Origin of the sequence: Chromobacterium sp. Rain0013, assembly GCF_015291765.1 — a bacterium.
Lineage (GTDB): Bacteria > Pseudomonadota > Gammaproteobacteria > Burkholderiales > Chromobacteriaceae > Chromobacterium > Chromobacterium haemolyticum.
In genome coordinates, this window is the sequence record NZ_CP031514.1 from 112,310 (window position 1) to 169,165 (window position 56,856).

51 protein-coding genes, 5 tRNA genes and 1 riboswitch (2 of these 57 only partly in view) are annotated in these 56,856 nt (G+C 59.9%); of the genes, 22 read left to right on the forward strand and 34 right to left on the reverse strand.

What is annotated here, in order from left to right; translation table 11 throughout:
* The 16 genes from rpoC to rsmD form a co-directional block, all read right to left on the reverse strand.
* On the reverse strand, positions 1 to 1,976 hold the beginning of the coding sequence (gene rpoC, locus DXT74_RS00595; RefSeq protein WP_043594667.1) for a DNA-directed RNA polymerase subunit beta'. 2,221 nt of this gene lie to the left of the window's left edge; the window shows 1,976 of its 4,197 coding nt (coding positions 1-1,976); its start codon is at positions 1,974 to 1,976; its stop codon lies off the left edge, out of view.
* 54 nt (positions 1,977 to 2,030) lie between these two features.
* A complete protein-coding gene (rpoB, locus tag DXT74_RS00600) occupies positions 2,031 to 6,206 on the reverse strand; it encodes a DNA-directed RNA polymerase subunit beta (RefSeq protein WP_039755755.1) in 4,176 nt (1,391 codons plus the stop codon).
* A gap of 158 nt (positions 6,207 to 6,364) precedes the next feature.
* Positions 6,365 to 6,736, reverse strand: a complete 372-nt coding sequence (rplL, locus tag DXT74_RS00605) for a 50S ribosomal protein L7/L12 (protein WP_194427085.1) — start codon at positions 6,734 to 6,736, stop codon at positions 6,365 to 6,367.
* Between the two features lie 36 nt (positions 6,737 to 6,772).
* Entirely contained in the window at positions 6,773 to 7,270 is a 498-nt protein-coding gene (gene rplJ / locus DXT74_RS00610; RefSeq protein WP_039755753.1) for a 50S ribosomal protein L10, read from the reverse strand.
* Positions 7,271 to 7,356: 86 nt separating this feature from the next.
* Positions 7,357 to 7,431: transfer RNA gene (locus tag DXT74_RS00615), tRNA-Thr, on the reverse strand.
* A 179-nt stretch (positions 7,432 to 7,610) separates the two neighbouring features.
* Positions 7,611 to 8,306, reverse strand: coding sequence for a 50S ribosomal protein L1 (rplA, locus tag DXT74_RS00620; RefSeq protein ID WP_194427086.1), 696 nt, complete (start codon positions 8,304 to 8,306; stop codon positions 7,611 to 7,613).
* Positions 8,306 to 8,737, reverse strand: coding sequence for a 50S ribosomal protein L11 (gene rplK / locus DXT74_RS00625; protein WP_019100246.1), 432 nt, complete (start codon positions 8,735 to 8,737; stop codon positions 8,306 to 8,308). Before rplK ends, rplA begins: the two co-directional genes overlap by 1 nt.
* Positions 8,738 to 8,836: 99 nt before the next feature.
* Positions 8,837 to 9,370 carry a transcription termination/antitermination protein NusG gene (nusG, locus tag DXT74_RS00630; RefSeq protein WP_043594671.1) on the reverse strand — a complete coding sequence of 178 codons (534 nt, stop codon included), beginning with the start codon at positions 9,368 to 9,370 and terminating at the stop codon, positions 8,837 to 8,839.
* A complete protein-coding gene (gene secE, locus DXT74_RS00635; protein ID WP_081574308.1) occupies positions 9,370 to 9,726 on the reverse strand; it encodes a preprotein translocase subunit SecE in 357 nt (118 codons plus the stop codon). Before secE ends, nusG begins: the two co-directional genes overlap by 1 nt.
* A gap of 69 nt (positions 9,727 to 9,795) precedes the next feature.
* Positions 9,796 to 9,871 (reverse strand) — tRNA-Trp (locus DXT74_RS00640).
* Between the two features lie 11 nt (positions 9,872 to 9,882).
* Positions 9,883 to 11,073: an elongation factor Tu gene (gene tuf / locus DXT74_RS00645; protein ID WP_081555062.1), complete on the reverse strand. Its 1,191-nt coding sequence runs from the start codon at positions 11,071 to 11,073 to the stop codon at positions 9,883 to 9,885.
* Between the two features lie 40 nt (positions 11,074 to 11,113).
* Positions 11,114 to 11,188 (reverse strand) — tRNA-Thr (locus DXT74_RS00650).
* Positions 11,189 to 11,209: 21 nt separating this feature from the next.
* Positions 11,210 to 11,283: transfer RNA gene (locus DXT74_RS00655), tRNA-Gly, on the reverse strand.
* 53 nt (positions 11,284 to 11,336) lie between these two features.
* Positions 11,337 to 11,421: transfer RNA gene (locus DXT74_RS00660), tRNA-Tyr, on the reverse strand.
* A 138-nt stretch (positions 11,422 to 11,559) separates the two neighbouring features.
* Positions 11,560 to 11,811: a YfhL family 4Fe-4S dicluster ferredoxin gene (locus DXT74_RS00665; protein ID WP_019100314.1), complete on the reverse strand. Its 252-nt coding sequence runs from the start codon at positions 11,809 to 11,811 to the stop codon at positions 11,560 to 11,562.
* Positions 11,812 to 11,914: 103 nt separating this feature from the next.
* On the reverse strand, positions 11,915 to 12,472 hold the full coding sequence (gene rsmD / locus DXT74_RS00670; protein WP_043592276.1) for a 16S rRNA (guanine(966)-N(2))-methyltransferase RsmD: 558 nt from the start codon (positions 12,470 to 12,472) through the stop codon (positions 11,915 to 11,917).
* 237 nt (positions 12,473 to 12,709) lie between these two features.
* Between rsmD and ftsY the strand changes: the two genes are divergently transcribed.
* The 4 genes from ftsY to rpoH all read left to right on the forward strand — a co-directional run bounded on the left by ftsY (position 12,710) and on the right by rpoH (position 16,523).
* Positions 12,710 to 13,855, forward strand: a complete 1,146-nt coding sequence (gene ftsY, locus DXT74_RS00675) for a signal recognition particle-docking protein FtsY (protein WP_081555061.1) — start codon at positions 12,710 to 12,712, stop codon at positions 13,853 to 13,855.
* Between the two features lie 60 nt (positions 13,856 to 13,915).
* Positions 13,916 to 14,569: a cell division ATP-binding protein FtsE gene (gene ftsE, locus DXT74_RS00680; RefSeq protein WP_043592279.1), complete on the forward strand. Its 654-nt coding sequence runs from the start codon at positions 13,916 to 13,918 to the stop codon at positions 14,567 to 14,569.
* Positions 14,566 to 15,474 carry a permease-like cell division protein FtsX gene (gene ftsX, locus DXT74_RS00685; protein WP_019102028.1) on the forward strand — a complete coding sequence of 303 codons (909 nt, stop codon included), beginning with the start codon at positions 14,566 to 14,568 and terminating at the stop codon, positions 15,472 to 15,474. Before ftsE ends, ftsX begins: the two co-directional genes overlap by 4 nt.
* A gap of 185 nt (positions 15,475 to 15,659) precedes the next feature.
* The gene (gene rpoH / locus DXT74_RS00690) at positions 15,660 to 16,523 is read left to right on the forward strand and encodes an RNA polymerase sigma factor RpoH (protein ID WP_019102027.1); all 864 of its coding nucleotides are present in this window, start codon (positions 15,660 to 15,662) and stop codon (positions 16,521 to 16,523) included.
* 71 nt (positions 16,524 to 16,594) lie between these two features.
* Here the strand turns inward: rpoH and DXT74_RS00695 are convergent, their stop codons facing one another.
* From DXT74_RS00695 to DXT74_RS00710, 4 genes are all read right to left on the reverse strand, one after another.
* A complete protein-coding gene (locus DXT74_RS00695; RefSeq protein ID WP_194427087.1) occupies positions 16,595 to 18,379 on the reverse strand; it encodes a PglL family O-oligosaccharyltransferase in 1,785 nt (594 codons plus the stop codon).
* A gap of 75 nt (positions 18,380 to 18,454) precedes the next feature.
* Positions 18,455 to 20,215, reverse strand: coding sequence for a PglL family O-oligosaccharyltransferase (locus DXT74_RS00700; RefSeq protein WP_194427088.1), 1,761 nt, complete (start codon positions 20,213 to 20,215; stop codon positions 18,455 to 18,457).
* A 111-nt stretch (positions 20,216 to 20,326) separates the two neighbouring features.
* The gene (locus tag DXT74_RS00705; RefSeq protein WP_194427089.1) at positions 20,327 to 20,764 is read right to left on the reverse strand and encodes a pilin; all 438 of its coding nucleotides are present in this window, start codon (positions 20,762 to 20,764) and stop codon (positions 20,327 to 20,329) included.
* A gap of 12 nt (positions 20,765 to 20,776) precedes the next feature.
* A complete protein-coding gene (locus tag DXT74_RS00710) occupies positions 20,777 to 21,196 on the reverse strand; it encodes a pilin (RefSeq protein WP_194427090.1) in 420 nt (139 codons plus the stop codon).
* Positions 21,197 to 21,392: 196 nt separating this feature from the next.
* On the opposite strand from DXT74_RS00710, the gene DXT74_RS00715 reads away from it, so the two are divergent.
* From DXT74_RS00715 to DXT74_RS00730, 4 genes are all read left to right on the forward strand, one after another.
* Entirely contained in the window at positions 21,393 to 22,745 is a 1,353-nt protein-coding gene (locus tag DXT74_RS00715; protein ID WP_194427091.1) for an adenosylmethionine--8-amino-7-oxononanoate transaminase, read from the forward strand.
* Positions 22,746 to 22,846: 101 nt separating this feature from the next.
* Positions 22,847 to 24,349, forward strand: a complete 1,503-nt coding sequence (locus tag DXT74_RS00720) for a hypothetical protein (protein ID WP_194427092.1) — start codon at positions 22,847 to 22,849, stop codon at positions 24,347 to 24,349.
* Between the two features lie 199 nt (positions 24,350 to 24,548).
* Positions 24,549 to 25,667, forward strand: coding sequence for a glutamate 5-kinase (gene proB, locus DXT74_RS00725; RefSeq protein WP_019100517.1), 1,119 nt, complete (start codon positions 24,549 to 24,551; stop codon positions 25,665 to 25,667).
* Positions 25,668 to 25,745: 78 nt separating this feature from the next.
* Positions 25,746 to 26,819, forward strand: a complete 1,074-nt coding sequence (locus DXT74_RS00730; RefSeq protein WP_081555053.1) for a PotD/PotF family extracellular solute-binding protein — start codon at positions 25,746 to 25,748, stop codon at positions 26,817 to 26,819.
* A 47-nt stretch (positions 26,820 to 26,866) separates the two neighbouring features.
* On the opposite strand, the gene DXT74_RS00735 is transcribed toward DXT74_RS00730, so the two are convergent.
* Positions 26,867 to 27,274 carry a hypothetical protein gene (locus DXT74_RS00735; protein ID WP_043641204.1) on the reverse strand — a complete coding sequence of 136 codons (408 nt, stop codon included), beginning with the start codon at positions 27,272 to 27,274 and terminating at the stop codon, positions 26,867 to 26,869.
* A gap of 120 nt (positions 27,275 to 27,394) precedes the next feature.
* The gene (ruvB, locus tag DXT74_RS00740) at positions 27,395 to 28,429 is read right to left on the reverse strand and encodes a Holliday junction branch migration DNA helicase RuvB (RefSeq protein WP_043641201.1); all 1,035 of its coding nucleotides are present in this window, start codon (positions 28,427 to 28,429) and stop codon (positions 27,395 to 27,397) included.
* A gap of 88 nt (positions 28,430 to 28,517) precedes the next feature.
* Positions 28,518 to 28,664, forward strand: a riboswitch (FMN riboswitch).
* A 124-nt stretch (positions 28,665 to 28,788) separates the two neighbouring features.
* On the opposite strand from ruvB, the gene ribB reads away from it, so the two are divergent.
* The 5 genes from ribB (at position 28,789) to DXT74_RS00765 (ending at position 33,772) form a co-directional block, all read left to right on the forward strand.
* On the forward strand, positions 28,789 to 29,448 hold the full coding sequence (gene ribB / locus DXT74_RS00745) for a 3,4-dihydroxy-2-butanone-4-phosphate synthase (protein ID WP_194427093.1): 660 nt from the start codon (positions 28,789 to 28,791) through the stop codon (positions 29,446 to 29,448).
* A gap of 52 nt (positions 29,449 to 29,500) precedes the next feature.
* On the forward strand, positions 29,501 to 30,910 hold the full coding sequence (locus DXT74_RS00750; RefSeq protein ID WP_194427094.1) for a HAMP domain-containing sensor histidine kinase: 1,410 nt from the start codon (positions 29,501 to 29,503) through the stop codon (positions 30,908 to 30,910).
* Positions 30,907 to 31,437: a hypothetical protein gene (locus DXT74_RS00755; protein WP_191186268.1), complete on the forward strand. Its 531-nt coding sequence runs from the start codon at positions 30,907 to 30,909 to the stop codon at positions 31,435 to 31,437. The genes DXT74_RS00750 and DXT74_RS00755 overlap by 4 nt, the downstream gene beginning before the upstream one ends.
* Entirely contained in the window at positions 31,434 to 32,783 is a 1,350-nt protein-coding gene (locus DXT74_RS00760) for a sigma 54-interacting transcriptional regulator (RefSeq protein ID WP_194427095.1), read from the forward strand. Before DXT74_RS00755 ends, DXT74_RS00760 begins: the two co-directional genes overlap by 4 nt.
* A gap of 302 nt (positions 32,784 to 33,085) precedes the next feature.
* Positions 33,086 to 33,772, forward strand: coding sequence for a BON domain-containing protein (locus DXT74_RS00765; protein WP_194427096.1), 687 nt, complete (start codon positions 33,086 to 33,088; stop codon positions 33,770 to 33,772).
* A 432-nt stretch (positions 33,773 to 34,204) separates the two neighbouring features.
* Here the strand turns inward: DXT74_RS00765 and ruvA are convergent, their stop codons facing one another.
* From ruvA to amgK, 4 genes are read right to left on the reverse strand one after another with little or no spacing between them, the layout of a single operon-like run.
* A complete protein-coding gene (gene ruvA, locus DXT74_RS00770; protein ID WP_019100526.1) occupies positions 34,205 to 34,798 on the reverse strand; it encodes a Holliday junction branch migration protein RuvA in 594 nt (197 codons plus the stop codon).
* 38 nt (positions 34,799 to 34,836) lie between these two features.
* Entirely contained in the window at positions 34,837 to 35,388 is a 552-nt protein-coding gene (ruvC, locus tag DXT74_RS00775) for a crossover junction endodeoxyribonuclease RuvC (protein ID WP_194427097.1), read from the reverse strand.
* Between the two features lie 4 nt (positions 35,389 to 35,392).
* Entirely contained in the window at positions 35,393 to 36,100 is a 708-nt protein-coding gene (gene murU, locus DXT74_RS00780; RefSeq protein ID WP_196783806.1) for an N-acetylmuramate alpha-1-phosphate uridylyltransferase MurU, read from the reverse strand.
* 2 nt (positions 36,101 to 36,102) lie between these two features.
* A complete protein-coding gene (amgK, locus tag DXT74_RS00785) occupies positions 36,103 to 37,134 on the reverse strand; it encodes an N-acetylmuramate/N-acetylglucosamine kinase AmgK (protein WP_194427098.1) in 1,032 nt (343 codons plus the stop codon).
* Positions 37,135 to 37,208: 74 nt separating this feature from the next.
* Here amgK and DXT74_RS00790 point away from each other — a divergent pair, with 74 nt between their 5' ends.
* From DXT74_RS00790 to pdxA, 3 genes are read left to right on the forward strand one after another with little or no spacing between them, the layout of a single operon-like run.
* The gene (locus DXT74_RS00790; RefSeq protein ID WP_194427099.1) at positions 37,209 to 39,482 is read left to right on the forward strand and encodes an LPS-assembly protein LptD; all 2,274 of its coding nucleotides are present in this window, start codon (positions 37,209 to 37,211) and stop codon (positions 39,480 to 39,482) included.
* Between the two features lie 9 nt (positions 39,483 to 39,491).
* Complete coding sequence (locus DXT74_RS00795) at positions 39,492 to 40,781, forward strand: peptidylprolyl isomerase (protein ID WP_194427100.1); 1,290 nt, start codon at positions 39,492 to 39,494, stop codon at positions 40,779 to 40,781.
* Positions 40,782 to 40,783: 2 nt separating this feature from the next.
* Positions 40,784 to 41,764, forward strand: a complete 981-nt coding sequence (gene pdxA, locus DXT74_RS00800) for a 4-hydroxythreonine-4-phosphate dehydrogenase PdxA (RefSeq protein ID WP_194427101.1) — start codon at positions 40,784 to 40,786, stop codon at positions 41,762 to 41,764.
* Position 41,765: 1 nt separating this feature from the next.
* Here pdxA and DXT74_RS00805 read toward each other — a convergent pair whose 3' ends face one another.
* From DXT74_RS00805 to DXT74_RS00815, 3 genes are read right to left on the reverse strand one after another with little or no spacing between them, the layout of a single operon-like run.
* On the reverse strand, positions 41,766 to 42,272 hold the full coding sequence (locus DXT74_RS00805; protein ID WP_081555045.1) for a TPM domain-containing protein: 507 nt from the start codon (positions 42,270 to 42,272) through the stop codon (positions 41,766 to 41,768).
* Positions 42,272 to 43,117 carry a YgcG family protein gene (locus DXT74_RS00810; RefSeq protein ID WP_194427102.1) on the reverse strand — a complete coding sequence of 282 codons (846 nt, stop codon included), beginning with the start codon at positions 43,115 to 43,117 and terminating at the stop codon, positions 42,272 to 42,274. Before DXT74_RS00810 ends, DXT74_RS00805 begins: the two co-directional genes overlap by 1 nt.
* 1 nt (position 43,118) lies before the next feature.
* On the reverse strand, positions 43,119 to 43,721 hold the full coding sequence (locus DXT74_RS00815; protein WP_085951887.1) for a LemA family protein: 603 nt from the start codon (positions 43,719 to 43,721) through the stop codon (positions 43,119 to 43,121).
* 306 nt (positions 43,722 to 44,027) lie between these two features.
* On the opposite strand from DXT74_RS00815, the gene DXT74_RS00820 reads away from it, so the two are divergent.
* Together DXT74_RS00820 and DXT74_RS00825 are read left to right on the forward strand one after the other, a co-directional pair.
* Complete coding sequence (locus tag DXT74_RS00820; protein ID WP_194427103.1) at positions 44,028 to 47,879, forward strand: DUF3683 domain-containing protein; 3,852 nt, start codon at positions 44,028 to 44,030, stop codon at positions 47,877 to 47,879.
* 15 nt (positions 47,880 to 47,894) lie between these two features.
* Positions 47,895 to 48,443, forward strand: coding sequence for a cysteine hydrolase family protein (locus tag DXT74_RS00825; protein WP_194427104.1), 549 nt, complete (start codon positions 47,895 to 47,897; stop codon positions 48,441 to 48,443).
* A 51-nt stretch (positions 48,444 to 48,494) separates the two neighbouring features.
* On the opposite strand, the gene DXT74_RS00830 is transcribed toward DXT74_RS00825, so the two are convergent.
* The 3 genes from DXT74_RS00830 to DXT74_RS00840 all read right to left on the reverse strand — a co-directional run bounded on the left by DXT74_RS00830 (position 48,495) and on the right by DXT74_RS00840 (position 52,315).
* Positions 48,495 to 50,105, reverse strand: a complete 1,611-nt coding sequence (locus DXT74_RS00830) for a glycosyl hydrolase family 18 protein (protein ID WP_114153648.1) — start codon at positions 50,103 to 50,105, stop codon at positions 48,495 to 48,497.
* 520 nt (positions 50,106 to 50,625) lie between these two features.
* Positions 50,626 to 50,883, reverse strand: a complete 258-nt coding sequence (locus DXT74_RS00835) for a hypothetical protein (RefSeq protein WP_043592314.1) — start codon at positions 50,881 to 50,883, stop codon at positions 50,626 to 50,628.
* 133 nt (positions 50,884 to 51,016) lie between these two features.
* On the reverse strand, positions 51,017 to 52,315 hold the full coding sequence (locus tag DXT74_RS00840) for a hemolysin family protein (protein WP_019100585.1): 1,299 nt from the start codon (positions 52,313 to 52,315) through the stop codon (positions 51,017 to 51,019).
* 179 nt (positions 52,316 to 52,494) lie between these two features.
* Between DXT74_RS00840 and DXT74_RS23180 the strand changes: the two genes are divergently transcribed.
* The gene (locus tag DXT74_RS23180) at positions 52,495 to 53,160 is read left to right on the forward strand and encodes an HIT family protein (protein WP_194427105.1); all 666 of its coding nucleotides are present in this window, start codon (positions 52,495 to 52,497) and stop codon (positions 53,158 to 53,160) included.
* 261 nt (positions 53,161 to 53,421) lie between these two features.
* Positions 53,422 to 54,258 carry a sulfurtransferase gene (locus tag DXT74_RS00850; protein WP_194427106.1) on the forward strand — a complete coding sequence of 279 codons (837 nt, stop codon included), beginning with the start codon at positions 53,422 to 53,424 and terminating at the stop codon, positions 54,256 to 54,258.
* A gap of 2 nt (positions 54,259 to 54,260) precedes the next feature.
* Here the strand turns inward: DXT74_RS00850 and DXT74_RS00855 are convergent, their stop codons facing one another.
* On the reverse strand, positions 54,261 to 54,854 hold the full coding sequence (locus DXT74_RS00855; RefSeq protein ID WP_043592317.1) for an alpha/beta hydrolase: 594 nt from the start codon (positions 54,852 to 54,854) through the stop codon (positions 54,261 to 54,263).
* Entirely contained in the window at positions 54,854 to 55,630 is a 777-nt protein-coding gene (locus DXT74_RS00860) for an exodeoxyribonuclease III (RefSeq protein ID WP_039753942.1), read from the reverse strand. The genes DXT74_RS00855 and DXT74_RS00860 overlap by 1 nt, the downstream gene beginning before the upstream one ends.
* Before the next feature lie 74 nt (positions 55,631 to 55,704).
* On the opposite strand from DXT74_RS00860, the gene pyrE reads away from it, so the two are divergent.
* Positions 55,705 to 56,349 (forward strand): orotate phosphoribosyltransferase, encoded by a 645-nt coding sequence (pyrE, locus tag DXT74_RS00865; RefSeq protein ID WP_019100590.1) that lies wholly within the window; start codon positions 55,705 to 55,707, stop codon positions 56,347 to 56,349.
* A protein-coding gene (locus DXT74_RS00870) for a DUF4124 domain-containing protein (protein ID WP_043635654.1) crosses the window boundary here: on the forward strand, positions 56,349 to 56,856 show its 5' portion. The gene runs 86 nt beyond the window's last position; only the first 508 of its 594 coding nucleotides appear in the window; it begins with the start codon at positions 56,349 to 56,351; its stop codon lies off the right edge, out of view. Before pyrE ends, DXT74_RS00870 begins: the two co-directional genes overlap by 1 nt.

The window sequence follows — 56,856 nt, forward strand, 5'->3', positions numbered from 1 at the left end:
TTCTGCGCGTCGGCGAGCAGATCGACCTTCTTGGCCGGGATCTGCATATCGTCCACGCAAATGGAGATGCCGCCGCGGGTGGAGTAGGCAAAACCGGTGTACATCAACTGGTCGGCGAAGATCACCGTGTCGCGGATACCGCAACGACGGAACGAAACGTTGATCAGTTTCGAGATTTCTTTCTTCTTCAGCGCCTTGTTGATGTGCTCGAACGGCAAGCCTTTCGGCAGGATGTCGGACAGAATAGCGCGGCCCACGGTGGTGTCGTAACGCTTGATCACCGGCTGGAACTCGCCCTGCTCGTCTTTTTCCCACTCGCGCAGACGCACGGTGATGCGCGTCGCCAGCTCAACCTGACGGGTTTCGTAGGCGCGATGCACTTCCTTGGTGTCCGCAAACACCATGCCTTCGCCCTTGCCGTTCACCTTGTCGCGGGTCATGTAGTACAGACCCAACACGATATCCTGCGACGGCACGATGATCGGATCGCCGTTGGCCGGGGACAGCACGTTGTTGGTGGCCAGCATCAGAGTGCGGGCTTCCATCTGCGCTTCCAGCGACAGCGGCACGTGAACAGCCATCTGGTCACCGTCGAAGTCGGCGTTGAACGCCGCGCAGACCAGCGGATGCAGCTGGATCGCCTTGCCTTCGATCAGCACCGGCTCGAACGCCTGAATGCCCAAACGGTGCAGCGTAGGCGCACGGTTCAGCAGAACCGGATGTTCGCGGATCACGTCTTCCAGGATGTCCCAGACTTCCGGCACTTCCTGCTCTACCAGCTTCTTGGCCGCCTTGATGGTGGATGCCAGGCCCATCACTTCCAACTTGTGGAAGATGAAGGGCTTGAACAGTTCCAGCGCCATCTTCTTAGGCAGGCCGCACTGATGCAGACGCAGGGTCGGGCCCACGGTAATCACGGAACGACCGGAGTAGTCCACGCGCTTACCCAGCAAGTTCTGACGGAAACGACCGCCCTTGCCCTTGATCATGTCGGCCAGCGATTTCAGCGGACGCTTGTTGGCGCCGGTCATCGCCTTGCCGCGACGGCCGTTGTCCAGCAGCGAGTCAACCGATTCCTGCAGCATGCGCTTCTCGTTGCGCACGATGATGTCCGGCGCGCGCAGTTCCAGCAGGCGCTTCAGACGGTTGTTCCGGTTGATCACGCGGCGGTACAGATCGTTCAGATCGGAAGTCGCGAAGCGACCGCCGTCCAACGGCACCAGCGGACGCAGCTCCGGCGGCAGCACCGGCAGCACTTCCAGGATCATCCACTCCGGCTTCATGCCGGAACGCTGGAAGGCCTCCAGCACTTTCAGGCGCTTGGAGATCTTCTTGATCTTGGTGTCGGAGCTGGTGGCCTTGAGTTCGGCGCGCAGGGTCTCGATCTCGCTGTCCAGGTTCAGCTTCTTCAGCAATTCCTTGACGGCTTCGGCACCCATCATGGCGACGAACTCTTCACCGTACTGGTCTTCCTTGTCCAGGAAGTCCTCTTCGGTCAGCAGCTGACGATATTGCAGCGGGGTCATGCCCGGATCGGTCACCACGAACGCTTCAAAGTACAGCACGCGCTCGATGTCGCGCAGCGTCATGTCCAGCACCATGCCCAGACGCGACGGCAGCGACTTCAGGAACCAGATGTGCGCGGTCGGGCTGGCCAGCTCGATGTGGCCCATGCGCTCGCGACGCACCTTGGACAAGGTGACTTCCACGCCGCACTTCTCGCAGATCACGCCGCGATGCTTCAGGCGCTTGTACTTGCCGCACAAGCATTCATAGTCCTTCACCGGGCCGAAGATGCGCGCGCAGAACAGGCCGTCGCGTTCCGGTTTGAAGGTACGATAGTTGATGGTTTCAGGCTTTTTTACTTCACCATAAGACCAGGAACGGATCTTGTCAGGCGAGGCGATGCCGATCTTAATCGCATCAAACTCTTCTTCTTGCGTAACTTGCTTAAAGAGGTCGAGCAGAGCTTTCATTGCGTCTCCAGTCAGGGGACAGGCGCGGCGGTTTGCCGCGCCCATTCAACCCAATCAATAACGTTCCAGGTCCATGTCGAGGCCGAGCGAACGGATTTCCTTCACCAGCACGTTGAAGGATTCCGGCATGCCGGCATCGATCTTGTGCTCGCCCTTCACGATGTTCTCGTACACCTTGGTACGACCGGTCACATCGTCCGACTTCACGGTCAGCATTTCCTGCAGAGTGTAGGCGGCGCCGTAAGCTTCCAGCGCCCACACCTCCATCTCACCGAAACGCTGGCCGCCGAACTGGGCCTTACCGCCCAGCGGCTGCTGGGTCACCAGCGAGTACGGGCCGGTGGAACGCGCGTGCATCTTGTCGTCGACCAGGTGATGCAGCTTCAGGTAGTGCATCACGCCCACGGTGACCTTGCGGTCGAAAGCTTCGCCGGAGCGGCCATCGTACAAGGTCATCTGAGTCTTGGACTCATTAAAGCCCATTTTCTGGGTCAGCGGGTCGTCTTCCGGATAGGCCAGATCCAGCATGTGCTTGATCTCGGTCTCCTTGGCGCCGTCGAATACCGGCGTGGCGAACGGCATGCCCTTGCGCAGGTTGTCCGCCAGGGACAGGACCTCGTCCTCGCTCAGCGAAGCGATGTCTTCGGCCTTGCCGGCTTCGTTGTAGATGCGCTCCAGGTAGCCACGGATCTCGGCGGCGGACTGCTGCTCCTTGACCATGCGGTCAATGCGCTCGCCAATACCCTTGGCGGCCCAGCCCAGATGCACTTCCAGGATCTGACCGATGTTCATACGCGACGGTACGCCCAGCGGGTTCAGCACGATGTCGACCGGACGACCGTCGCCCATGTACGGCATGTCTTCGATCGGCAGAATACGCGACACCACACCCTTGTTACCGTGGCGGCCGGCCATCTTGTCGCCCGCCTGCAGGCGGCGCTTAACGGCCAGATATACCTTGACCATCTTTTGCACGCCCGGCGGCAGTTCATCGCCCTGGGTCAGCTTGCGCTTTTTGTCTTCGAACTTGAGATCGAATTCTTCGCGCTTCTGCGCCAGGCTTTCCTTGATCAGTTCCAGCTGCTTGGCGATGTCTTCATCCGACATGCGGATGTCGAACCAATCATGCTTGGACGGCAGGTCGGCCAGGTACTCCTGATCGATCACAGTGCCCTTCATCAGGCGCTTCGGACCGCCGTTGGCGACCTTGCCCACGATCAAACGCTCAATACGGCTGAAGGCGTCGTTGTCGAAAATACGCAGCTGGTCGTTCAGGTCCAGACGATAGCGCTTCAGTTCCGAATCAATGATGGACTGAGCGCGCTTGTCGCGCTCGATGCCTTCGCGGGTGAACACCTGAACGTCGATCACCGTGCCCACGGTGCCGGTCGGCACGCGCAGCGAGGTGTCCTTCACGTCGGAAGCCTTCTCGCCGAAAATCGCGCGCAGCAGCTTCTCTTCCGGCGTCAGCTGGGTTTCGCCCTTAGGCGTCACCTTGCCCACCAGCACGTCGCCCGCCTCAACTTCGGCGCCGATGTACACAATGCCGGATTCATCCAGACGGCCGGCCATGCGCTCGGACAGGTTCGGGATGTCGCGGGTGATTTCCTCAGGTCCCAGCTTGGTGTCGCGGGCAACCACAGACAGTTCTTCGATATGGATCGAGGTGTAGCGGTCTTCGGCGACCAGCTTCTCCGAGATCAGGATCGAGTCCTCGTAGTTGTAACCGTTCCACGGCATGAAGGCGATGGTCATGTTCTGACCCAGCGCCAGCTCGCCCAGGTCGGTGGAGGCGCCGTCGGCCACCACGTCGCCGCGCGCGATGCGGTCGCCCACTTTCACGATCGGACGCTGGTTGATGTTGGTGTTCTGGTTGGAACGGGTGAACTTGGTCAGATTGTAGATATCCACACCCACTTCGCCCGCGGTCGCTTCCTCGTCATTGACGCGAATCACCACACGGCCGGCATCGACATAGTCGACCACGCCGCCACGGCGCGCCACGACGGTGGTGCCGGAGTCTACCGCCACCGAGCGCTCGATACCGGTGCCCACCAGAGCTTTTTCCGGACGCAGGCAAGGCACGGCCTGGCGTTGCATGTTGGCGCCCATCAATGCGCGGTTGGCGTCATCGTGCTCCAGGAACGGAATCAGCGAGGCGGCAACGGATACCACTTGGCCAGTGGCCACGTCCATGTACTGTACGCGGTCCGGGGTCGCCAGAATGGTTTCACCCTTTTCGCGGCAGGTCACCAGCTCGTCGATCAGCTTGCCCTCTTCGCTCAGCTCGGCGTTGGCCTGAGCAATCACGTAGCGGCCTTCTTCGATCGCAGACAGGTAATCGATCTCGTTGGTGACCTTGCTGTCCACCACTTTGCGGTACGGCGTTTCCAGGAAGCCGAACTCGTTGGTGCGCGCAAACACCGACAGCGAGTTGATCAGACCAATGTTCGGACCTTCCGGCGTTTCGATCGGGCATACACGGCCATAGTGGGTCGGATGCACGTCTCGCACTTCGAAGCCGGCGCGTTCGCGGGTCAAACCGCCCGGGCCCAGGGCCGATACGCGGCGCTTGTGGGTGATCTCGGACAGCGGGTTGGTCTGATCCATGAACTGGGACAGCTGCGAGGAACCAAAGAATTCCTTGATCGCGGCGGATACCGGCTTGGCATTGATCAGGTCATGTGGCATCAGGTTGTCGGATTCCGCCTGGTTCAGACGCTCCTTGACCGCGCGTTCGACGCGCACCAGACCGGCACGGAATTGGTTCTCGGCCAATTCGCCCACCGAACGCACGCGACGGTTGCCCAAGTGATCGATGTCGTCCACTTCGCCGCGGCCATTGCGCAGCTCGGTCAGGATGGCGATCACGGAAACGATGTCTTCAGTCGACAGCGTGCCTTCCATCACATCGCGACGGCCGGCGAACTTCTCGCCGATCAGGACCTTGAACCACTCCGGAGTCTTGTCGTCGAACTTGTATTGATAAGTGCGCGAGCTGAACTTCATGCGGCCCACGCGCGACAGATCGTAGGTTTCTTCGCTGAAGAACAGGCGCTGGAACAACGCCTCCACCGCGTCTTCAGTCGGCGGTTCGCCCGGGCGCATCATGCGGTAGATCGCCACGCGAGCTTGCAGCTGGTCCTGAATATCGTCGGCGCGCAGGGTCTGCGAGATATAGGAGCCCTGGTCCAGGTCATTGGTGAACAGCACTTCCACCTGCTGGATGTCCGCCAGCGCCAGCTTGGCCAGCACTTCCTCGGTGATCTCGTCGTTGGCGCGCGCAATCAGTTCACCGGTATCGGTATTGGCGACATTGTGCGCCAGCACCTTGCCCAGCAACGCGTCGGCCGGCACTTCTATGCGATCCAGCTCAGCAGTCTGGATGTCGCGGATGTGCTTGGCGGTGATGCGCTTGTCCTTGGCCACGATCAGCTTGCCATCGGCGGCAACGATGTCGAACTTGGCCACTTCACCCTTCAGACGATCCGGCACCACGCGCATGAACACGCCGCCTTTGGTCAGATAGAAGGTATCGAAGCTGTAGAACTCGGACAGGATTTCTTCGTTGGTGTAACCCAGCGCCTTCAGCAGAATGGTCACCGGCATCTTGCGGCGACGGTCAATACGGAAGTACAGCAGGTCTTTCGGATCAAACTCGAAGTCCAGCCAGGAACCGCGGTAAGGAATCACGCGGGCGGAGAACAGCAGCTTGCCGGAGGAATGAGTCTTGCCGCGGTCGTGCTCGAAGAAAACGCCCGGGGAACGGTGCAACTGAGAAACGATGACGCGCTCGGTACCGTTGATGATGAACGAACCATTGGTCGTCATCAGCGGAATCTCGCCCATGTACACTTCGTTCTCGCGCACTTCCTTCACTACAGGCTTGGAAGACTCTTTATCGAAAATGGTCAGGCGGATGCGCGCGCGCAGCGGAGCGGCGTAAGTGATGCCGCGCAGCTGGCACTCCTGCACGTCGAACGGCGGCTCGCCCAAGATGTAATGAGCGAAATCCAGACGCGCGTAGCCATTGTGGCTGATGATCGGATAGATCGATTTGAACGCAGCCTGAAGGCCCACATCCCTACGCTGGTCAAGCGGCACACCCAACTGGAGAAATTCGGTGTAGGAATCAATCTGGGTCGCCAACAGGAATGGGACATCGAGAACACTGGCACGCTTCGCAAAACTTTTACGAATACGCTTCTTCTCAGTAAACGAATAACTCATAGAGTCTCCATCGAGGTGGGGTGGCGCAAGCAAGAAACCAAAAGTCAGCAGCCACGCTCAATAATTGCTGGCTTTTACCTTCTTCGTTTCGGCCAACTACAAGCGCAATAAGGCTGGCGGATTACTCCGCCAGCCTCACCCTCTTTTTTCAAAGAAGATTATTTGATTTCAGCCTTAGCACCGGCTTCGGTCAGCTGTTTCAGGATGTCGTCGGCTTCAGCCTTCGCCACGCCTTCTTTCAGGGCTTTCGGAGCGCCGTCAACCAGGTCTTTGGCTTCTTTCAGGCCCAGACCGGTGATTGCGCGCACAACCTTGATCACGCCAACCTTGTTGTCGCCAGCGCCAGTCAGGATAACGTCAAACTCGGTTTTTTCATCAGCGGCAGCAGCGCCGGCGCCAGCCGGGCCAGCAACAGCAACAGCAGCGGCGGAAACGCCGAACTTCTCTTCGAACGCCTTAACCAGGTCGTTCAGTTCCATCACGGTCAGACCAGCAACGGCCTCGAGGATGTCTTCTTTGGTGATTGCCATGTGAAAATCTCCTGAATTCTATAAGAATCAAATAAGTTAAGCGGCTTCGGCTTGCTTCTTGTCGGACAGGGCGGCCAGCGCGCGGGCGAAGCCAGCGACCGGAGCCTGCATAACGTAGAGAAGCTTGGACAGCAGTTCTTCGCGGCTCGGGATGGACGCAAGCTCAGCAACCTGAGCGGCGTTCAGCACCTGGCCATCGTAGGAACCTGCCTTGACGATGATTTTGTCGTCAGCCTTGGCATATTGATGCAGCACCTTGGCAGCAGCTACCGGGTCGGCGGAAACAGCGTAAACCAGCGGGCCGACCATTTGGTCAGCCAGACCGGCAAACGGAGTGCCTTCCACAGCACGGCGCACCAGCGTGTTCTTCAGAACGCGCAGGTATACGCCATTCTCGCGCGCCTGAGCGCGGAGTTTGGTCATGCTGCTTACCTCGATGCCCCGATATTCAGCGATAACGAGGGTCTGAGCGTCTGCCAGCGTGGCAGATACTTCAGCTACGACCGCCTTTTTATCTTCGATATTGAGACTCAAGGTCTACCTCCTAGACTGAAATGAAGCGAAAGGATTTTCGCTTCGCTTTGCAGCGGCGACCTACATCAGGAGACATCATAAAGAACTGGTGCTCATGGGCGGAATTGAACCGCCGACCTCTCCCTTACCAAGGGAGTGCTCTACCCCTGAGCTACATGAGCTTGAACTTTGTTCAGAAGCCTGTTTCGGGTACACCATCTGCGTAGGTTGCGGACTCCCATACAAGCAAATCTGCGATTAAGCCTTACGGCGCCTACGGTCTTTGACAACCTGACAAGCAAGCTTGCCAGCCCAAAGCCTTGGCGAGACGGCGAACCGTCCCGCCAAACTCAAACAGCGATTAAGCGCTGATCGAGTTGGTATCTACACGAGCGCCGACACCCATGGTGCTGGATACGGCGATCTTTTTCAGATACACGCCCTTGGAAGCTGCCGGCTTGGCTTTCACCAAGGCATCAACCAGAGCGGAGAAGTTTTCACGCAGAGCTTCGGCTTCGAAGGAAGCGCGACCGATGGTGGCGTGAACGATACCGGCCTTGTCGGTACGGTATTGAACCTGACCGGCCTTGGCGTTTTTCACGGCCTCGGCTACGCTCGGGGTCACGGTGCCAACCTTCGGGTTCGGCATCAGGCCGCGCGGGCCCAGGATCTGACCCAGCTGACCCACAACGCGCATGGCGTCCGGGGAGGCGATCACGATGTCGAAATCCAGGTTGCCGGCTTTAACCTGCTCGGCCAGGTCGTCGAAACCAACGACTTCGGCGCCAGCGGCTTTAGCGGCTTCAGCGTTCGCGCCTTGGGCAAACACGGCAACACGTACCGACTTGCCGGTGCCGCGCGGCAGAACCACGGAACCACGAACCACTTGGTCGGATTTGCGCGGGTCCACGCCCAGGTTTACGGCGATGTCGATAGACTCGTCGAACTTGGCGGTGGCGGCGGCTTTCACCAGGGAAATCGCTTCGTCAATTGCGTACAGCTTATTGCGATCAACGCTAGCCTTCAGAGCTTGCAAGCGCTTGGAAACCTTAGCCATTACACGCCCTCCACTTCCAGACCCATCGAACGGGCGGAGCCGGCGATGGTGCGAACAGCGGCGTCAAGATCGGCAGCGGTCAGGTCCGGCTGCTTGGTCTTAGCGATTTCTTCCAGCTGAGCGCGAGTCACTTTACCCACCTTGTCCACATGCGCCTTAGCGGAGCCGGACTTGATGCCAGCAGCCTTCTTCAGAAGGATGGTGGCCGGCGGGGTCTTCATGATGAAGGTGAAAGACTTGTCCGCGAATGCGGTAATCACCACAGGAATCGGCAGACCCGGCTCAACGCCTTGAGTCGCGGCGTTGAACGCCTTGCAGAATTCCATGATGTTCAAACCACGCTGACCCAGAGCCGGGCCGATCGGCGGCGACGGATTGGCTTTACCAGCGGGCACTTGCAGCTTGATATAGCCGACAATTTTCTTTGCCACGATTAAACTCCTAGTTTGGGTATAACGCGAGCGTCAACTCGCTTCCCGACGAAAGCGCAACAGTATACACGCCTAAAAAACACTTGCCAAGAGGCAGGCTTACAACTTTTCAACCTGACTGAATTCGAGCTCAACAGGGGTGTCGCGACCAAAAATCTGCACCGACACTCGCAGCTTGTTGCGCTCGTAGTTCACCTCATCCACGGAACCATTGAAGTCATTGAACGGGCCGTCGATGACGCGCACCTTCTCACCCACCTCAAACAGAACTTTCGGCTTCGGCTTCTCCACACCCTCTTGCATCTGCTGCATGATGGCCTCGACTTCCTTCTTGGAAATCGGCGCAGGGCGATTGGCGGTACCGCCAACAAAGCCGGTCACCTTCGGAGTGCTCTTAACCAGGTGCCAGGTATCGTCGGTCATTTCCATCTCAACCAACACATAACCCGGGAAAAACTTGCGCTCGGTAATGGAGCGTCGACCGTTCTTCACGTCAACAACTTCCTCTACCGGCACCAGAATCTGGCCAAACTGATCGGCGACGTCAGAACGCTCAATGCGCTCGCGCAGCGCCTTTTGCACGCTCTTTTCAAAGCCCGAGTAAGCGTGAACCACATACCAGCGCATTGCCATTATTTACCTCGACCAAGAATCACATCATAAAACAACCAAGACAGACTGGAGTCCACCAACCACATGAACAAGGCCAGCACCAGCACGAAAACAAACACCATGCCGGTCATCTGCATCGCCTCTTTGCGAGTCGGCCACACCACCTTGCGCGCCTCAACCAGAGACTCATTGGCGTAAGAGACAAAACTCTTCCCCGGCTGCGACAACCAGATCACTCCAACCGCCAGAACCACACCGGCCACAAACGAAAGCGCGCGCAAAATACCCTGATCCGCCGGAATCATGTAAAAGCCGACGATACCAGCCGCCACCAGCAAACCGGCCAGCGCCAGCTTGATTTTATCTTGCATTTCCATGTCGATATCTTCTCAATGCGCGTATGCGACAAAAGACCAACCGGCGCACAAGCGCCGGCTGGTCTTAATTGGCAGGCCAGGAGGGTCTCGAACCCCCAACCCTCGGTTTTGGAGACCGATACTCTACCAATTGAGCTACTGGCCTTTAAACTTTAATTAAGCAATGATCTTGGCAACAACGCCGGCGCCGACGGTACGGCCGCCTTCGCGGATGGCGAAACGCAGACCTTCTTCCATGGCGATCGGAGCGATCAGCTCAACGGTGATTTCCACGTTATCGCCCGGCATTACCATTTCAACGCCTTCCGACAGGGTTACTGCGCCCGTTACGTCGGTGGTGCGGAAGTAGAACTGCGGACGGTAGTTCGCGAAGAACGGGGTGTGACGGCCACCTTCGTCTTTGCTCAGCACGTACACGGAAGCGCCGAACTTGGTGTGCGGGGTGATGGTACCCGGCTTGGCCAACACCTGGCCACGCTCAACGTCTTCACGCTTGGTGCCGCGCAGCAGCACGCCAACGTTGTCGCCGGCTTGACCTTGGTCCAGCAGCTTGCGGAACATTTCCACGCCGGTGCAAGTGGTCTTCGCGGTTGCCTTCAGGCCCACGATTTCCAGCTCTTCGCCGACTTTAACAATGCCGCGCTCTACGCGACCGGTTACCACGGTGCCGCGACCGGAGATCGAGAACACGTCCTCGATCGGCAGCAGGAACGGCTTGTCGATGGCGCGTTCCGGAGTCGGAATGTAGGAATCCAGAGCAGCCGCCAGCTTGAAGATGGCCGGTTCGCCGTATTCGGACTGGTCGCCTTCCAGCGCCAGACGAGCGGAGCCGATCACCACCGGGGTGTCATCACCCGGGAAGTCGTAGGAAGACAGCAGATCGCGAACTTCCATTTCAACCAGTTCCAGCAGCTCAGCGTCGTCCACCAAGTCGGCCTTGTTCAGGAACACGATGATGTACGGAACGCCAACCTGACGGGACAGCAGGATGTGTTCGCGGGTTTGCGGCATCGGACCGTCAGCGGCCGAGCACACCAGGATAGCGCCGTCCATCTGGGCAGCACCGGTAATCATGTTCTTAACGTAGTCGGCGTGACCCGGGCAGTCTACGTGAGCGTAGTGACGGGACTCGGTTTCGTATTCTACGTGAGCGGTATTAATGGTAATACCGCGAGCCTTCTCTTCCGGCGCGCTGTCGATCTGGGAGTAGTCTTTGGCTTCGCCACCGAACTTCTTCGACAGAATAGTGGTGATAGCAGCGGTCAGAGTGGTTTTACCATGGTCCACGTGACCGATGGTGCCGACGTTTACGTGCGGTTTAGTCCGCTCGAACTTTTCCTTAGCCATGGCAAAATTTCCTGGATACGAAACAACACAAAGTAAATGGTGGTGCCCATGGGCAGAATTGAACTGCCGACCTCTCCCTTACCAAGGGAGTGCTCTACCCCTGAGCTACATGGGCCCTTCAAACAGGCTACACGCTTGGAGCGGGTGAAGGGAATCGAACCCTCGTCGTAAGCTTGGAAGGCTTCTGCTCTACCATTGAGCTACACCCGCCTGCAACAACAACCTCGAGCAACTTTCGTCGCACACGCCAAGACGCTAAATTCTGGTGGAGGGAGAAGGATTCGAACCTTCGAAGGCTGAGCCGTCAGATTTACAGTCTGATCCCTTTGACCGCTCGGGAATCCCTCCTGAAAGAGACCCGAATATTATAGATAGCCCCGATGGCCGTCAACCGGTTTTTGCATTTTTTTCCAATTATTTTGCCGACAAAAGCAAAGCGCCCCGGCAAGCCTGGGGCGCTTTCAATAAATTCAAAAGCTTAGCAGTTCACGCCTGCCCAGAAATCCGCAGATACTTCTGATGCAACGCCTCCTGCGTCTCCTCGTGAGACGGATCCAGGGGGATGCAATCGACCGGACAGACCTGCTGGCATTGCGGCTCGTCGTAGTGGCCAACGCACTGGGTGCACAGATTGGGGTCGATTTGATAGATTTCCTCACCCTGGGAAATCGCGTTATTGGGGCACTCCGGCTCACAGACGTCGCAGTTGATGCATTCGTCGGTAATCATCAAAGACATAGTAAATTCCTCAAGTATTCCACAGCATGAATTCTGTCACCCGACAGTCGGGCTCGCAAGTTCGCCCCGTTATATATTTATGAGAGCGCGGCGAACAAACCGCTCAGCCTGGCTCCGCCGCCCGGCGCAACAAACCGTAATGCACCTGGCCGGCCTTAGCCCGCTTCAGCACCTCCCAGCCCGGCAATTCCTCGGGCCAGCGGCGGCTCTCGATATATGCCAGACCGTCCTCGCTCATCACTTGAGCCAGCATAGGCAAAACCTGGGCCAGCAAATCGGAGTCAAACGGCGGATCGACGAAAACGACGTCAAAACGCTCCCGACAGGCCTTCAGATACGCCAAGGCGTCGAACTGCGCCACATCGATGCTAGCAGCCGACAACAATTGCCGGTTGGCCTTTAGGGACTCGGCCACCGTGCGGGACTTCTCCACCATCACCACGCGACGCGCTTCGCGAGAAGCCGCCTCGAAGCCCAGCGCCCCGCTGCCGGCGAAGAGATCCAGACAGGATTTGCCGTACAGTTGCTGGCCCAACCAATTGAACAAGGTTTCCCGCACACGGTCCGGCGTTGGCCGCAAACCCTGAGCGTCGGGAAACGGCAATAGCCGGCGACGATACTCACCACCTATGATTCTGACCGTGTTACGCGACTGACTCATAATTCCAAGCTCAAAAAACAAGGGGCTGAGTGTAACCCGATCCGCGTCATTGCGCCTCATTGTCGCGCAAACCGGCCGCTATCTGTCGCACCTCGCGCCACAAAAAACCATCTATTCCTTATATATAGATTTCAACGATCCCATAGCCCCACCCGCCTCTGCGCTGCAACAATTGGGTACGCATCTCCATTTGAGGATACAATTTAGCCATTTACCGAATTCTGCCGGCCTTAACGCATGTTTAGCTTCTTCAAAAGAAAACCCCAGTCCGAGCCCACGCCCCCGACAACAGTCCAAACGGAGCCTGCGGCCGACGCTCAAACCATCATCCCGCCCGAAGTGGCCGCCCCTGCCATCCAACAACCGGAAACACGCGCGCCCGAGCCGCAGCACTCCTCGGCAGCACCCGCCGAAGCCGTCCCAGCCTCGACGCGCGCCGATACGCCGCCCGAGCCCCCTCAGGTTTCTCTGAAAAAAATGAGCTGGGCGGAACGGCTGAAAGCCGGCCTCTCAAAAACCCGCGACAAGCTGGGGAAATCCCTGGCTGGTCTGTTTGGCGGCGGCAAGATCGACGAAGAGTTGTACGAGGAACTGGAAACCGTTCTGCTCACCGCCGACATGGGGGTGGACGCCACGCAGCACCTGCTCGACGACGTGCGCGAGCGTGTTTCGCTGAAAGGGCTGAAGGATGCTTCTGAACTGAAAGACGCATTGAAAGGGTCGCTCAGCGATTTGATCTCGCCACTGGAAAAACCGCTGGACGTTAACGGCAAGAAACCCTTCGTCATCATGATGGCCGGCGTCAACGGCGCCGGCAAGACTACATCGATAGGCAAGCTGGCCAAGTACTATCAAAGCCAGGGCAAGAGCGTGTTGCTGGCTGCCGGCGACACCTTCCGCGCCGCCGCGCGCGAACAGCTGATGGCCTGGGGCGAGCGCAACAACGTCACCGTGATCGCCCAGCAAGGGGGCGACTCCGCAGCCGTTTGCTACGACGCGATTCAAGCCGCGGTCGCCCGCGGCATCGACATCGTGCTGGCAGATACCGCGGGCCGCCTGCCCACCCAACTGCACCTCATGGAAGAGATCAAGAAGGTGAAGCGGGTAATCCAAAAGGCTTTGCCGGACGCGCCGCATGAAATCATCCTGGTTCTGGACGCCAATATCGGCCAGAACGCCATCACTCAGGTCAAGACTTTTGACGACGCCCTCGGCCTGACCGGGCTAATCTTGAGCAAGCTGGACGGCACCGCCAAGGGCGGCGTAATCGCGGCCATCGCCAAGCAACGCCCCGTTCCGCTGCGCTTTGTCGGCGTGGGCGAAAGCATAGACGACCTGCGGCCGTTCAAGGCCAAGGACTACATCGACGCGCTGTTCGACTGAACGCATCAGCCATTGCAAGCTCTCACTCTTGCCGTCACCAGCTAACGCGGGAACAGAATAATGATCCAGTTCGACCAGGTCACCAAGCGCTACCCAGGTGGCAACGAAGCTCTGAAAAACCTGTCTTTCAACATTGATACCGGTGAGATGGTCTTTCTCGCCGGCCACTCCGGCGCAGGCAAATCCACCTTGCTCAAGCTCATCGCCGGCATAGAGCGCGCCACTGCGGGCGGCGTGGTGGTCAACGGCCAGAATCTGTCCAAGCTGCGCTCCAGCCAGATTCCCTACGTGCGCCAACACATCGGCCTTGTCTTCCAGGATCACAAGATCCTGTTCGATCGCAGTGTGTTCGACAATGTGATGCTGCCCTTGGACATTATCGGCTTTGACCGCCGCGACGCCGCCAAGCGCGTGCGCGCAGCGCTGGACAAGGTTGGTTTGCTCGGCAAGGAAAAGAGCATGCCGATCCGTCTGTCAGGCGGCGAACAACAGCGCCTGTGCATCGCCCGAGCCGTGGTGCACCGCCCCAGCATCCTGCTGGCCGACGAACCCTCGGCCAATCTGGATCGCGCTTATGCGCTGGACATCATGGAATTGTTCAAATCCTTCCATCAGGTGGGCGTCACGGTGCTCATCTCCGCTCACGATGAAACCCTGATGGAAGACTACGGCCGCCGAATCATTCGCCTGCGGGAAGGACAATTTGCCGCATGAAACATTATCTCTATCTGAACTGGCAAAGCGCCAAGCAAGCGCTGATCAAAATTTTGCGCCAACCTTTCGGCAGCTTTTTGACCTTGCTGATGCTGTCGCTGGCGCTGGCCTTGCCGCTCTCGCTTTATTTGACCGTCAGCAGCGTGCAGGACTGGGTGGGCCGCTTGAGCGCCACGCCGCAAATCACCTTGTTCATGGAGCAGTCATCGGAAGAAGCGGATCTCGCCGCGGTCACTTCCACCTTGACCCATCACCCCAAGGTCAAGAGCTACAGCTTCGTCAGCAAGAACAAGGCGCTGGCGGACATGGAGAAACGCAACGGCCTGCCGGGTTTGGCCGATGGCCTGGACAGCAACCCGCTGCCGGACGCCTTCGTCGTCACGCCTAAGGCGCTAGAGCCCCGCGAATTGGAGATGCTGCAAAAGGAACTGTCCGGCCTGCCCATGGTGGAACAAGCGCAGTTCGACGCAGACTGGGCAAAGCGCCTGTACGGCATGGTGGAAATGGGCAAGCATCTGACCTGGTTCATGGGCATCGCCCTGGGACTGGCGCTGGTGCTGGTGACCAATAACGCAATCCGCATGCAGATCCTGGCGCGGCAGGACGAAATCGAGGTCTCTAAATTGATAGGCGCGCCGGACAGTTTCATCCGCCGCCCTTTCATGTACCACGCGATGTGGCAAGGCATCCTGGCTGGCTTGGCCGCTTGGGCGCTGACAGGCTGGTTGACCTCGGTCGCCAACCCGGCGATTCGCGAATTCGCCCAGTTGTACGGCGAACGGGTGGAGCTGCGCAATCTGAGCCCGGTCGAACTGGCCGTCGCCGTCGCCGTCTCCGCCCTACTGGCGATGCTGGGCGCCCGCCTCGCTTCCGACCATCATCTACGCAAGATAGAACCCAAATGACACGCGGCCGCTTGCCAGCGCATGTAAGCGGCGCAACAACTGTTAATCAGAGCAGACAGCGTCGGCGCATCGGCTGCGTTACTATCGAGCCGATAGGAAAAATCATTGACGCTGGAACCTTTCATTGCTAGCACTCTCCATATACGAGTGCTAACATATCACTACCCAAGGAGGTAGTTATACAGATGACCACAACATTTGCTTTGCCCGTCCCGTCCACCAGCGGCAGCCTGGAGCAATACATCCAAGCTGTTAACAGCGTACCCATGCTGACGCCTGAGCAGGAAAACGAGCTTGCAACGCGCTTTCAGGAGCAAAACGACCTGGAAGCCGCGCGCCAGCTGGTGCTCTCGCACCTGCGCGTGGTGGTATCAATTTCCCGCGGCTACTCCGGTTACGGTTTGCCGCAAGCCGACTTGATTCAAGAAGGCAATATTGGCCTGATGAAGGCCGTCAAGCGCTTCGAACCCGATCGCGGCGTGCGCCTGTTCTCTTTTGCCGTGCACTGGATCAAGGCCGAGATTCACGAATTCATCCTGCGCAACTGGCGCTTGGTGCGCATTGCCACCACCAAGCCTCAGCGTAAGTTGTTCTTTAATTTGCGCAGCATGAAGAGCAGTTTCTCCGCGCTGTCGGAAAACGAGGCCCGCCAAATCGCAGCCGATCTAGGCGTCAAGCCGGAAGAAGTCCGCGAAATGGAAACCCGTATGAGCGGCCAGGACGTCGCCTTGCTGGCTGACGACAATGACGACGACGGCTACGCGCCGATCGACTGGCTGGCGGACCATCACAATGAGCCAACCCGCGAGCTTGAACGCCGCGCGTTCGACCATCTGCAGACCGAAGGCCTGCAGCAGGCCTTGGCCACTCTGGACCCGCGCAGCCGCCGCATCGTTGAAGCGCGCTGGCTAGCCGACGACAGCGGCTCCACGCTGCATGAGCTGGCAGCCGAATTCGGCGTATCCGCTGAGCGTATCCGTCAGATTGAGGCCAAGGCACTGGGCAAGATGAAGACCGCGCTCAGTCAGGGCGTGGTGATCGAAGGCTGAACCCTTCCCCGCTCAATAAAAAACCACAGGCCAAGGCCTGTGGTTTTTTTGTGTCCCATCATCGAAGGGGCTTATTCGGGCATGGTCTGGTACTTGGCCGGCAACTTGGCGTAAGCTGCGCGAGCCACCACGCGCAGAGGTTCCCATTCCGCCCTATCGTCATCCAGGGTATTCAGGAACACACCGGCGTAAGTCGGAAAAGAGGCCAGCGTCGTCCGCAGGGTCTGCTCCGCCTTAGCTTGTTTTCCGGCCAACACCTCCAGCTGCGCGCGTTTCAACATCACTTCCGGATAGGGACGGAATGCGGTTAGCCGGTTCTCCAGCGCCAATTTACGCTCTAGTTGCTCCGGCCCAACTTTCAAGTAGTCATCCACGGTGTAAAGCGCGTGGTAGGCGAATAACGGTTTAGTGTCGGCGATCTCGATCAGCCGCTCCATTCTCGCAGCATCGCGCTTGGCATCATTAGTCGGCGTATAAAGACCCACCAGCTCCCAGAACATCGACAGACTACTGATTGACAGCCAACCCACCCAAACCAGCGCCGCGAACAATGGCAGACGCAGCGGCCATGCCAGCTGACGATCACCCCGCGGCGCCATCGCGGCGAAGATCACCAGCATCGCCAGGAAGTAGTAATACCACAGCGGATACTCGAGCATGCTGTGCGTCAGGGTCACTGCCAAGCAGCCCAAGGCCAACACCCCTTCCAGGGTGGCGCGACGACCAAAGAACGGCCACAGCACCCAGACAAAGCCGCCGACGATCAGCAAAGTGGCCACGCCCCCCATCTCGGCCAGCAATTGCAGGATCAGGTTATGGGAGTTGGTGAACAAACCGCTGTTGAAACCGGATGCGGCGAATTGCGGCAGCGGCTGCAAACGCACACTCTCCGCGGCAAACTGCGACCAACCCACCCCCGTCAGCGGATGCGACTGGAAGCTCAGCCATGCTTTATGCATTTCAGCGAAGCGCCGCGACCCCATATCGTCGCCGTTAGCCGCCAAGCGGGCGAGACCGGAAGTGTTTTGCAAGTTTTCATGCGTCAGCCAGGAAATCAACTGATTGAACCAAGGCAGGGCGAACTGCATCGCCAACACTACCAGACAAGACAGCCACATCGCCCACAGCATGCGGCGCGACTCCGCGCTGCCAATGCGCCAATGCCAGAGCGCCGCCAACCCGGACAGGGCCACCAGGTACAACAGAATGGTGCGCGAACCCGCCCACCCCAGCATCAAAGCCAGGCCAAGCACGAGAATAGCCAAGCCCCAGCGTGGCAGCCGGTCAGCCGCATACAAGTACACCCCAGCCACCACCGACCACATCAAATAATGCGCGTATTGATTGCGTTGGCCGATATGACCAAAGATATTGCTGGTGGGGTGAGAGCCATCGTAGAACAAGCCCAGCTCCGCGGCGTAACCCGTCAGCTGAGCCACGCCTATCGCCGCCTGCACCAAACCGCCAATGATCAAGGCCCAAGCCAACCAAACCGCAAATGGCCGCTCCCCCATTTCCTCGCGCAAAGACACGGTGACAGCCACAAGCAAAGCCGCAGCCAGCCAGGCCAAGGCGGTGGCGTAATTCATCCCTGGGAACAGCGCATCCACCCAGAACGGCTGCCCTGCCCAGAGCAGCCCCATGCCCAGACACCACCAGGCGCTGCGCGGCATACGCTGGAACAATCCCCCGCTGGGCAACAGGAAAACCGCCGCCGCCAGCAGCAGCCAGACCACATTGATTTCGCCAAACCACTGCGGCAACGGCACATAGTGAATGCGCGAGGCGAAAGGCAGGATGGTGATGAGGCATAGAGCCAGCATCGCCATGTATGTGGAAAATCTTTGAACGCTCATATTACGGCTGTCGTTTGCTAGATGAAGGACGCAGGATACCGCAAGCACGCGCTCAAACAAACCGTATCCTGGCGGTCAAAACAGTGTTTTGCGCGTCACAGGCGCGGCCACGGTCATCACTGCAGCCAACTGCGCGGCCTGACTGTGAGGAGGATGTTGGGCGTAGGCTCGAGCAGCACCCATCGCCAGCTGTCTCAGAGGGACAACTTGGGGACTATTTTGAGAGGCTAACATACCTACAAAACCATTCACATAGTCTGGATAATTAGCGATTGCCATCTTTAATGATTTATTCGCCCCCGCCTCGTCGCCCTCCAGAGCCTGCAATATCGCCAACTTGAGTAGCACATTAGGGTATGGATGGTAACGGGCCAGCATTTCAAAATGAGCAAGCTTTATATCCAGCTGTTCGCTTGTAGGCACCATATAATTAGCTAACGCCATATCCACATCTCTTGCCCAGAATGGATTCCTTCCTATATTTGACAGCGCCTCCAATCGAACAATATTATCTTTTTCATTTAATGATGGAGCACTATATTGAACAATCGTCCAAAAGGAATTTAATCCCACTAAAAAATATAGTAAAGAACTCACTCCAAAGAAAAACGACAATCCTTTCACGAACCTAGGACGAAGCGAAACACTCCATTCACAACCTTTCACCAAAGCGCAAATCAAAATAAACATGATCAAAAATGGCATATACCACATGGGATACTCAAACATGCTATGCACTAAAATCACCACAAAAACACAACACAACCACAGACTTTCTTTATCCTTCTTCACCTTCTTCAACAATCTAAAAAGCAGATAACATAAACCCAACGCTACAGGAACAGTCCCGAACAAACCGGTCTCAGCTAGCAATTGGAAAAACAGGTTATGACTATGAGTAAACAGCCAGCTCTCCGGTTGTTTAGGCAAACCGGAAAGCCATTCCATCTTTACCGTCTCTGCAGCAAACCCTCCCCATCCAACACCAAACCAGGGATGCTCCATAAAAACCAGCCACGCCTTGGTCCACTCAATCCGTCTCCGTGCCCCCAAGCCACCATCCATAATACGATCTGAGCCGCTAACAACATTAACAGGTAGGCCTATTTTACTTAGTAGCAGCATAATCTCGCTATTCCAGAGTTGAAAGCAAAACATCAATAGCGCTGCCCCCACTACAGCCCAAGCAAACGATTTTACCTCACTGCGTCCTTTTTCATCATACGCCAAGCTTCGATACCAATACCAGACCAACAATAACGCCAAAAGCATATAAGCCAAGGGCAAACGAGCCCCAGACCAAGAAATCGTCAAAATGACTGGCAGCAAAAAAAACAACACAAATCTGTATCGCAGATTACCTGTCGCATACAAATAACAGACTGACAGAACCCCCCAAAAAAGAAAATTTGCATATTGATTTCGCTGAGCAATATTCCCAACCACATCCAAGGATGTTGGACTATAAACAATGAGTCCATAAAAATACTGCCCCATCCTTAACACCTGAAAAATACCGATAAAGGACTGCAGCAATGCGAACACAACAACAATCGTAGCCAGCATTGAAATCAAAGAATTAACATCAGGCGGCCTTAAGCAACTACGCAGCAGGAGGACAAACAAGGCTAAGCCGACAAAAACAATGGCAAGTTGGCTATAGAAAGATGATTGCAACATCACCATAGCAAAAATTAACAAAACCAATTCAAGCCAAGAAACAACCACTTTATCAAAATCAAAAAAACAAAAGCAGAGCATGGCCATACCAAGCAATGCAAATGCAGAAGCATCAGACACCCAGTCAGGCAGCGGAACATAACGCAACCAACTCATAAATGGCATCGATACCGCCAATGCAATCAAAAAAATGAAATCAACCTTATATTATTTTTCATAACAAAAAGGGTGCCGACTGGCACCCTCCTTATGCAAGATTTTTCAATATCAGTTGCCGGCACGGCAGTTAGCGGGTAGCCATTGAGGATTGAGTCCAGTAGTCCCCGAAGCTCCACATGTCCAGGCAATCGATCCACCCGATGCAGTAGGGGTTAGTGTCAATTGATTCTTGCTAGTATCAATCAATGTGGAGCTATAGGTAACTGTAATAACACCGTTTGTACCAACCTGCACACTAGTTACCGAGTTGCCACTAATTGATGCCTGCAAACCAGCAGAGGTGTTATTTGAGGGGAATGACCCGTTTGAAGCATAATACTCAGCAACAGCTGTTTTGGCAGCAGAGGCCAAACTTAAGCCTTCAGAAACCCTGGCCCGCTTTGTGTAATCCTGATACGCGGGAATGGCAATTGCGGCCAGAATACCAATGATAGCTACCACTATCATCAGTTCGATAAGAGTAAAACCTTGTTGGGATTTTTGCATTACATGCTCCATTTAATGACAAGACGAAGGCACATATTGAGCATAAGCCGCACCGGTTGAGCACGACCAAGCAACAGTACCACCACTAGCTACAGGGGTAAAGACCACAGTCAAACCAGAGACCACACTGCTATTAAACAACACGGTCACAGTACTGACTCCACTACTAACTCCAACCTGTACATTACTGACATAGTTTCCTGCCAAAGTATTCGGCAAGCCCGCGCTAGCATTAGTGCTTGGCCAAGTATTGCCAGCCAGATAGTATTCTGAGACCGAGGTTTTGGCCTGATCCGCATAGGTCAAGCCTTCCGCCACTTTGGCTCGAATCACATAGTTCTGGTACGCTGGAATCGCAATCGCTGCCAAAATGCCGATAATAGCGACAACAATCATTAGTTCAATCAAGGTAAAACCAGCCTCCTTCCTCATCACTCGACTCCAGGGCTTGTTTTATAGAGAGCGGCTCATGCAGAAAGTATGCCAGCCCCTTCTCCACTCTCTTTCCTACTAATTCCGCTAGCCATAAATAGCGCAGCAGGTAGGAATGTGACGTTTTTGGGCAGTCCGCAGCCTCCCCTCTCCCTGTGATAGCATCAAACTCTTAATTTGAATACATAGAACAGTGATGAGCGATAACCAAATCTGGCTGCAGCGCAGCTTCAACACCGTCTGGCACCCTTGTACACAGATGAAGCGTCACGAGGCTTTGCCCATCGTCCCTATCGCCAGCGCGGACGGCGTATGGTTGAGCGACTTCGACGGCAAGCGCTATCTGGACGGGGTCAGTTCCTGGTGGGTCAATTTATTTGGCCATGGTCATCCGCGTATCAAACAGGCGATCAAGCATCAGCTCGACACGCTGGAGCACGTGATGCTGGCTGGTTTTACGCATCAGCCCGTAGTGGAGTTGTCGGAGCGTCTGGCCAAGCTCAGCGGCTTGGCCCATGTGTTTTATGGGTCCGACGGCGCGAGCGCCACGGAAATTGCGCTCAAGATGAGCTTTCACTATTGGCGCAACCAAGGGCAAGCGGGCAAAACCCGCTTTATCAGCCTGGAAAACAGTTATCACGGTGAAACCGTGGGCGCCCTGGCCGTCACCGACGTTCCCTTGTTTTCCAGCACCTACGCCGGCTTGCTGAGGCCAGGCCTGCGCGCACCGTCACCTGATGCTCGCCTCGCACTGCCTGGCGAAAGCGCTGCTGATGTCGCACACAGGGCGGCCCAGGCGCTGGAAAACCAGCTCTCCAAGCACGCGGGAGAAGTCGCCGCGGTCATCGTGGAGCCATTGGTGCAAGGCGCGGCCGGGATGGCGATGTACGACCCACTCTATCTGAGCGAGCTACGCCGACTGTGCGACCAATACCAAGTACACTTGATCGCAGATGAAATCGCCGTCGGCTTTGGCCGGACCGGCAGCCTGTTCGCCTACCAGCAAGCCGACATCATGCCGGACTTCCTCTGTCTGTCCAAAGGCATCACCGGCGGTTTCCTGCCGCTTTCCTGCGTGTTGACCAGCAGCCCGATTTATCAGGCCTTCTACCACGATGATGTCACTCGCGGTTTCTTGCATTCACACAGCTATACCGGCAATGCGCTGGCATGCGCCGCGGCGCTGTCGGTTCTGGATATCTTCGCGGAGGAGGATGTCCTGGCCGTTAATGCCGCTAAAGCCCAGCGTTTCAATACGATGATGGCGGGCTTGCAAGCTCGCCCGGACGTCAGGAACTTCCGCCACAAGGGCATGATCTGGGCTTTCGAGGTCGACACTTCCCGCGCCGACTTCGCCCAAGCCTGTTTTGCCGCGATGCTGCGCCGTAGTTGCCTGTTGCGCCCCATCGGCAACACCGTGTATTTCATGCCCCCCTATACGATCACCGATGAGGAGATGGCCTTTCTGATCGCCGCCACCGAAGCCACTCTGGAGGAACTGGCGCGCGCATCCAACACCGCCGACGGCCAAAGCATCGCTTTGCCGTGATCCGCCTTGCCATGGCGGGGTGAGTGCCCATAGCATGGAAACGGCACAATTTACATTGTGAATCGCCTTGCATGCCGCCGCCCACCCTGCCAGAACAAACTATGGATCCTCTGCTGATAGATACTCAACCGGATAGTGTGGCGGCATGGCTGGAGCGGCTGCCTTTCACCGATCTGCCCGAATGCGGACGCTTATTGAGCCAGTCCATGCAAAACCTGTCCCGAGTTCCACTGGACAGCCATTTGCGCCACAAGCTCCTGAAGTTGTACCTGAAAGCGGTGGATCGCTATTACCCGCTGCTGGAAAACGAGATTCGCCAGCACGACAGTTTAGGGACGCCAAAGGTACGCCAGCTGGCCTTGCTGAGCGTCGAGCTGTTCGCTCTGATTTTCATCACTTTCAAACAGACTCTGCACGACCGCCTTGCCAAACGCGGTCTGCTTGATCGCGAGCACCCTAAAATCGAGCTGATGGCCTACACCATGATGGCGGCGCGCCAGCTACTGAGCATCAGCCAGCAATGCTATAGCCCGATCACCCCGGACTTTTGGTACGACTGCCACCAGCTGCATGTCTTCGCCAGCGGCCACGGCTGGCAAGACAAAGGTCTGGCCAACGATGACTCCATCCATACCATCTACTTGCAGATTCTATTGATGGGGCTGACCCCCAGTAACCGCCTCGCCCCCACCGAGCAAGCCTTATCGCGACAGCTGATCTTCGATCTAGCAGCCAAGGCCCAACTGATTCCGGTGGAGGCCTTGACCCAGCCAGTGCATGGCTATCTGGTGGATCAACAAATCGACTCTCCGCCGCGCTTTCTGCCGATTTCCGCAAGCAAATTGGGCCCCGGCTGCTTTCTGCTAGACCTGGAGCCGCTCAGAGACATCCTGGAAAAAAGCAGAGAAGCACTGCAAAAAGCGCAGAACAATCGCCAGCAAGGCCTGATGGTAGACGAATTGCAGTTGCTATCCTTGCTGGTGGAAGAATGGCATCAGCCCAAACGTCGCCGTCATCCGCGGCTCAAGACTCAAACCATCATCGAAATCGTCGCGGCACTGCCTGGCATCTGGTTCCACCGCAACGATCTGAGCTGGCAGTTGCCCGGCATCTCCACTGAAGAGGACACGCCTCGCCACCGGCCGCCGCCGCCACCCTGCTTGCTGGCCATATCCAATCAGAGCGATACCGGCTTGCTACTGCACGGCCAACCGCGAGATCAATCCCTACGAGCAGGGGAACTGCTGCTGGTCACCCCGCCAAATCAGCCGGAGAACGCTAAGCTCGGCATCGCCCGCTGGGTTGCGCTTCGCGCGGATGGGCGGGAAATCGAATGCGGGGTGGAGTTTATCGGCGGGCCGCCCCAGCCCGCGCTGGCCATGCCCAGCATTACGCATCCCGGCGATCACTTTCAGTTCGCCTTGCTGCTGGCCACGCCAGCGGGAATGCCCAGACTGCTGTTGATGGCTGGACGCCCGTATAGCCAGTTACGCGAATTCCGCCTACATGATGGTGAAGGGGAAAGCCTGATCCGGGTATCGCGTTTGCACACGCAGACTCCGCTATTCCAAATCATGGAATACCGCGATAGCGAGCATTTCTGACTCAGATCAAGCTTTTATCTTGCCGCGGATCCTGCCGAATTGCGCGGCCCGCATCAAAGCCCGTGTAATCAACAGGCTGCCGACACCATGATGGCGCCGCTTTGCCCCCATCGGATCTCCGCCCCGCCGGAGACGGTCCGACATGCTCTTTTTCGGGTAAACTCCCCCGCATCTATCGTTTTGACTCATGGAGTTTTGGATGCGCTCGGTTATTCACGCCGCGGACCGGATTGTGGTCAAAGTCGGCTCCAGTCTCGTCACCAATGACGGCAAGGGCCTGGATATGGCGGCGCTCAATCGCTGGGCGGCGGAAATAGCCGAATTGAAACGGCGCGGCAAACAGGTGGTGCTGGTTTCCAGCGGCGCGATTGCCGAAGGCTGCCAACGACTGGGCTGGACCGTGCGCCCCAAGGGCGTGCATGAATTGCAGGCCGCCGCCGCAGTGGGCCAGATGGGCCTGTGCCAGGCGTATGAAACCGCCTTTCGCGGCTTTGGCTTGCAGACCGCGCAAATCCTGCTGACCCATGAGGACTTGGCTGACCGCACCCGCTATCTGAACGCCCGCTCCACATTGACGAGCCTGTTGAACCTGAACGCGGTGCCCATCATCAATGAAAACGACACCGTGGTCACCGATGAAATTCGCTTCGGCGACAACGACACCCTGGGCGCGCTGGTCACCAATCTGATCGAGGCCGACGCGCTGATCATTCTCACTGATCAGCAAGGCCTGTACAGCGCGGACCCTCGCAAACACCCCGACGCGGAATTCATCCATGAAGCCATTGCCGGCGAGCCACGTTTGGAAGAAATGGCCGGCGGCGCCGGCTCCAGCGTGGGCACCGGCGGCATGATCACCAAGATTCTCGCCGCCAAGCGCGCGGCGCGCAGCGGCGCGGCCACGGTGATCGCCTGCGGCCGCGAGCATCAGGTGCTGTCGCGCTTGGCGGACGGCGAGGGCATCGGCACCCAGTTGCTGCCGCCCACCAACCGCATGGCGGCGCGCAAGCAATGGTTGGCCGATCATTTGAAACTATCCGGACGCCTGGTTCTGGACGCCGGCGCGGCGCAAGCGGTGCGGGAGCGCGGCACCAGCTTGTTGCCCATCGGCGTTTGCGCGGTGGAAGGCGATTTTCTCCGCGGCGAGGCGGTGGCCTGCGTCGATCAAGAAGGCAAGGAAGTCGCGCGCGGCCTGGTCAACTACAGCTCCAGCGAAGCGCGCACCATCATGCAGAAGCCCACCCGGGAGATTGAAGCCGCACTCGGCTATATGATCGAACCGGAACTGATCCATCGCGACAATATGGTCGCTTTATAACGAATGCGGCAGCGCCTCTACGCCTCCGCTACGTCTTCGTTTTTCCATTCCATTCTTTGAACTAAAGGATTCACGCGTATGAAAAAGCTGGCCCTTTCGGCGCTTCTGGCTCTGACCTGGGGCTCGGCAATGGCCGAGGACGTACTCCATATCTATAACTGGAACAACGCCTTATCCGCAGACACCGCCAAGCGTTTTGAACAATCGTGCAAATGCCGGCTGGTGCAGGACTATTACGGGGACAACGAGGAGATGCTGGCCAAGCTGGCCGCAGGCGCCAAAGGCTACGATATGGTCTTCCCCACCGCCTTCGCCGTCAGCACTCTGATCAAGCAGGGCAAAACCCAGCCGCTGAACAAGGCGCAATTGCCCAACTGGAAGAACCTCAATTCAGGCTACCTGAAGCTGAACGCGCCGTTCGATGCCGGCAACAAGGTGGCAGCGCCCACCGTGGTGTCGCTGACCTTGCTCGGCTACAACGAAACCCAGTTGCAAAAAGCCGGCGTGTTGCCGCAGGCCAACAGCTGGGCCTTGATCTTCGATCCGGCGGTGCTGGCAAAAATCAAGGGCCGGGTCACCGTACTGGACTCGCAGCGCGAGCTGATGTCCGCCGCCCTGCTCTATCTGGGCAAGGATGCCAATTCCACCCATCCCGCCGATTGGAAAGCCGCTGCCGAAGTGATCCGCAAGGCCAAGCCCTACTGGGCCGCCTTCAACAACCAGAGCTACATCAAGGAACTGACCGTAGGCAATATCTGGGTGGCCCACGGCTATTCCAACGATTTGTTCCAAGCGCAACAGGACGCGCAGCACGCCAAACGACCGTTCAAACTGGGCTACCAGCCACAGAAGGAAGGCAATATCCTGGCGGTGGACAATATGGTGATTCTGAAGGATGCTCCGCGGCCGGACTTAGCGCACCGCTTCATCAACTTCATGCTGGATGGCAAGAACGCCGCCGAAATCTCCAACCAGATCGGCGCGACCAACCCGGTCAAAGCGGCCGAGGCTTTCTTCAAACCGCAGATCAAGGCCAATCCGGTGATCATGCTGGAGCCGGCCAAGGGCAAGTACGTGGCGCTGAAAGATCTGGACGTGAAATCCCGCCGCGATTTGAACCGCCTGTGGTCGCAGATCAAGATCGGCCGCTGAGCCTGGCCCCGTTTCAACGAAAAATCCCGACCATGGTCGGGATTTTTTCATTCTTCGGGAGGCCGCTCGCCTTTGCGCATCTCCACCGCCTTCATGATCACATAGGCCAGCATTGCGCACAGGAAGAACAACAACATAACCCAAGCAATCGAGCGCAGCGTATCGATGAAAGTGTTGAACAGCTCCAGCAGCCATCGTTCGCCGGTCAGCTCCATCACGGTGCTGCCCTTGCCCGCGGCCGGCGGCAAGTACTTCTCCAGCGACCACTGCCGCACCCCGCCGGAAACACCGGTGACCACGATGGCGAAGAAGATGTACTTGCGCCAGGCGTCCGTCAAATCACGCCCCAGGACCCGCGCTAGAATCTTGTTGACCGCCGGATCGAAAAACCGCGCGGTGAATATCGAAGTGGCGATCGCCACCGCCAAGGTCAGGCCGAACAAAGCGTAAAACATAATCATCCCCCGCCGCAGCGGAATGCGTGAAAGTCAGAATTGTACGCCTGCGCGCTGGCGCAGGCGATCAGCGGATGGCCATGCGGATGCTCGCAAGCGACAAGGCCGGGGCTCTGCGCGTCAATCTCTCAACGGCAAGCCAAAGTGCTGATAAGCCAGCGCCGTCGCCATCCGACCGCGCGGGGTGCGCTGCAGATAGCCTTGCTGGATCAGGAAGGGTTCGATCACGTCCTCGATGGTGTCGGTGGACTCGCCGATGGCTGCCGCGACGTTGTCCAAGCCCACCGGCCCGCCGGAAAACTTCTCCAAAATGGCTTGCAACAGCTTGCGGTCCATCACGTCCAGGCCGGCCGGGTCCACGTCCAGCATCGCCAGCGCGGCGTCCGCCACCTGGGAGCTGACCACGCCGTCGGCCCGGACTTCGGCGTAATCACGCACCCGGCGCAGCAGCCGGTTGGCGATGCGCGGCGTGCCGCGGCTGCGGCGCGCCACTTCAAACGCGCCGTCGTCGGCCAATTTGACGTTCAACAAGCCAGCGGAACGGTTGACGATGCGGGTCAGTTCCTCCGCGTTGTAAAACTCCAGCCGCGCGACGATGCCAAAGCGGTCGCGCAGCGGATTGGTGAGCATGCCGGCACGAGTGGTGGCGCCCACCAGAGTAAACGGCGGCAGATCGATCTTGACTGAACGCGCCGCTGGCCCCTCGCCTATCATGATGTCGATCTGATAATCCTCCAAGGCCGGATAAAGGATTTCCTCCACCACGGGGCTCAGCCGGTGAATCTCATCGATGAACAGCACATCGTGCGGTTCCAGATTAGTCAGCAGCGCGGCCAAATCCCCGGCCCGCTCCAACACGGGTCCGGAGGTCTGCCGCAGATTGACGCCCATTTCGCGGGCCACGATATGCGCCAAGGTAGTCTTGCCCAGCCCAGGCGGGCCGAACAGCAGCACGTGGTCCAGCGCTTCGCTGCGGCGCTTGGCCGCCTCGATGAAGATTTCCAGCTGTTCGCGCGCCTTTTTCTGGCCAACGTACTCGTCCAACAGTTTGGGCCGTAAAGCGCGCTCCAGCGCCTCCTCCTGGCTGGACAGGCTTTGCTGGGTGACGATGCGAGGCTCGGGCGCGCCGCCGTACAGGTTGTCGGTTTCAATCATGGTGTCAGCCGCCGGCCAAAAAAACGAATGCCCAATCTTACCACCGCGCTATAATCGCCGCTGGCCCGCCCATCGCGGCGAGCCAACGCAACGTCTTCAGGGCGGGGTGCAATTCCCCACCGGCGGTATGATCGCAAGATCGAGCCCGCGAGCGCTTCCGCTTCCCGGCGGAAGGTCAGCAGATCTGGTGACAGGCCAGAGCCGACGGTAATAGTCCGGATGAGAGAAGACAACATAGCCGCCTGCCGCGCTACGCGCGCCCGCGGCGTGTTCGCTGCGCGCCTGCGCGCGCGGGTTGGCTTGCGCCGGCCCTTTCACGCCCTGGAACCTGTTTCTCAAACGACCCGAGGACCGTTTCCATGAGTATCGCCACACATCCCGACACCTTGTCCCAACGCGTCGAAACGGCGCTGAACGCCTTGCGCCGCGGCTTGCCTGTCATCGTTCCAGACGACCACGACCGCGAAGACGAAGCCGACCTGATTCTAGCCGCTGATACGCTGAGCGAAACCGAGATGGCGCGTCTGATCCGCGATTGCAGCGGCATCGTCTGTCTGTGCCTGACCGCCGAACACGCCGCACGGCTGCAATTGCCTCCGATGACCCAACGCAACGGCAGCCGCTACGGCACCGCCTTCACCGTCAGCATCGAAGCCGCGCAGGGCGTATCCACCGGCGTATCCGCCGCCGACCGGGTGCGTACTATTCAGGCAGCCGTCCACCCGCAAGCGCAGGCAGGGGACGTGGTCAGTCCCGGCCATGTCTTTCCGCTGGTGGCTGCAGAAGGCGGCGTGCAGAGCCGCCGCGGCCACACCGAGGCCGCTGTGGAGCTGGCGCGGCTGGCCGGCTTCCAACCCGCCGGCGTGTTGTGCGAGCTGATGAACCCGGACGGCAGCATGATGCGCGGCCCGCAAATCGCGGATTACGCGCGGCGGCACGCGCTGCCCATTTTGAGCGTGGCTGAGCTGGCCGAATGGATTTCCACACAGAACTTAGCCGCCTCCCCGCTGTCTGCTTGATCTTTGCCCTTAGCCGCGGGCTAACGCCCGCGGCGACGCCGCCGACCCCATCATGCTTCGTTTCATTTCTTTCCGCAGCCTGCTGCTGGCCAGCTTTCTGATCGTCGCCGTCGTGCCCTCGGCTGTGCTGATCCAGCTGCGCAACGAGTTGGGACACGCCGCCTCCACGCTGCGCTCGCACCAGGAACAAGCCAAGGAGTGGCTGGACGCCAACCGCGTATCGCGCGAACAATCCATTCAATTCGAACGCGCCACCCGCCAGGCCCAGATCCTGAAAGACCGCACGCTGGCCAAAACCGCCGCCGGCGCCTGGCAGGAGATCGAACTGGCGCAACGCAAGTTGCAACGCGGCGACGACGACGAGTTGACGCTAAGCGCCCGGGCCATTCTGGCGATCCAGCCGCAGCTTCAAGCCCTGCCCGCGCCCGCAGGCGCGCAACGCGACCGTTTGTTCCGCCAGCTGGACCTGCACCTGACGGCGCAGGGCCAGTTGATCAACCGCCAACTGGAACAGAGCCAGCGTCAATGGCAGGATTCAATCACCGAGATGCGCCGCACCGCCGACCGTCTAGCCTGGCTGTCGCTAGCCTCCGCGCTGGCGCTGGCGCTGGCGATGACCTTGTTGATCAGTTGGCCGCTACGTAAGCTGCAAGCCAAGATCGCGCGGATGAGCGATGGCGCGCGGCTTCAGGACTGGCGCCAGTCCGGCCCCGCCGACCTGCAGCGACTGGCCCGCGAGCTGGCCCAACTGGACCGCCGGCTGGCGGCGCTGGAAGAACAGAAAGGCCGTTTCTTCCGTCAGGCCTCTCATGAGCTGAAAACCCCGCTGGCCGCCATCCATGAGGCCGCCGCGCTATTGCGTGAAGAAGTGATAGGACGGCTATCTGCCCAACAACAGGAAATCGTGGCCATCCTGCAAAACAATGCGCAGACCCTGCGCCAACGCGTGGAAGCCTTATTGCGCTATGATGCCGGCCAATGGCTGTCCGAGACGCTAACCGTGGAAACCTTCGATCTGCCAGCGCTGATTACGGAACGGTTGCAGGTCTGTCGTCCTCTACTGCAAGCCAAACGTCTCGCCGCCGAAGTCCAGGGCGACGCGGAGCGGGTCAACGGCGACCGCTCTAAAGTAGAGACCATCCTGGACAACCTATTAATCAACGCCATTCGCCACAGCCCCGCCGGCAGCGCCTTGAACATCCGCCACGGCCGCGATGGCGGCGGCGTCTGGCTGGAAATCAGCGATCAAGGCCCCGGTGTGCCGGAAGCCTATCGAGAAAAGATTTTCGAGCCTTTCTGGAGCGGTTCGCCGCCGCCGGACGAATTGCCCGGCACCGGGCTGGGCCTGGCGATGGCGCGCGGTTTCGCCCAATTGATGCGAGGCGAACTAACGCTGGAACCCACGCCCCAGAACGGCGCCTGCTTCCGCCTTCAGTGGCCGGAACCGGAGAACAAGACATGAAGACACTTTGCCTTTTGACCCTCAACACACGACGGCTGCTCTGGCTTTGCAGCCTGCTGGTCCTGAGCGCCTGCGCTCATCAGCGTCAGCCGGCCGCCGCGCCGGCCGCGCCCATCATCCGTTGTCCGGACGCCAATCAAGTCCTGCTGCTGCTGAACCAGACGCGGGAAATCCAGGCCCTGTCCCTGACCGGACGGGAAAGCTGCGGCAGCAGCCGCTTGCTGTCTCTGCTCCAACAAGCGCAAACGGCGGAGAACCGAGCCGATACGCAAAAAATACTGACTCAGTTGGAGAGCCTGCTTGCCAAGACCGACAACCTGGACCCGGCCAGCCTAGGTCTTGCGCGGCTGCAGCTCCAACAGTTTCAAGAACGGCGCAAGCTGGCGGAAGCGCTGGAGCGGCAACAGGCGCAGAACCGCGACCTGCAGAAACGCTACGACGATCTAAGCGGCAAGCTCAACGCCCTGCGCGAAGTCGAACGCGAACTCCAGCTGAAGCCCAGCAAAACCAAAGGAGGCCAGCCATGAGCGCCATCGCCCGCATCGTCTTGGTCGACGACGATCCCGACCTATTGCGCTTGCTCGGACTGCGGCTCGGCGCCGCCGGCTACGAGGTTGAGACGCTAAACAGCGCCGAGGCGGCGCTAAACGCGCTAGCGGCTCGCCGCGCCGACTTATTGCTGACGGACTGGCGCCTGCCCGGCATGGACGGCTTGGAGCTATTTGAACAAGTCCGCCAGCGCTACCCTGCGATGCCGGTGATTTTACTGACCGCCCACGGCACGGTGCCGGACGCAGTGGAGGCTGTCAGCCGCGGCGTGTTCGGCTACCTGGTCAAACCCTTCGACGGCAAGGCGCTGCTGGACAAGGTGGCCCAGGGCTTGTCGCTGGCGGGCCCTGGCCGCCCCGTCGACCAAGCCGCGGCCGACTGGCGCTCTGGTCTGGTCAGCCGCAGTCCGGCGATGGAGGAACTGCTGGCCGAGGCCCGCATGGTCGCAGCCACCGGCGCCAGCGTGCTCCTGCGCGGCGAAAGCGGCACCGGCAAGGAAGTGCTGGCCAAAGCCATTCACCTGGCCAGCCCGCGCGCGGGCCAAGCTTTCATCGCGGTCAACTGCGGAGCGATTCCGGACAATCTGCTGGAAAGCGAGCTGTTCGGTCATGAAAAAGGCTCGTTCACCGGCGCCAACGCGCGCCAGACCGGCCTGATCCAACAGGCGGACGGCGGCACCCTATTCCTGGACGAGATTGGCGACATGCCGCCACCTCTGCAGGTCAAATTGCTGCGCGTGCTGCAGGAACGCGAAGTGCGTCCGGTCGGCGCGACCCGGGCGACCCCGGTGGATATCCGTCTGGTATCGGCCACGCATCGCGAGTTGGAAGCGCTGATCCAGGAAGGCAGCTTCCGAGAGGACTTGTTCTACCGCCTGAACGTGGTGTCGCTGCGCCTGCCGCCGCTGGCCGAACGCCGCGAAGACATCCCTCTGCTAGCCGCGCATTTCCTGGAAAAAATCGCCACCCGCTATCAGAAAGCCGTCAGCGGTTTCGCCGCCGACGCGCTGGAATACCTGAGCGCCGCGCCTTGGCCGGGCAATATCCGGCAATTGGCCAATGTGGTAGAACAATGCTGCGTGCTGACCACCGGCTCTCTGGTGACGCTGGCGCAAGTACAGAAAGCCGTCGCCAGCGAAGAAAGCGCGATCCCAACGCTGGCGGAAGCCAAGCGACAATTTGAACGCGACTACCTAGAACGCTTGCTGCGGCTGACCGGAGGCAATGTCAGCGACGCCGCGCGACTGGCTGACCGCAACCGCACCGAGTTTTATCGCTTGCTGCAAAAACACGAACTGACGCCCGCCGCCTTCAAGCTGGAATAAGCGTGGCGACGCGACAGGCGTGATAAAAAATGAAGCGCCGCCAACGCCTGTCGCCAATCGGCGACAGGTAAAATCACAGCGAAATCAAAGCTCTACCCTTTTCCCCCTCCACCCTGTCGCCAAACAGCGACAGAATAGCCGCATCCTGCAAGCCAACTCCAGCCACAAAAAACACAAGACCTTGAAAAATAAGAAGAAATCAAAGCTGGCACGCCTTTTGCCATAGGGAGAGCGCAAATGATCGAAGCGCGACAGACTCAAGCGCAAGCGATGTGACTCACTCTCTCAAAAAGGTTAATCCCATGAAGAAATCCACTCTTGCCATTGCTCTGATGACTTCCCTGTTCACCGGCGCCAGCTGGGCGGCTCAAGACGCCAGCGCCCCGGTCGAGCAGGCTCAACGCGCCACCGCAACCAAAGGCGACGCCAGCGCTCCCGCCGAGCAAGCCCAGCGCGCTACCGCAGCCAAAGGCGACGCCAGCGCTCCCGCCGAGCAAGCCCAACGCGCCACCGCAGCCAAAGGCGACGCCAGCGCCCCGGCCGAGCAAGCCCAGCGCGCTACCGCAGCCAAAGGCGACGCCAGCGCCCCGGCCGAGCAAGCCCAGCGCGCTACCGCAGCCAAAGGCGACGCCAGCGCTCCCGCCGAGCAAGCCCAACGCGCCACCGCAGCCAAAGGCGACGCCAGCGCCCCGGCCGAGCAAGCCCAACGCGCCACCGCGGCCAAAGGCGACGCCAGCGCTGCTGAAGCTTTTATCGCCGAAGCTACGCCAAGCGCAGCCACCGGTCTGAACCAGGCGGTTCAGGAAGCCGTCGCCAAAGCCGCGGCTCAGGTTGGCGCCAATATCCAGACCAGCGTGAAAGCAGGCGAAGTCACCCTGAATGGCACCGCACCCAGCGAAGAAGCGCTGCGCCGCGTAGCTGAAGAAGCCTCCCGCGTGCCGGGCGTGACCTCGGTGCGCACCAACGTCACTCTCAAAGCCGCTGGCTAATTCTGCTTTCATTCATCGGCGCGCAACCCGCCTGGCTCGCTTGCCCTGACCTGTCGCGCCGATACTCGCTTTACCCGGAGTCGTCCCAAGGAACACACGCATGTGTGCCCGCCTCCATTCGCCGCCCTTCTGGGCGGCTTTTTTTATGCGAGGCCAACGCACACCGCGGTCCCTCTTAGAGCCACTAGCAAAACCTCGCAGTCCACCTGAGCCAAGGCGCGCCGACGCAGGCAGTACCAGTCGTACGACAAGGAGGCGCAACGCAGGATCAGGGGTTTTGTTCGCGGGTCTTAAACCTGTTCAAAGTCTGCTGCGCGTCGGCGATACGGCGTTGAAAACCAGCTCAAAATGCTCATGTGCCACGAGTACATTCCGCGTTTTCGCTCGTTTTCGCGCTGTCTCGCTCTTGCTCGCGAGATCGTAAACAGGTTCTTAAAACTTCATCAGGCTCTTCAAGGCAAGACGCACGCCCTCGCTCACCGTCACGTCAGCCGGCAAGCCCTTGGTGGCGGCGGCTGCCTCCTTCTCGTTGTAACCCAGCGCCAACAAGGCGTTGACGATGTCGCCCTTCTCATCCGGCGTGGCGGCGAAAGCCAGGCCTCCCGGGGCGGTCAGATTGCTGCCGGTGGCCAATTTGCCGCGCAACTCCAGCACCAGGCGTTCCGCGGTTTTCTTGCCGATGCCCGGCACCGCGGACAGGCGTTTGATATCCTCGCTGGCCACCGCCACCGCCAAGTCGTCGGTAGTCATGCCGGAGAGGATCGCCAGGGCGATCTTGGCGCCGATGCCGGTTACCTTCACCAATTGCCGGAAGGTCTGTCTATCCTCCTTGCTGGCGAAGCCGAACAGCAGGTGGGCGTCTTCTCTTACCACCAGGTGGGTGAACAGCGTGGTTTTTTGACCCAGAGCCGGCAGTTGGTAAAAAGTGGTCATCGGCACATCGATTTCATAGCCGACTCCGTTGACGTCCAGCACCACTTGCGGAGGGAGTTTTTCGATGAGGTTGCCGCTCAGGCGTCCAATCATGTTCGGGTTCTTTCTTCAAACGATTACAGGCACGCCGGCTACACCAGCCGGCCGCCTCGAATTTTCAGGCCGCTTTGCGCCAGCTGGCCTAAGGCTCCGGCGCTGAGGTTGGCGTGCGCCAAGGCCACCGCCAACGCATCGGCGGCATCGGCCTGGGGAGTGCCGGACAAATTCAGCATACGCACCACCATGTGTTGCACCTGCTCCTTGGCGGCCTTGCCGTGACCTGCGACGGACTGTTTGACCTGCAGCGCGGTATATTCCGCCACCGGCAAATCTCTCAACACCAGCGCAGTAATGCAGGCTCCGCGCGCTTGACCCAACATCAGCGTGGCAGCGGGATTAACGTTGACGAACACTTGCTCTACCGCCGCCGCCTGCGGCCGGTAGGTATCGATCACGCCGAACAAGCCGTCGACGATCACGCGTATGCGTTCACTCAAGGGCGCGCCCTGCGGCGTGCGGATGCAGCCGGAGGCCACGTAATGGCGCTGCTGCCCCAGCAAATCGATCACCCCGAAGCCGGTAATGCGACTGCCGGGATCGATGCCGAGAATACGACGCGCGCCGGGAAGAGACGGAGCCGACATTGCCTCAACCCAGACCGGCGCGCAATTGCGCATCCAACTGCTGCAATTGCTGCGGCGTGCCTACATTGTGCCAGACGCCGTTGAAGTACTCGCCGCTGGCCCGCCCCGCCGCGATCGCTGCATCGTAGAACGGGCGCATCGGCGCGAAACGGCCCGCGGGAAGCCCGGAAAACATACGGGTATCGTAAAGACCGATGCTGGAGAAAGTCAGTTTGCGCTCACCGTCGGCTCGCAAGCCCCCATCCGGTGCCAGCGCGAAATCGCCACCGGCGTGGAAGTCCGGATTATCGGTCATCACCAGGTACATTCCCGGCTCTTCCCGCCGCTCCAGCGCGTCCAGCCGCGGCAGCAGGCAGGCATAGTCATAATCGGTGTAGATATCCGCCGCCACGCACAGAAAGGCGCGCTCTCTGCCTTCTCGCAATATCGGCAAGGCTTTGGCGATGCCGCCGGCGGTCTCTAATGGCTCGCCCTCGGCGGAGTAAGCGATACGCGCGCCAAAGCGGCCGCCGTCGCCCAGTTCCCGTTCAATCTGCGCCCCAAGCCAGGCGTGATTGATCACGATATCGGCGAACCCCGCAGCCACCAGGCGTTCGATCTGCCAAACAATCAAGGGCTTGCCGCCCACGGCCAACAAGGGCTTCGGCGCATGGTCGGTCAGCGGCCGCATCCGCTCGCCGCGGCCGGCGGCCAGAATCATGGCTTTAGGCATGCTCACCCCTTGTAACTCATTACCGGATAGGCCGACTGCAGTTCTTCGTCGGTCTGATCCTTGCCCACCAACTGCAGCAGCAATTGATAGAACGGCGCCAGTTCCTGGTAACGACGAGTGGTGCGTTTCAGATATTTGATGAAACGCGGAATCTCCGCGCGATACTTGTCCTTGCCGTCTCGATGGAACAAACGCGAGAAGATGCCAGTCACTTTCAAGTGGCGCTGCACCCCCATCCACTCGAAATCACGATAGAAAACATCGAACTCCGCCGGCACCGGCAGGCCGGCGGCGCGCGCCTTTTCCCAATAGCGGATCGCGATATCGAGCACAAAAGGCTCTTCCCATTCTATAAAGGCGTCGCGCAACAGGCTGACGATGTCATAGCTAACAGGGCCGTACACCGCGTCTTGGAAATCCAACACCCCGGGCTTCCCTGGGGTCAGCATCAGATTGCGCACAATGAAATCCCGATGCACAAACACCTTGGATTGGGCCAGCAACACCGGCAGCAAGGCCTTGACCCCAGCGTCCCACAACTGACGCTGGGCAACATTCAACGGTCGTCCCAATTCTTTGGCACAGAACCATTCCGGAAACAGATTCAACTCGCGTGTCAGCAGCGCTTCGTCGTATTCCGGCAACACCCCCGGCTGGCTGGCGGATTGGATCTCCACCAAGGTATCCAGCGCCTCCAGCAGCAGATGGCGCTGCACCTGCTCGCGCCCATCATGCTCCAAGGCCGCCAGATAGGTCACCCGGCCCAGGTCCTCCAGCAATAACAGACCTTGTTCGCGATCACGGGCCAGCAGCTTGGGAACATTGACCATGGCGAAAACATCGAGCACTTGCACATAGGCGTCGGTGCTCATTTTTTCCGGCGGCGCATCCATCACGATGCAACTCGCGCCATCCGGCCAGGTCGCACGAAAGTAGCGCCGGAAGTCGGCATCCGCGGCGGCGAATTCGAGCCCGATGTCCTGCCCCGGGTACAAATCCGCCAGCCATTTTTTGATGAGTTCCTGTCTATGCATGTCGCTTCGTCTTGGTGCTGATAGAATTGGCTGATTTTATACTGCCCCGCCGCCCCTTAGATATGGCTTTGTGCATGCCCAGAATCAAACCCAATCCGCTAGCCTTGGCGCTGGCGGCCGCGTTTTCACTGCAGCCGGCGCTGGCCTTGGCCGATGAAGACGCCCCGATCGCCCTGCCCACCCCGCCCAAGGCCGAAGGCCAGACGCACGTCACCGCCGACGATATGGACGGCGAGATGAATGTGGAGCTGAAGGCCCGCGGCAACGTGGTGGTCACTCGCGACGACCAGAAGCTGGAGTCCGACTGGCTGGACTATTACCAGAACAAGGACCGAGTCAAGGCCGGCGACCGCTTCAAGATGACGCGCGGAGTCGATGTGGTGACCGGCACCACGCTGGATTACAACGTGGCCAACTACAGCGGCACCGGCATGGACCCGGTATTCGCCATGGGGAAACCCGCACCCGCCGCCAAAGGCGCGCCTGCCAGCGCCCGCCCCATGAGCACGGTGCCAATGCGCGGCGACGGCCAGCAAGTGGACTTCCGCGGCCAGAACCAGTACCGGGTCTACAACAGCCGCATCAATAGCTGCGAACCCGGCGACGATTCCTGGTATTTGAACTCCTCGCTGCTGGATCTGGACTATGTCAACGGCGTCGGCACCGCCCGCAACGCGCGGCTGAATTTCTACGGCGTGCCCATCCTGTACACGCCGTGGATGGATTTTCCGCTCAACGGCAACCGCAAAAGCGGTTTCCTGCCGCCCACCTTCAAGACCGGCAGCAACGGTACTGAAGTGGCGCTGCCTTATTACTGGAATATCGCGCCCAACTACGACGCGACCATCACTCCGCATTTCAACGACAAGCACGGCACCATGCTGGGCGCGGAGTTCCGCTACCTGCAGCCCAATTACTCCGGCTCGATCTACACTGAGCAACTGCCCAAGGACAAGGTCACCGATAAAAACCGCTACGCTTGGTATGCAAGCCATAACCAGACCTTGGCCCCGGGTCTGACTTTCGGCTACACCGCCAACTACGTCTCGGACCCCAACTACTTCAAGGATTTCGGCGACCGACTCAGCATCGCCACCAACGTCAACCTGGTACGAGAAGCCTGGCTCAGCTACGGTTTCGGCTGGCAGGGCGGTTCGGCCAACGCCACCTTGCGCGCGCAGCGCTACCAGACGCTGCTGGAGAACCCCGCTCCCGGCGACATTCCCTATGCGCGATTGCCTCAGCTGATTTTCAACGCCAGCCAGAAACTGCCGCAAGGTTTCAGCGCCAACCTGCAGAGCGAGTTGACCCGCTTCTCCCACCCGACATTGCAAAACGGCGACCGCCTGGTCGCTTATCCCAGCCTCACCTGGAGCCTGGACAAAAGCTGGGGCTTTATACGACCCAAGATCGGCATGCATCTGACTGAATACCAGTTGGATGCGCTGCCTGGGCAGCAAAGCCGCTCGGTGTCACGCAGCCTGCCCATCTTCAGCACCGACGCCGGCCTCTACTTCGACCGCGATACCGAGTTCCTGGGACAGGATCACCTGCTGACGCTGGAGCCGCGACTGTTCTACGTCAATATCCCGACGCGCAACCAAAACAATCTGCCCAACTTCGACACCTCGGAGAATGATTTCAACTTTGCGCAGTTGTTCACCGAGAACCGCTTTTCCGGATCTGACCGCATCAATGGCGCCAATCAGCTGACCACCGCGCTGACCAGCCGCCTGATCAATCAGGAAAACGGTCTGGAACGGCTCCGGCTGACCGTGGGCAAGCGTTACTATTTTAACCAAGACGACATCTCTCTGGCCGGTGTGCCGCAGCAGCGCACCGTCAGCGGCTCCAATCTCTTGCTGGGCGCCAGCGGCGATCTGGCCCAGGGCTGGCGGCTGGACAGCTCCTACGAGTGGAATGAGGCGCTGAAAACCACCGAACGCTACAACGCCCAGCTGCGCTACAACCCGGCGCCCGGCAAAGTGCTCAGCGCGCGCTATCGCTATGGCCGCTACGAACAACAGGACAACTCCTCCCTGTACGGTCCCTTGCGCCAAGTCGACATCGGCGCGCAATGGCCGATCGCCAAGAAATGGTATGCGCTGGGCCGCTACAATTACTCGCTGGCCGACCGCAAGCCGCTGGAACAACTGGCCGGATTCGAGTACAACGACGGTTGCTGGTCGGCGCGGCTGGTCGGCCAGCGCTATGTCAGCGACCTGACCACCACCAAGAACGCCATTTATTTCCAGCTGGAATTCAAGGGACTTGGCGGCTTCGGCAACAATCCGCTCAACACGCTGAAGCTGGCGATTCCCGGCTATAGCAAGACTAACGATTTATAAGCGATGATCATGAAACAGACTCTGCTCGCCCTGCTGCTAGCCGGCGCCCTGCAAGGCGCCATCGCCGCTCCCGCAACCCCGGTCAAAGAAGTGGACCGCATCGTTGCAGTGGTCAACAAGAATGTGATCACCTGGCTGGACCTGCAAACCCGCGTCGACGAGGCCATCAAGCAGCTTCAGGCTCAGAAAGTCACGCCGCCAGCGCGCGCCGTGCTGGAAAAGCAAATGCTGGAACAGATGATCACCGAGGAGGTTCAACTGCAGTACGCCGCCAGCGGCGGCCTGCGCATAGACGACGCCGCCGTGGATCAGGCGGTGGCCAATCTGGCCAAGCAGAACAAGATGGACGTTGCCGGCCTGAAAGCCCAATTGGCCAAGGAAGGCCTAGCCTTCGACAAGCTGCGCGCCGAAGTCCGAAAAGAACTGACCATCGCTCGCTTGCGTGACAGCGAGGTCGCCGCCAAGGTCAACGTCAACGAAACCGAAGTCGACCAAGTGCTGAAAAGCGCACAGAGCGGAAACCGCGCCGAATACCACCTGGCCAGCATCCTGGTCAATGTTCCCGAACGCGCCGACGCCAAGCAGATCGACACCCTGTCGAAGAAAGCCGAAAAAGCGCTGGCGGAGCTGGAGGCGGGACAGTCCTTCGCCAAAGTATCGGCCAGCTACTCCGATGCGCCCAATGCGCTGAAGGGCGGGGACATGGGCTGGCGCAGCGCAGTGTCGCTGCCGGTTGAATTCGTGCAGATGCTGGAACAACTGAAAACCGGCCAGCACACCAATGTGATCCGCACCCAGCAAGGCTTCTTCATCTTCCAACTGCAGGACAAGCGCGACAGCGGCGCGCCGATGATGGTGGAGCAATATCATGTGCGCCACATTCTGATCCGCACCAACGAAGCGGTGTCGGCCAGCGACGCCAAAACTCGCATCGAACAAGTGCGTGATCGCATCCAGCGCGGCGCCAAGTTCGCCGACATGGCCAAGCTCTACTCCGAAGACGGCAGCAACGCCAAAGGCGGCGATCTGGGCTGGGTCAATCTGGGCGACTTGGTGCCGGATTTTGAAAGCGCGATGACGCAATTGCCCATCGGCCAACTGTCGCAAGCGGTGCGCACCCCCTTCGGCTGGCATTTGATCCTGGTGGAAGGCAAGCGCAATCAGGACGTGTCCGGCGACCGCGAGCGACTGGCGGTCAAACAGCAGATCCGTTCCCGCAAGATCGAACAAGCGTACGCCGACTGGGTGCGCCAGCTGCGCGATTCGGCCTTCGTCGAAGAACGGCTGGACGAGAAGTAAGCATGGACGTCCCCGTATTGGCCGTCACCACCGGCGAACCCGCCGGCGTAGGCCCTGACTTGGCGCTGAGGCTGACGGAAGCCGGAACCGGCTCGCGTTGCGTGCTGATCGGCGACAAGGCCATGCTGGCCGCGCGTGCGCGTCAGCTTGGCCTCTCGCTTACGCTGCATGATTACGCGCCCGGCGCTCCCGCCCCCAAACAGGGACTGGAAGTTTGCGATGTGCCGCTGGCGGCCGCCGCCGTCCCCGGACAACTGGACCCGGCCAATGCCGGCTATGTGCTGGCGACGCTGGACCGCGCCATAGACGGCTGCTTGGCCGGAGAATTCGCCGCCATGGTCACCGCGCCGGTGCACAAGGGCGTGATCAACGATGGCGGCGTCGCCTTCTCCGGCCATACCGAATACCTGGCCGAACGCACGCGGACTTCCAAAGTAGTGATGATGCTGGCCGGTGGCGGCATGCGCGTGGCGCTGGCCACGACTCACCTGCCGCTGCGCGATGTCTCTGACGCCATCACGACGGACAATCTGGAACAAGTCATCCGCATCCTGTTCGCGGACCTGCGCGCCAAGTTCGGCATCGCCGCGCCGCGAGTGCTGGTGGCGGGCTTGAATCCGCACGCGGGCGAAAGCGGTCATCTGGGGCGCGAGGAAATCGAAATCATCGAACCCTTGCTCACTCGGCTGCGCGGCGAGGACATGGACCTGATCGGGCCCCTGCCCGCCGATACCCTGTTCAATCCGGACAAACTGCGGCATTGCGACGCGGTGCTGGCGATGTATCACGACCAAGGCTTGCCGGTGCTCAAGCACGCCAGCTTCGGAGCCGGCATTAATATCACGCTGGGCCTGCCCATCATCCGCACCTCCGTCGACCACGGCACCGCGCTGGACCTGGCCGGCAGCGGCCGCGCACATCCCGGCAGCTTGTTCGAAGCCGTGCAGCTGGCGACACAGCTCGCCGTCACCACCGCCAGCTGACTCAGCGGACGATCACCTCGTCCGGCAGCTCGTTGACGCCGGGTCCATGCCGGCGCGGCGCATGCTCGATCAATAAGGCGTGTATGCGCCGCAAGCCTGCTTCCAGGCCGGCCACCCGCTGGCGCTCCGCCATTGCGCGGCTGACTTCGGCGCAAATGTCCTCCCAAGCCTGGGGCGGTACCCGCCGATCAATGCCACGGTCGGCGATGATTTCAATGCGACGCTCCGCCAGCAACACGTACACCAACACGCCGGTGTTTTCCTCGGTGTCCCATACCCGCAACAGACCAAACCACTCCAACGCCCGTTCGCGCGCGCTCATGCCGCGCCAGGCGTCTCGCCAGTCCAGCGCCGACTCCACCACAAAGCGCAGTTGGCCCGCATGCTCGCGCTCCGAAGCCGCGATCCCCTGCTGCAAGCGCGCCAATTCCGAAGCGGGAAACCGCCGCCGCGCCAACCAACCGGTGCTGGCCAAGTGACGCAGCGCTCTACTCCATGATTTCCACATCACCAATCTCCCGAAGCGCCGCCGCCGCCAAAACCCCCTCCGCCGCCGGACCAGCCGCCGCCTCCGCGGCTGCCTCCAGATCCGCCTCCCCAACCGCCGCCTCCTCCGCCACCGAACGAGACGCCATGGGAACCGATCACCAGGCAAAGCAGCGCCGCCACCGCGCCGGCCAGCAAGGCGAACATGACGCCGGCGCCCAACAGCAAGGCAGCGACAATGCCCAAACAGCCCATGATGAAGCTGCCGATCAGCCGTCCGAACAGACGGCTAACCACGCCGGCGCCGAACAAGACCGCGAACGCCAACGCCGGCCAGCTATCCTCCCAACCCTGCTGCTGGGTCTGAGCCGGCGGCGACGGCAGCTTCTCCCCGTCTATCAGGCCCTCCAGCTGTGCAATCGCCGCCTGTATGCCCTGGAAGCGCAGTCCCTGTTTAAACAACGGACGCAGCGTATCCTGCAGGATGCGCTTGGCGTAAATATCCGGAATCGCGCCCTCCAGGCCGCGCCCCACCAGCAGTTGGCTCTTGCGCTGGTCCGCAACGATCAGCAACAACACCCCGTCGTCTATTCCCTTACGGCCCAGCTTCCAGGCATCCATCACCCGGGTGCCGTAATCAAACGGCGTCTCCGGCTCCACCGACGGCACGATCAACACCGCCAGCTGGCTGCCCTTGCGCTGATGAAACGTCAGCAATTGCTGTTCCAATTGCCCTCGCTCGTCCACCGATAAGAAGCCGGCAAGGTCCACCACGGGAGAACTGGGCGGCGGCACCGCCAGCTCCGCTCGCGCCAACTGCGCGCATAGCAGCAACGCGAAGCCCAAGCAACGCCATAGCGCCGTCATCTTATTTGCTCGCCTCCGGCTCGCCGAAGTTGACCTGAGGCGCGGCGGAGATGGCCTTCTCATTCTCCACCGTGAAATTAGGCCGGGTTTTCAGGCTGAACATCATCGCGGTCAAATTATTGGGAAAGGTGCGCACCGTGCTGTTGTACGCCTGCACCGAATCGATATAGCGCTTGCGCGCCAGCGCAATGCGGTTTTCGGTGCCCTCCAGTTGCGCCTGCAGATCGCGGAAGGATTGATCCGCCTTCAGCTGCGGGTAGTTCTCCGACACCACCAGCAAGCGTGACAGCGCCGAACCCAGCTGATTCTGCGCCGCGGCAAAGTCATTGAGCTTTTTTTCGTCCGTCGCCATCGATGGATCCACCTGGATGCTGCCCACCCGCGCCCGAGCGGCGGTCACCTGGGTCAACACGTCTTTTTCATGCTTGGCGTAGCCTTGCACCGTCTTGACCAGATTGGGGATCAGGTCCGCGCGTCGCTGGTATTGATTGATGACTTCGGACCAGGCCGCGTTGGCCGCCTCGTCCTGAGTCTGCATCGCGTTGTAGCCGCAGCCGCTCAGCGACGCCGCCAGCAGCAAGGCCATAGCCCACTTCTTCCACATCATCACATTCTCCATTCCCGTCGTGGCCGCGCCATCCCGATCAGCGCGGCGCGTTCAAGCCTCAGTTTACCCATAAAAAGCATAAAATCAGCAGCTTTCGCCCTGTAAATGGAATAGCGCACACCATTCCGTCCCCAGCGCGGCCAAGCCGCCGAGATGGGCCCGCTCTGTCTTGCCCAACAATATACAATCCGCCCCAATATCTTGAAGTAAAGAAGGAAATCCCTAGTGAATGCGGGTTTTTCGCAACGCAACAATTGGGCTACACTGGTGGACGTTTTTCCAATAATGACAGCTGCACGGACAATGACCACCACCACCCAAGCCCGTGTGCGGGAGATCCCGTACAACTACACCTCGTATTCCGACCGCGAGATTTTCATCCGCCTGCTGGGCGCGCCGATGTGGAAACTGCTGGAGGAGCTGCGCGCCGAACGCAAGACCGGCCGCTCCGCCCGCATGCTGTTCGAGGTCTTGGGCGATATCTGGGTGGTAGACCGCAATCCCTATCTGGTCGACGATCTGCTGGACAACCCCAAGCGGCTGGCGGCCTTGGTGGACGCGATGCGCCACCGGCTGGCCGAGGTGGAAAAGCGCCGCGAGGGCAACGACAAGGTGGGCAAAATGCTGACGGCGGCGCGCGCCGCCGTCGAGCGCTTCGCGGAACAGTTCGAAGACACCCGCGAGCTGCGCGCCAAAATTCTCAAGAAGCTGTCCCGGCTCACCCGCCGCGACAACATCCAGTTCGACGGCCTGTCGCGGGTCGCCCACGTCACCGATGCGACGGACTGGCGAGTCGAATATCCGTTTGTAGTGCTGAGCCCGGACAGCGAGGCTGAAATCGCGCCGCTGGTGCGCGCCTGTATTGAGCTGGGCCTCACCATCATCCCCCGCGGCGGCGGCACCGGTTACACCGGCGGCGCGGTGCCGCTGGACCGCATGAGCGCAGTGATCAATACCGAGAAGCTGGACCGCCACCTCGGCGTCGAACAGATCGAGCTGCCCGGCCTGGACGGCCCCCGCGCCACCATACAGTGCGGCGCCGGCGTGGTCACCGCCCGCGTCGCCGAGGCCGCGGCGGCGGCCGGCCTGGTATTCGCGGTGGACCCCACCTCGGCGGAGGCCTCCTGTATCGGCGGCAATATCGCAATGAACGCCGGCGGCAAGAAAGCAGTGCTGTGGGGCACCACGCTGGACAACCTCGCCAGCTGGAAGATGGTGGACGCGGACGGCCAATGGCAATTCATTGAACGCCTGGGCCACAACTACGGCAAGATCCACGATGTCGACGTCGCCCGCTTCCGCATCAGCCAGCTCAAGGATGACGGTCGCACCGTCGTATCCAGCCGTCAGCTGGACATTCCCGGCAGCGCCTTCCGCAAAGTGGGCCTGGGCAAAGACGTTACTGACAAATTCCTGGCCGGCCTGCCCGGCGTGCAAAAAGAAGGCTGCGACGGCATCATCACCAGCGCGCGCTTCGTGCTGCACCGCATGCCCAAGCATATTCGCACCGTCTGCCTCGAATTCTTCGGCACCGTGGCCGAAGCCACGCCGGCCATCGTCGAAATCACCGATTTGTTCAAGCCCGGCGGCGCCGCGCTGGCCGCCGGCGTGCAGCTGGCCGGCCTCGAACATCTGGACTGGCGCTATGTGCGCGCGGTGTCCTATGTGACCAAGGCCAAAAGCAAGGGCCGGCCCAAGATGGTGTTGATTGCGGACCTCGTATCGGACCACGAGGATGCGGTGGCGGAAGCCGCCAGCCAAGTGGTGCGGCTGGCCAATGCGCGCCACGGCGAGGGCTTCATCGCCATTACCCCGGAATCGCGCAAGCGCTTCTGGCTGGACCGCAGCCGCACCGCAGCCATCGCCAAGCACACCAACGCCTTCAAGATCAACGAAGACGTGGTGATTCCGCTGCCGCGGCTGGGCGACTACAGCGACGGCATCGAGCGCATCAACATCGAATTGTCGATCCAGAACAAGCTGCGCCTGCTCGACACCCTGACCGAGTATTTCCACGGCCGGCTGCCAGTGGACAAGCTGGACACCAATCTGCCGTCTGAAGAGCTGATCGGCGACCGCCGCGCCTCGGCGCTGTCCCAGCTCGCCATCACTCGCGACCGCTGGCAGTGGCTGTTGGAACACCTTGACCGTCCCTTCCACGAATACCGCGAACGCTGGCCGCACGCGCCGCTGGAGGACGCCACCGCCGCTCCGGACACCGTATTTCACGCGTTGCGCGATCTGGTCGTGCGCGTCAGCTGGAAGCGCGAAATGCAGGCGGAACTGGAACAACTGTTCTCCGGCAACACCGACGGTCCCATTCTGGCCGCCATCCGCGCCATCCAGCAAAAAGTGCTGCGCAGCCGCGTCTTCGTCGCCCTGCACATGCACGCCGGCGACGGCAACGTCCACACCAACCTGCCAGTCAATTCCGACGACTACGAGATGCTGCAAACCGCGCACAAGGCGGTGGAACGCATCATGGCGCTGGCGCGCGCGCTGGGCGGCGTGATTTCCGGCGAGCACGGCATCGGCATCACCAAGCTGGAATTCCTCAGCGAGGAGGAAATCGCCCCCTTCCGCGCCTACAAACAGCAAGTGGACCCCAGCGGTCACTTCAACCGCGGGAAACTGCTGCCCGGCGCCGACCTCGCCATGGCCTATACCCCGTCGTTCTCCCTGCTGGGCGCGGAATCGCTGATTCTGGAACAGTCCGACATCGGCGCCATCAGCGACTCGATCAAGGACTGCCTGCGCTGCGGCAAGTGCAAACCAGTGTGCTCCACCCATGTGCCCCGCGCCAATCTGCTGTATTCGCCGCGCAACAAGATACTCGGCGTCGGCCTGCTGACCGAGGCCTTCCTCTACGAGGAACAGACCCGCCGCGGCGTCAGCCTCAAGCACTTCGAGGAACTGTCCGACGTGGCCGACCATTGCACGGTCTGCCATCGTTGCGTCAAACCTTGCCCGGTCAAGATCGACTTCGGCGATGTTTCGGTGGCCATGCGCAACTTCCTGCGCAAGACCGGCAACAAGAGCTTCAACCCCGGCACCGCCGTCGGCATGGCCTTTCTTACCGCCAAGGATCCGGCCACCATCAAGGCGCTGCGCACAGGCTTGGTCGGCATCGCCTACAAAGCCCAACGACTGGGCAACGCGGTGGGCAAACGCCTGGGGCTGATAGGCTCCCAGACCCGGCAACCTCCGGCCACCGTCGGCAAGGCTCCGGTCAAGGAGCAGGTGATCCACTTCATCAACAAACCCATGCCCGGCGGCCTGCCCAAGAAAACCGCGCGCGCGCTGCTGGACGTGGAAGACGCCAGCATCGTGCCCATCATCCGCAACCCCAAGCTCTCGGAAGACGCTGAAGCGGTGTTCTACTTCCCCGGCTGCGGTTCGGAGCGCTTGTTCAGCCAGGTCGGCCTCGCCACCCAGGCCATGCTGTGGCATGTCGGCGCGCAAACAGTGCTGCCGCCCGGCTATCTGTGCTGCGGCTATCCTCAGACCAGCGCCGGCTATCAGGACAAGGGCGACGCCATCACCACGGAGAACCGGGTGCTGTTCCACCGCGTGGCCACCACGCTGAATTATCTGGACATCAAAACCGTGGTGGTCAGCTGCGGCACCTGCTACGACCAGTTATCGCAATACCGCTTCGAGGACATCTTCCCCGGCTGCCGCATCATCGACATCCATGAATACCTGATGGAAAAAGGCGTCAAGCTGGACGGCGTCGGCGGTCAGCAGTACCTGTATCACGATCCCTGTCATACACCTATGAAGGCCTATCAGCCGATGAAGGTGGTCAATGAACTGCTGGGCGGCGGCGTGGCCCTTTCGGACCGCTGCTGCGGGGAATCCGGTACCTTCGCCGCCAGCCGGCCGGACATCGCCACCCAGGTGCGCTCGCGCAAGGAAGAGGAAATCAACAAGAATCTGCAAACCCTGACCGGCGGCGCCAAACCGGCCCAACCGGTGAAGATCCTGACCTCCTGCCCGTCCTGCCTGCAAGGTCTGTCGCGCTATAGCCCGGATACCGGCACCGAGGCCGACTATATTGTGGTGGAAATCGCCAAGCATGTGCTGGGCCCGGATTGGTTGAAACAGTACGTGGAGCAAGCGCGCGATGGCGGCATCGAACGCGTGCTGCTGTAAGCGAGGAAGCAGACCATGGGCAATAAAGCGCTGATCGTCATCGATGTTCAGTACGGTCAGATCGAAGGCAGGCCTCGCGCCGGCCGCGCCGACGCCGTGCTGGCCAACCTCAACCACGCCATCGCGCTGGCGCGCCGCCAAGACATGCCGGTGATCTTCATCCAGCATGACAGCGGCCCCGGCAGCGATCTGGCGCGCGACAGCGAGGCCTGGCAGCTGCACCCGGCGCTGGCGCGGCTGGACGACGACGTTGTGGTTCACAAGCGATTCAGCGACAGCTTCCAGCGCACCACTCTGAGCGAGCTGCTGCGCGGCAGCGATGTCGACGAACTCTGGCTGGCCGGCTCCGCCACCGAATTTTGCGTGGACAGCACACTGCGCTCGGCCATGTCGCAGGAGTACACCGTCACGCTGATCGCCGACGCCCACACCTGCAAACCGCGGCCGGGGCTGAGCGCGGAACAGGTCATCGATCACTTCAACTGGGTGTGGTCAAATCTGGACGAAACACCCAAGCCCTTGCGGGTGCGCGAGATCGCCGAACTGGAAAAGAGCGCGGCTTAAACAAAAAAACCGCCGGGCATGCCCGGCGGCGTCTCTATGGCGGCTGCCGGCTTACTTCAGCGGCGATGCGGCCGAGGTCTTGGCCGCCGCCTTCTTCTTGGCCGCGGCGGCATCCTGACGCACTTCGCTGGTGGTCTTCAGCAAGGAGCCCTGGGCGTCGTCGCCATCCAAGGACCAGCTAAACACCCCGCCCAGCTGTTGCTGACGCACATAGTCGAGCTTGGTGCGGATGGTGGCCGGGTCGTCATAGCTCCAGAACTCGTTGCCATCGTAAGTCCACAGCTGCTTGCTCACCGGATGCACAAACTGCTTGGCGGAGCGGGTTTTCAGCACTTTGTAGTCCTCAATGCCGGCTTCGTAAGTGCCTTTGCCCGCGCCGGTGGCCACCTGGTACAAGCCATCGCCCTTGGGTCCGGCCGCCACGCCGGCCCAGCCGCGTCCATAGAACGGGATGCCCACGTTCAGCTTGGCCTTGGGCACGCCGGCCTTGACCAAGGTTTGGATCGAGTCGTCCACATTGTAGTAAACGCGATCTCCGGTCACCGGAGCGGCCGGATCGCGGAACAGATTGGACTGGAAGTTGGTCGGCCCTTTTGCGTCCCAGCCGCCGTTGAAGTCGTAGGTCATCACATTGATCCAGTCCATGTAGGCCGCGTACTTGGCCGGCTCGGTCTGGCGGATTTTATCGACACCGGAGCCAATGGCCGCGGTCAGGTAGTATCGACGCTTGTTCTGCGAGGTCAAGGCATCCAACTGGCTGCGGAATTCCGCCATCAGCAAGGTGAAGTTCTGCTTGTCGTTGGGGTCCACGCTATTGCTCGGCAGACCGCCGCCGCCCGGGTATTCCCAGTCGATATCGATGCCGTCGAACACCCCCTTGGCCGCTCCGGCGCCGCCGGCGTTCTCGCCCACCGGCAAATTGCCTTTCAGGTACAGGTCGATGCAGGACGCCACCATGGCCTTGCGGCCGGCGTCGGTGGCGGCGAATTTGCCGAAATTCTTAGACCAGGTCCAGCCTCCCAGCGAAATCAGCACTTTCAGCGAGGGGTTGGCCAGCTTCAACTTGCGCAATTGGTTGAAGTTGCCGCGCAACGGGTCGCTCCAGGTGTCGGCCTTGCCGTCCACCGACTCGTTGGCGCCGAAGGACTTCTGGTAATCGGCCCAAGCGTCGCCGCCGTCGCCGTTGCCGTTCTCCGCGCGAGTCACCATGCCGCATTTGCCGTCGGCGTAGACATTGCCGAAAGCGTAGTTCAGGAAGGTCAGCTTCTTGTCGCCGCCTGCGTCCACCAGATTGCGCAGCTTGTAATTACGGCCGTAAATGCTCCATTGCGCAAAATAGGAACCAACATGGCGGCCCACCGTCGGCGTCGGCTCGGGCGGCACGCCCGTGCCCGGCCCAGGACCGGGGTCGCCGCCGCCCGGGGTGCATTCGCTAGCCGGCCTCTCCTCCCACGGTCCCCATTGATCCGCGCCCGGCTGATTGTTCTGCGTCCACCACTTGGCGCGCCAGGTTTTGTTGGCGTACAAGGCGTAATCGCCGCCGTTATAGGTCTGCGCATTGCTCCACGCGCTGCAAGCCGGCGCGGCGAACGCCGCCGCGCTGCTCAACAACAAGCCAGCCCCTCCAAACAGCGCCGACAACGTCAACGAAAGTTTCGACATTCGGACCTCCCTCAATTCTGTCAGTGATCACGGCAGCGTCATGCTGTCCCCGCTGCAGCACCGCAAGCCGGCGTTTTAGTTCGGACATGTGGTATTACAGTGGTATCAGATTCGAGCAATCACTCCACGACTGCCAACCCAAATTTCACCAACCTGTCCTTAATAACAGTTAAAACAGGTCAAAATGATTGCCTTACGTTGACACTGATGCGGCGGGTGCACAAAAAGTGACAAAAAATCATAATTTCGTTGATTTGATGGAATTTATCGCAAATAAAGCGGAAAAAAGGACGTAAAAAACGCAGTTGGAGAGGGCTGTTTCCTCAGAAAGAAAACAAGCCAAGCGTAGCAGGGTTGCCTGTTGGCAATTGGAGACAAAACTTCACAGAACAAGCAGAGACTTCACAAAGCCATGCCACTACAAAACCATTACATTTTTAATCACACCCTAAACCAGCCAGCCAACAATACAAAAAGGAGGCCGTAGCCTCCTTTCGATACCCTGCCTGTAGCCGCAGAATCAAGCCGCTTTTTTCACATGCGCTTTTTTGTGGTGATGCTTCTTGGCATGCTTCTTGGCTGCTTGGGCTTTTTGCGCGGCCGGAGCGGAAGCCGCTTTCTTGGCGTGCTTCTTGTGATGGTGCTTCTTGGCGTGATGCTTCTTGGCATGCGCCGGAGCGGCAGCCTTGGCGGCCGGAGCGGAAGCGTCGGCGGCGAAGGAGGCAGCGGAAGTCAGGCCGAGTACGGAAGCCAGAATCAGTGCGGCGATTTTTTTCATGGTGTTTCTCCAAATCTGCGACTTAGCGGTTGTCAGGGCACCGTCCTGGTGCATCCTTGTATTCATCATATGCAAGCCGACTCACCGCAGTCTGTGAGGCCTGTGTTAAATCATGTAACCGATCGTACAAAGCTCAAGTTTGCGCCGGCTCCTTGCTGGCCACCCGCGTGACCAGAATCTGATCGATCTTGTGGTTGTCGATGTCCACCACCTCGAACTTGTAACCTGCGTATTGCACGCAATCGGTGCGCCGCGGAATCTTGCGCAGCATATACATCATGAAACCCGCCACCGTCTCGTAGTTCTGATCGTCGGGCAATTCGTCGATCTCCAATACCCGCAGCACATCCTCCACAGGCGTGATGCCGTCCACCAGCCAGGAGTTCTCGTCGCGCTTGACGATCTGTTCCTCCTGCCCCTGCCCCACCAGGTCACCCATCACCGTGGACATCACATCGTTAAGGGTAATCAGACCCACCACAAAACCATATTCATTCAGAATGACGGCGAAGTCCTCTCGGGTGCCCTTGAATTGATCCAAGGATTCCGACAAGGTCAGGGAATCCGGAATCATCAGCACCGTTTTCAACAAACCGGGCTCCTTCAAGGAGATGGCGCGCCCGGCCAACACCCGCCGCAGCAAGTCCTTGGAGTCAACGTAGCCCACCACATTGTCGATGCCGTTGTCGCAGACCAGAAACTTGGAATGCGGCTGCTCGGCCACTTTCGACTTAATACTCTCCTCTCCCTCGTCCAGGGTGAAGTAGATGATGCTCTCGCGCGGCGTCATCGACGACGGCACCAGCCGGCTTTCCAGTTCGAATACGTTTTCAATCACTTGATGTTCTTGCCGATGCAGCACGCCGGCTTCAGCGCCGGCGTCCATCATCGCCGAAATATCGTCGCTGGTGATTTCGTCGCGCGGGCTGGTGGGCATGCCCGCCAAACGCAGCAATACGCCGGACATTTCATTGAACAACCACACCAGCGGCTTGAACAGCAGCACCATGAACAGCATCGGCCGCACAATGCGAACCGCCACAGACTCCGCCGCCACCATGCCCACGCGCTTGGGCGTCAAGTCGGCGAAGAGGATGAATAGGCTGGTCACCAGCAGGAAGGAAGCCAGAAAACCCAGGCTCTGCGCCAGTTCGGGGGACAAGAAAAAACCCAGCACCCGGGCGAAGAAAGGCGTGAACGCCGCCTCGCCGACAATACCACCGAGAATAGCCACCGCATTGACGCCAATCTGCACCACGGTGAAAAAATGGCCCGGATGCTCCTGCAAAGCCAAGACCTTCCCGGCGTTGTCGTTGCCCTCGTCCAACATTTGACGCAAACGGATCTTGCGCGAGGCCGCCAGCGATATCTCCGACACTGAGAAAAAAGCGCTGGCCAGGATCAGCGCCAGAATAATCATCATATCCGTCATCAAGCTCTCCATTTTTGCCCGCCGCAGCGCCTGAACACCGCACAGGCGACGGCATACGGCAGAAGGCATGATAAATAGTTCAAATCATAATTTCCGTAATGATAGCAGCGAACCGGGGTTTAGCCGAAGCTCGCGGCAACCGTTACAATAAGGTTCCCGCATTTCAAAAGGCCGCCATCATGGATTGTGAATTGTGCCGTGGCCCGTCCGGCCAAGTATTGCACGAAGACGACCGCCTAAAAGTCCTACTGGTCAACGAGGAAGGCTATCCCGGCTTCTGCCGGGTGATCTGGAAGGCCCACATCAAGGAAATGACGGACCTGTCCCCCTGCGACCGTTTGCACCTGCTGGACTGGGTCCATAACGTCGAAGCCGCGCTGCGGCGCTGCACGCAAGCCGACAAGATCAATCTGGCCAGCCTGGGCAATATGGTGCCGCACCTGCATTGGCACGTGATTCCCCGCTTCGCCGACGACGCCCATTTCCCCGCCCCGATCTGGGCTGCCGCCCGCCGCCAAGGCCCCCCGCGCGCCTGGCCGCAGCTGGCGGAACAATTACGCCGGCAACTCGCCTCTTCTCAGAGCCATTGCTGGCTGGACTATCAGATCCAGGTCGATCAGATACCGGACGGGCTCGAAGGCGCCGATTTAGCCTGCTACCGCTTCTTCGCGGAATCCGGCCTGGCTTGGCCTGTCGACGGCATTGACGCCGATGGACGTCACTGGCTAGCCCTGCGCCGCTGCGACCGGGATGGCGCGGAACAAGTGGACACCTTGCGCCTGGAGCCCGGCAGCTACCGGCAACTGCCCTGTTCTCGCCTTTATCAAGCCGAACTCCTGCGCTGAGAGCGTGTTGACGCTCTCGCGAGTCAAGGCGAAAACGGCTGAAAAAGCGGAGTGTAGACACGGCACACGAGCATTTTGAAGACGCGCCCACCGTGCAACGCTCCACGACACGTAGCAGATCGTAAACAGGTTCTGAGACCCGCTGGCGGTCTTCCGCATCGTAAAAGGCCGGATCAACACGCCCAATGCCGCTAACCAGGCAACGGATTCGACAAGCGCAGGACCAGCAGCCCCACCTCCCCAATCTGAAAGAGGAATGCCATGCACCAAACCTTGATCTCCGCGGAACAACTGGCGGTTCTGCCGGCTGAACGCCTTGTGATTCTGGATTGCCGCTTCCGGCTGGAACAAGCGGATTATGGCTTGACCGTCTATGAAGCCGGCCATCTGCCAAACGCGCATTACCTGAATCTGGAGTACCACCTTTCCGGCAGCAAGACCGGCGAAAACGGCCGTCATCCGCTGCCCGACGGCAGCCGCTTGGCCGTGGACTTCGGAGCAATCGGCATCACGCCGGACACCCAGGTCGTCGCCTACGACGACGCCGCCGGGCAATACGCTGCCCGCGCCTGGTGGTTGCTCCGCTGGCTGGGGCACTCCGCGGTTGCGGTACTGGACGGCGGCATCCAAGCCTGGACCCGGGCCGGCTACGCTCTAGACAAGCAGGCCGCGGAACGCCGCCCCTGCCGTTTCTCGATCAGGCCGGCGCTTGAAGACACCGTCGACGCCTCCGCCGTGCTGGCCAATATCGAGCAAGCGGCTTTCACCGTGGTAGACGCTCGCTCCGCCGAACGTTACCGCGGCGAAGGCGAAACACTGGACCCGGTGGGCGGCCATATCCCCGGCGCGGCCAATCGCTTCTTCATGCACAACGTCGACGCCGACAACCGCTTCAAGCCGGTGGAACAACTACGCGCCGAATGGCTGGCCGTGCTTGGCGACGCCGATCCGACGAGCATCGTTCATCAATGCGGCTCCGGCGTCACCGCCTGCCACAACCTGCTGGCGATGCGTCACGCCGGTTTCGAAGGCGCCCGGCTCTACCCCGGTTCCTGGAGCGAGTGGTGCAGCGATCCGACGCGGCCGGTCGCCCGCTAGACTCAGGCCAGCATCAGTTCCTGCAGCAGATCCTGGCCGAAGCGCCAATGCCCAAGACGCGCGGCGCTGCCTAAATGCCCATTCGCGCCGGCGTCAACCAAGGGACAGCCCCAAACGCGGGCCATCGCCTCCGCCTCCGCCATCTCGCAGAACAAGTCGTCGCGGCTGGCCACCAGCAAGGCGGGGGCGGGCAAGCGCAGCGTGGGCGCACTGAAGCCGGCAAACGCAGGCAAGGGCGCGTCATCCGGCAATTCGCCGCTGGCTCGCGCCCGCGCCTCGCTGATGGGCAAGGCCGGCGGCGCCACCAGCAACAGTCCTTGCAAGCGCTTCTGTTCAGACAGGGACAAGGTGCGCAGCCAGGCCGCCGCCGCATGACAGCCCAGGCTGTGCGCCGCCAGCAGCCAGCGGCCCGGCACCTGCTCCAGCGTGCGCCTGATGCCCTCTACCCAAGCCTCGCATTCCGGGTACAGCCAATCGTCTTGCTCCACTCTGCGCGCCAACGGATAGCAGCGCTCCCAACTGGTCTGCCAGTGTTCGGCGCCGGAGTTGCCCCACCCCGGCACCGTGATCAAGGTGACGTCGTCCTCGTCCAACATCACAGGCTCCGCTCGTAATCGACGATCAGCGGCGCATGATCGGAAAACTTCTCGTCCTTATATACCGATGCGCTGCGAGCTTGCGCCATCAACGACGGCGTCACAATGTGGTAATCGATGCGCCAACCCACATCCTTGGCGTAAGCCTGGCCGCGGTTGCTCCACCACGTGTAGCCCGGCGTGTCGGGGTACAAGCGGCGCCACACGTCGCACCAGCCCACGCGGTCCAGCAAGTCGGTCATCCAGGCGCGCTCTTCCGGCAGGAAGCCGGAGTTCTTCAGATTGCCCTTCCAGTTTTTCAGATCGATCTCGTTATGAGCGATGTTCCAGTCGCCGCAGATCACGATGTCGCGGCCGGCCGCGCGCAGCGTTTCCAGATGCGGCATGAACACGTCCAGAAAATCGAATTTCACTTGCTGGCGCTCATCGCTGCTGGAGCCTGACGGCAGATACAGTGAAATCACGCTGAGATTGCCGAAGTCCAGTTGCAGAAAACGGCCTTCGGCGTCGATCCAATCAACGCCCAATCCCTCCACCACCGCATCCGGCTGATGACGGGTATACAGGCCCACGCCGCTATAACCTTTCTTTTCCGCATAGTGGAAGTAACCGGTCATCCCGTCCGGCTGTCGCATGCGTTCGGACAAGTCGGCCGCCTGGGCCTTCAGTTCCTGCACGCAGACAAAGTCGGCGTCTATGCCGGCCAACCAGTCGAAGAAACCTTTTTTATCCGCGGAGCGGATGCCGTTCAAATTAGCGGAAACGATTCGAAGCAAGAGACTCTCCCGTGATATGCTTGCCGGCAATTTTTTCAGCCGTTCAAACAGTTAACAGTTAATAAGGAGTAACGATGAGCGATTTCCGTCAGGATTTTATTCGTTTTGCGCTCGACAAGCAGGTTTTGAAGTTTGGCGAGTTCATCACCAAGGCCGGCCGCAAGTCACCCTACTTCTTCAACGCCGGCCTGTTCAACGACGGCCTGTCCACTTTGAACTTGTCCCGCTTCTACGCCAAGTCGATACTGGAAAGCGGCGTGCAATTCGACATGCTCTTCGGTCCGGCCTATAAAGGCATCATCCTGGCAGCCGGCGCGTGCATGGCCATGGCGGAGCAAGGCCGCAATGTGCCCTTCGCCTACAACCGCAAGGAAGCCAAGGACCACGGCGAAGGCGGCACCCTGGTGGGCGCCCCGCTACAAGGCAAGGTTCTGATCATCGACGACGTGATCTCGGCCGGCACCTCGGTGCGCGAATCGGTGCAATTGATCCGCGCCGCCGGCGCCGAACCGGCGGGGGTGGCCATTGCATTGGACCGCATGGAGCGAGGCAGCGGCGAATTATCGGCGGTGCAGGAAGTAGCCCAGCAACATGGCCTGCCGGTCATCGCCATCGCCACGCTGAAAGACCTGCTCGGCTTCCTGGAACATAGTCCGGAACTGGCGGCGCACTTGGACGCAGTGCGCGCCTACCGGGCGCAATACGGAGTCAACGACTGATGAAACCGCTTGCCGGATTCGCGCTACTGATACTGGGAACCGTCGCCTATGCCGGCGGACTCTACAAGTGGGTGGACGAGTCCGGCAAAGTGCATTACAGCGACTCGCCTCCGCTCCAAAGTCAGCAGCAGGGCGTTGCCGAGCTTTCCAAGCAGGGTTCCGTCACCAAACCGGCGGAAAGCCCCGCCGCGCGCCAAGCGCGAGAGGCCGCCGAAGCGGCGCAAAAACAACGCGACGCCCATCAACTGGAAAATACCCGCCGCGACAACGCGCTGGTGGAAAGCTACGCCAACCTGCAGCAACTGCAAGCCGAGCGGGCCAAACAACAGGCTGTGCTGCAAAGCGCGCTGGACGCGCTACAACAACGCGCCCGCGGCCTAACGCTGCAGATTCAAGGCATTCAGCAGGACATCGCGCAGAGCCTGCGCAACAAACAAGCGCCACCGCAAAACAGCCAACGCAATCTGCATGTGCTGCAGTCGGAACAAAGCGAACTGGCCAAGCAGA

Excerpts from the sequence above, each read along its gene's own strand:
- ftsE (WP_043592279.1), top strand. The coding sequence starts at position 13,916 with ATGATCCAGTTCGACCAGGTCACCAAGCGCTACCCAGGTGGCAACGAA.
- rsmD (WP_043592276.1), bottom strand. The coding sequence starts at position 12,472 with ATGAGTCAGTCGCGTAACACGGTCAGAATCATAGGTGGTGAGTATCGT.
- DXT74_RS00790 (WP_194427099.1), top strand. The coding sequence starts at position 37,209 with ATGCCCAGAATCAAACCCAATCCGCTAGCCTTGGCGCTGGCGGCCGCG.
- DXT74_RS00855 (WP_043592317.1), bottom strand. The coding sequence starts at position 54,854 with ATGTTGGACGAGGACGACGTCACCTTGATCACGGTGCCGGGGTGGGGC.
- DXT74_RS00795 (WP_194427100.1), top strand. The coding sequence starts at position 39,492 with ATGAAACAGACTCTGCTCGCCCTGCTGCTAGCCGGCGCCCTGCAAGGC.
- rplL (WP_194427085.1), bottom strand. The coding sequence starts at position 6,736 with ATGGCAATCACCAAAGAAGACATCCTCGAGGCCGTTGCTGGTCTGACC.
- ftsX (WP_019102028.1), top strand. The coding sequence starts at position 14,566 with ATGAAACATTATCTCTATCTGAACTGGCAAAGCGCCAAGCAAGCGCTG.
- tuf (WP_081555062.1), bottom strand. The coding sequence starts at position 11,073 with ATGGCTAAGGAAAAGTTCGAGCGGACTAAACCGCACGTAAACGTCGGC.
- DXT74_RS00820 (WP_194427103.1), top strand. The coding sequence starts at position 44,028 with ATGACCACCACCACCCAAGCCCGTGTGCGGGAGATCCCGTACAACTAC.
- secE (WP_081574308.1), bottom strand. The coding sequence starts at position 9,726 with ATGGAAATGCAAGATAAAATCAAGCTGGCGCTGGCCGGTTTGCTGGTG.
- DXT74_RS23180 (WP_194427105.1), top strand. The coding sequence starts at position 52,495 with ATGGATTGTGAATTGTGCCGTGGCCCGTCCGGCCAAGTATTGCACGAA.
- nusG (WP_043594671.1), bottom strand. The coding sequence starts at position 9,370 with ATGGCAATGCGCTGGTATGTGGTTCACGCTTACTCGGGCTTTGAAAAG.
- DXT74_RS00755 (WP_191186268.1), top strand. The coding sequence starts at position 30,907 with ATGAAGACACTTTGCCTTTTGACCCTCAACACACGACGGCTGCTCTGG.
- pyrE (WP_019100590.1), top strand. The coding sequence starts at position 55,705 with ATGAGCGATTTCCGTCAGGATTTTATTCGTTTTGCGCTCGACAAGCAG.
- DXT74_RS00830 (WP_114153648.1), bottom strand. The coding sequence starts at position 50,105 with ATGTCGAAACTTTCGTTGACGTTGTCGGCGCTGTTTGGAGGGGCTGGC.
- DXT74_RS00810 (WP_194427102.1), bottom strand. The coding sequence starts at position 43,117 with ATGACGGCGCTATGGCGTTGCTTGGGCTTCGCGTTGCTGCTATGCGCG.
- DXT74_RS00765 (WP_194427096.1), top strand. The coding sequence starts at position 33,086 with ATGAAGAAATCCACTCTTGCCATTGCTCTGATGACTTCCCTGTTCACC.
- rpoH (WP_019102027.1), top strand. The coding sequence starts at position 15,660 with ATGACCACAACATTTGCTTTGCCCGTCCCGTCCACCAGCGGCAGCCTG.
- DXT74_RS00840 (WP_019100585.1), bottom strand. The coding sequence starts at position 52,315 with ATGACGGATATGATGATTATTCTGGCGCTGATCCTGGCCAGCGCTTTT.
- DXT74_RS00695 (WP_194427087.1), bottom strand. The coding sequence starts at position 18,379 with ATGAGCGTTCAAAGATTTTCCACATACATGGCGATGCTGGCTCTATGC.
- DXT74_RS00715 (WP_194427091.1), top strand. The coding sequence starts at position 21,393 with ATGAGCGATAACCAAATCTGGCTGCAGCGCAGCTTCAACACCGTCTGG.
- DXT74_RS00750 (WP_194427094.1), top strand. The coding sequence starts at position 29,501 with ATGCTTCGTTTCATTTCTTTCCGCAGCCTGCTGCTGGCCAGCTTTCTG.
- ruvC (WP_194427097.1), bottom strand. The coding sequence starts at position 35,388 with ATGTCGGCTCCGTCTCTTCCCGGCGCGCGTCGTATTCTCGGCATCGAT.
- DXT74_RS00730 (WP_081555053.1), top strand. The coding sequence starts at position 25,746 with ATGAAAAAGCTGGCCCTTTCGGCGCTTCTGGCTCTGACCTGGGGCTCG.
- DXT74_RS00705 (WP_194427089.1), bottom strand. The coding sequence starts at position 20,764 with ATGCAAAAATCCCAACAAGGTTTTACTCTTATCGAACTGATGATAGTG.
- amgK (WP_194427098.1), bottom strand. The coding sequence starts at position 37,134 with ATGCATAGACAGGAACTCATCAAAAAATGGCTGGCGGATTTGTACCCG.
- DXT74_RS00850 (WP_194427106.1), top strand. The coding sequence starts at position 53,422 with ATGCACCAAACCTTGATCTCCGCGGAACAACTGGCGGTTCTGCCGGCT.
- rplA (WP_194427086.1), bottom strand. The coding sequence starts at position 8,306 with ATGGCTAAGGTTTCCAAGCGCTTGCAAGCTCTGAAGGCTAGCGTTGAT.
- DXT74_RS00760 (WP_194427095.1), top strand. The coding sequence starts at position 31,434 with ATGAGCGCCATCGCCCGCATCGTCTTGGTCGACGACGATCCCGACCTA.
- DXT74_RS00815 (WP_085951887.1), bottom strand. The coding sequence starts at position 43,721 with ATGTGGAAGAAGTGGGCTATGGCCTTGCTGCTGGCGGCGTCGCTGAGC.
- DXT74_RS00710 (WP_194427090.1), bottom strand. The coding sequence starts at position 21,196 with ATGAGGAAGGAGGCTGGTTTTACCTTGATTGAACTAATGATTGTTGTC.
- ribB (WP_194427093.1), top strand. The coding sequence starts at position 28,789 with ATGAGTATCGCCACACATCCCGACACCTTGTCCCAACGCGTCGAAACG.
- DXT74_RS00735 (WP_043641204.1), bottom strand. The coding sequence starts at position 27,274 with ATGTTTTACGCTTTGTTCGGCCTGACCTTGGCGGTGGCGATCGCCACT.
- DXT74_RS00835 (WP_043592314.1), bottom strand. The coding sequence starts at position 50,883 with ATGAAAAAAATCGCCGCACTGATTCTGGCTTCCGTACTCGGCCTGACT.
- rpoB (WP_039755755.1), bottom strand. The coding sequence starts at position 6,206 with ATGAGTTATTCGTTTACTGAGAAGAAGCGTATTCGTAAAAGTTTTGCG.
- DXT74_RS00700 (WP_194427088.1), bottom strand. The coding sequence starts at position 20,215 with ATGAGTTGGTTGCGTTATGTTCCGCTGCCTGACTGGGTGTCTGATGCT.
- DXT74_RS00665 (WP_019100314.1), bottom strand. The coding sequence starts at position 11,811 with ATGTCTTTGATGATTACCGACGAATGCATCAACTGCGACGTCTGTGAG.
- proB (WP_019100517.1), top strand. The coding sequence starts at position 24,549 with ATGCGCTCGGTTATTCACGCCGCGGACCGGATTGTGGTCAAAGTCGGC.
- DXT74_RS00720 (WP_194427092.1), top strand. The coding sequence starts at position 22,847 with ATGGATCCTCTGCTGATAGATACTCAACCGGATAGTGTGGCGGCATGG.
- DXT74_RS00825 (WP_194427104.1), top strand. The coding sequence starts at position 47,895 with ATGGGCAATAAAGCGCTGATCGTCATCGATGTTCAGTACGGTCAGATC.
- ruvB (WP_043641201.1), bottom strand. The coding sequence starts at position 28,429 with ATGATTGAAACCGACAACCTGTACGGCGGCGCGCCCGAGCCTCGCATC.
- ruvA (WP_019100526.1), bottom strand. The coding sequence starts at position 34,798 with ATGATTGGACGCCTGAGCGGCAACCTCATCGAAAAACTCCCTCCGCAA.
- ftsY (WP_081555061.1), top strand. The coding sequence starts at position 12,710 with ATGTTTAGCTTCTTCAAAAGAAAACCCCAGTCCGAGCCCACGCCCCCG.
- murU (WP_196783806.1), bottom strand. The coding sequence starts at position 36,100 with ATGCCTAAAGCCATGATTCTGGCCGCCGGCCGCGGCGAGCGGATGCGG.
- pdxA (WP_194427101.1), top strand. The coding sequence starts at position 40,784 with ATGGACGTCCCCGTATTGGCCGTCACCACCGGCGAACCCGCCGGCGTA.
- DXT74_RS00805 (WP_081555045.1), bottom strand. The coding sequence starts at position 42,272 with ATGTGGAAATCATGGAGTAGAGCGCTGCGTCACTTGGCCAGCACCGGT.